The sequence below is a fragment of the Rhizomonospora bruguierae genome (assembly GCF_018397995.1).
Classification (GTDB): domain Bacteria; phylum Actinomycetota; class Actinomycetes; order Mycobacteriales; family Micromonosporaceae; genus Rhizomonospora; species Rhizomonospora bruguierae.
This window is the reverse complement of record NZ_BBQH01000020.1, coordinates 55,932-112,744: the sequence shown is the minus strand read 5'-3', so window position 1 is coordinate 112,744 and position 56,813 is coordinate 55,932. Positions and strand designations below refer to the sequence as shown.

Here is a 56,813-nt window from a genome sequence, read left to right as displayed (position 1 = left end):
TATCCACGCATCGCAAGGTACTACGCACTACACAGTACCGTCAACGACAGGAGTGCCCTCTGTCGATCTCTTAGGCTTGGCCGACTTCCCGTGATGCCTGAACGGGATCAGGCCGTCCCGGCAGAATTCGAGCGATGACTCAGATGTAGAGCTTGCGAAGCTCGCGGGCGATGTCAGAGACCTCGGTGCGGGTGCCGCCGGCCACCGACATCACGAGCGCCTCGGCCTGATCGACGTCGACGTCCCGGATCCGCACCTCATTGAGGGCCAGAAACACCCGCGCCGCCACCCAGGCGAGACGCTTGTTCCCATCGATCAGGGCATGGTTCATGCAGACCGAGTGCAGCAGCGCGGCTGCCTTGCTCCAAAGATCGGTGTAAACCTCCTGGCCGAACGCCACAGTGGCCTAGGCGAGGGACCAGGCGATGCCGTCGAGGATGTCGTGCTCGCTGGCGATGACGGCCGGTGCGCCGGCGCGCTCCATGACGATGCGCAGCACCAGGGCGCCGGCGCCGATCACGTCCGCCCGCCCGGGGTGCATGACCGGGATCTCGCGGCGCCGGGCGACCGGCATCGCGAGCAGGTCGGCGGTGACCTTCGCGACCTCGTCGTACGGGACGCGGGTGTGATGGATGCGGTCGGGTTCGTAGTGGTCCAGCCCCAGCGCAATGGCGGTGACCGTGGTGACCGAGCCGGCGAGGCCGACCAGCGTGCGGGCGGAGCGGCCCGGCACGGCCCGGAGGGCGGTGTCGACGGCGGCGGTGATGTCGGCTTCGGCGGCGGCGACCTGGGCGGGGGTGGGCGGGTCGGCGGCGAAGTGGCGTTCGGTCATGCGGACGCAGCCGACGTCGATGGAGATGACGCCGGACAGGCCAGCGCCGCCGGACTCGGTGTGCGGGGCGCCGTGGCCGCCGACGACGAACTCGGTGGACCCGCCACCGATGTCGACGACCAGGTACGGGGGCTCGGCGTCGAGGCCGTGGACCGCGCCGGTGAAGGAGAGGGTGGCCTCCTCGTGGCCGGTGATGACCTCCGGCGACGCGCCGAGCGTGTCGCGGACCATGGCCCGGAACTCGTCCGCGTTGGCGGCGTCACGGGTGGCCGAGGTGGCGACCATGCGGACCCGGACGGCCGCCAGGCCCCGGATCTCGTCGGCGTACCGGGCCAGCGCCGCGCGGGTGCGCTCGATCGCCTCGGGCGCCAGGCGGCCGGTACGGTCCACGCCCTGACCGAGGCGGACGATCTCCATCCGGCGGACCAGGTCGACCAGGGGGCCGCCGTTGGTGGGCAACTCCGCGACGAGCAGCCGGATCGAGTTGGTGCCGCAGTCGATCGCCGCGACCCGGGTCATCTACGCCTCCATCACCAGCAGCATGCGGGTGTTGCCCAGGGTGTTGGGCTTGACCCGCTCCAGACCGAGAAACTCGGCGACGCCCTCGTCGTACGAGCGCAGCAACTGCTCGTACACCGCGGGCGGGACCGGCGCGCCGTCGATGGGCTGGAAGCCGAACGAGCCGAAGAACCCGGTCTCGAACGTCAGGCAGAACACCTTGCGGACGCCGAGTTCGCGGGCGGAGTCCAGCAGGGCGGCGACGATCCCGTAGCCGATCTTCTGGCCCCGGCAGGCCGGGTCAACGGCGACGGTGCGGATCTCGGCGAGGTCCTCCCACATGACGTGCAGGGCGCCGCAGCCGACCACCTCGCCCCCGGGCATCCGGGTGGCCACCCAGAACTCCTGGAGATCCTCGTACAGGGTGACGGTGGCCTTGGACAGCAGCCGCCGGTCGTCGGTGTACGTGTCCACCAGCCGCCGGATCGCCCGCACGTCGGCGGTGCGGGCCCGCCGGATGTTGACCTCCACGAGAATCCAGACTACGGGGCCACGCAGGGCCCCGCCGGCCACCACGGCTCGATCATGCCGAGCACCTCGTCGCCGAGCGGATTGACGCCCGGCCCGGCGGCCAGCGCGTGGGCGAGCAGCACGTGCAGGCACTTGACCCGGCCGGGCATCCCGCCGGCCGACACCCCCGCGATCTCGGAAACGTGGCCGATCTCCTCGCGCCGGGCCAGGTAGCTCTCGTGCGCGGCGCGGTAGGCCGCCGCCAGCTCCGGATCCTCCGCGAGCCGGGCGGCCATCTCCTTCATCACGCCGCCGGACTCCAGCCGGCTGCACGCCGCGGTCGCCCGGGGGCAGGTGAGGTAGTAGAGGGTCGGGAAGGGGGTGCCGTCGGGCAGCCGGGGCGTGGTCTCGACGGCGTCCGGCAGGCCGCAGGGGCACCGGTGCGCCACCGCGCGGGTACCCCGCGGCGGGCGCCCGAGCTGGGCGGCCACCGCGGCGAGGTCGGCCTCCGTCGCCGGTTCCCGCACCGGCGGGGGTACCTCTTCGGCCGCGCCCCCTCCGCCGTTGCCGGCCGGCGCGCTCCGGGCGCTCACCGTGCCCGCCTTTCGTTCGCGGCTGCGGTGCTTCCTGCACGGCCACCGGCCTCGTGGCGCTTCGCGCCGGCCGGCGCGCTCCGGGTGCTCCTCGCGCTCACCGGTTCGCCGCTTGGACGCTGGACCACAGGGTGTCGTACCAGGGGCTCGGTGGCGCGGTGGGCTTCGGCGGCTCCTTGCCGGCGTCCCGGGCGGCGCCCTCCGCGTCCCACCACGGGATGAGCAGCAGCTCGCCGGGGCGGCCGTAGTACAGCCGCTTGCGTGCCTGGATGCGGATGTACTCGTCGTCCTGCCACTTGGCTGCCTTCTCGCGCAACTCCGCGATGCGGGTCTCCTGCTCGTCGAGGGAGGCGCGGGCCTCGGCGATGTCGGACTGCTGCGACAGGTACACACGGATGGGGTACGTGTAGCCGAGCGCCAGCGAGATCAACACGATCAGCAGGATCGTGGCCCGGCCGGTGAGCTGGCGGGGCTGGGGCGCCCGGGTCCGCTTGGCGTTGCCGGTGTGGCGGGCGCCCGCGGTCGGGCGGGCTCCCCCGGGACGGCCGCCGGCGGCGGACCCGCGGCGGGCGGCGGCCGGCTTGCGGCGCTCCGTCTGCCGGGGTGCCTCGCTCCCCCGGCCGGCCCGGGAGCGCGGCTCCGCCCGGCCGGCGCTGCCCGTCCGCCGGGCGGGTCGCTGCCCGCTCGGCATCCGGCGCTGGCTCATCGCGCGCCGCCCTCCCTCCAGGCGTGGGCGGCCGGGGCGCCACGCGCGGCGCCCCGGCCAGATCGCCGCTAGGCCGAACGGTACCGGGGGAAGGCCCCGGCGCCGGCGTACCGCGCCGCGTCCGCCAACTCTTCCTCGATCCGCAGCAGCTGGTTGTACTTGGCCACCCGGTCCGAGCGGGCCGGCGCGCCGGTCTTGATCTGGCCGCAGCCGAGCGCGACGGCCAGGTCGGCGATGGTGGTGTCCTCGGTCTCGCCGGAGCGGTGGCTCATCATGCACCTGAGCCCGGCCCGGTGCGCCAGGTCAACGGCGTCCAGCGTCTCGGTCAGCGAGCCGATCTGGTTCACCTTGACCAGCACCGCGTTGGCGGCCCTCTCGGCGATGCCGCGGGCGATGCGCTGCGGGTTGGTGACGAACAGGTCGTCGCCGACGATCTGGATCCTCTCGCCGAGCGCCGCGGTCATCGCGCTCCAGCCGGCCCAGTCCTCCTCCGCCAGCGGGTCCTCGATCGACACGATCGGGTACGCCTCGACCAGCTTGGCGTAGAAGTTGATCATTTCCTCGCTGGACTTGGCGCCGCCCTCGAAGACGTAGGACCCGTCCTTGTAGAGCTCCGTCGCGGCCACGTCCAGGGCCAGGGCGATGTCGGTGCCCAGCGTGTACCCGGCGGCCTCGACCGCCTCGCCGATCAGGTCCAGCGCCGCCGTGGTGCCGGGCAGGTTCGGGGCGAAGCCGCCCTCGTCGCCCAGGCCGGTGCTCAGGCCCTTCTTCTTCAGCACGGACTTGAGCGCGTGGTACACCTCGGCGCCCGAGCGCAGCGCCTCGCGGAACGTCGGCGCGCCGATCGGCGCGATCATGAACTCCTGCACGTCCACGTTGGAGTCCGCGTGCGCGCCGCCGTTGATGATGTTCATCATCGGCACCGGCAGCAGGTGCGCGTTCGGCCCGCCCAGATACCGGAACAGGCTCAGCTCGGCGCTGCCGGCGGCGGCCTTGGCGACCGCCAGGGAGACGCCGAGGATCGCGTTCGCGCCCAGGGTGGACTTGTCCGGGGTGCCGTCGATGTCCAGCATCTTCGCGTCGATCAGCCGCTGCTCGCTGGCCTCGTAGCCGAGCAACTGGTCCACCACGCGGTCCTCGATGTTGGTGACCGCGTTCTCGACGCCCTTGCCCAGGTACCGGCCCTTGTCGCCGTCGCGCAGTTCCAGCGCCTCGAAAGCTCCGGTGGAGGCGCCCGACGGCACGGCGGCCCGGGCGATGGTGCCGTCGTCCAGCCCGACCTCCACCTCGACCGTCGGGTTGCCCCGCGAGTCCAGGATCTCCCTGGCGACGATTCCCTCGATGGTGGCCACAGTGTCGCTCCTCACGTCGATCCGCGGGCCGCCACGCTGCGGCCGGAAAGCTCCGGTGCCACAGCGTAACCGCCCCGGGTTTCCGCCCGAGCGGGTATCCCTTCCGCAACCCGTTTGCGCGCGCCGCCCGCGGTCGGCAGGCTGAAGGGCCATGGGGGTACCGAGGCTCGGGCCGACGCTCGCGGCCGCCGGCTGCACCGCGCTGCTCGCCGCCTGCTCGCCGCTGCCCGGCGAGCCGGCCGCCGCGAACCAGCCGGCCGCCGTGGTCGGCGACCTGGCGGCGCTGCTGTCCACCGCGGAGAAGCTCACGTATTCGGCGGAGTACCAGCTCACCGGCGGCGCCGAGGCGCACATCGCCCAGGCGCAGCAGCCCCGCCGGATGGCGCTGCGCTTCCCCGGCGGGATGCTCACGCTGACCCCGGCCGGCCTCACCGACTGCACCACCCGGGCGCGGCGCACCGCCTGCACCCGGCGGGCCCCGGCGCGCAGCACCGGGCTCGCCGGCGACGTCGACCAGTTCGCCGACAGCCGCCCGCGCGGGATCGTTCCACCCGAGACGGTCGTGCGGCTGCTCACCGCCGCCGCGGCCGACCCGGACGCGGTGACGCGGCAGTACGACACGACGATCGCCGGCCAGCACGCCGGCTGCGTGCAGGTGACCCGACCGGCGGGCGCGTTCGACGCCTGCGTCACCACGGACGGCATCCTCGGCAGCTTCACCGGCCGGGTCGGCGGGATCGAGGTGGACGCCTCGCTGACCCGCTACCGGGACATCGTGGACGCGGACGCGTTCGACCTCCCGCCGGGCGCGACGGTCAGCCGACGCTGAGGTCAGCCCTCGGGGTCAGACCCCGGGGTCAGACCTTGAGGTCAGACCCCGAGCAGGGTCCGCAGGTGGCGCGGCGGCGGCGAGCCGTGCGCGAGCATCGCGTCGTGCCAGGCACGCGGCGCGGTGCCCGCCGGCCGGGCCGCCGCGATCCCGGCCACCTCGGTGTAGCCGACGAAGTACGTGGAGAGCTGGGTCGAGGTGAGCAGCGCCCGCCGCCACTTGCCGGCCGCCTCGCCCTCCTCCTGGAAGCCGCGCTCCACCATCAGGGCCATCCCCTCCGCCTCGGTCATCCCCTCGCAGTGGACGAGCTGGTCCAGGATCGCGTTGATGCTCATGCGCAGCTGCATTTTGAGCTGCTGGAGCCGGACCGGCAGGCCGCCGAAGCCGGCGTCGGCCATCATCTCCTCCGCGTACACCGCCCAGCCCTCCACGAACGGGCCGGACCAGCCGAGCTGGCGCACCCGGGTGCTGCCGCGGAACCGGCGGGCGTGCGCGAGTTGGAGGAAGTGCCCGGGCATCGCCTCGTGGACGGTCAGATTCCGCACCATGTGCGAGTTGTACTCGCGGTAGAACGAGGCGACCCGCTCCGGCGACCAGTCCGCCGGCGTGGGCGAGATGCAGTAGAACGTCGGAACGGGGACCGTCTCCATCGGACCGGGAGGGTCGCAGTAGGCGACCGCCACTCCCCGGGCGAACTCCGGCATCTCCAGGATCACGCACGGGTCGTCCACGAGGCCGACCAGGTCGTTGGCGCGGACGAACCCGGTGGTCTCGTCCAGGGTCACCCGGGCCAGGTCCACGATCGTGTCGTCGTCGGGGTGCTCGGCGGCGAGCCGGTCCAGCGCCGCCCGCACGGTCGCGTCGGTGGCCGGGCCGCCGGTCAGTTCCGCCGCCGCGGCCCGGATCCGCTCGGTGACCCGATCGAGGTTCTTCTCGGCGCGGCGGAGCACCTCGGCGGCGCTCAGGTCGGTGTCCAGGGTGTGCCACAACCGGGCCTCGAACAGCCGGCGCCCCAGCCGCTCGTCCCGGCCGCCCTCGTCGCCGTCCTCGGCGCGGCTCACCCGCTCCCGCAGCCAGCCGCCGAACTCGTCCAGCGCGGCCGCCGCCGCCTCGGCCGCCGGCCGGACCGCCGCGCCCACCTGCGGCGCCTGCGCCAGCATCGGCGGCACCTCGTCCCGGACCAGCGCCGCGACCCCGGCGAACTGCCCGACCGCCGTCTCCAGGTGGGTACGCGGGCAGTCCGCGAGCACCGCGCGGGCGGTGGCCAGCGCGTCCGGCACCGCGGCCAGCCGGCCGGCGAGGCTGGACAGCCGCTGGTCCACCGGCGCGAAGGGGCGCGCGATCAGGGCGTAGAGCAGCGGGCCCGGGTTGTGCTCCAGCGGGTTCCACTCGTGCTCGCGGATCTCGGTGTTCTCGAACAGCCGCCGGTCCACCCACGCGCTGAGCACCGCGTGGTCGACCCGCTCCTGCGGGTCCAGCCCGGTGTCGTCGATCTGCGCGAGCGCGTCCGCGGCGTCCCGCAGCATGGCGGTGTCGGCGGCGACGGCGTCCCGGGACAGGTCCGGCAGCAGGTCGTCGAACCGGTGGTCGCCCGCGTACAGGGCGACGGACGGGTCGGACTCCAGCAGCGCGTCGACGATGCGCTCGGCGAGCGGTGCGAACTCTTGAGGCATGGGCAGAACCTACCGCCCGCGCCTTTTGGCCCCGTCCGATGCTTCTGGTTTGGCTCTGTCGACAGGGCCAGAAGCCGGCCTACCGTCGGCGCCGTGAAGATTCCGGGTGCCCTGCTCTGCACGGCCGCCATGCTCGCCGTCGGCGGCTCCGTCGCCCTGAACGAACTCATCGTCGACTACCCCACCCTCACCGGCCAGGCCGTCCGGTACGCCCTCGCGGCCGCCATCCTCGGCGCGATCGCGCGCGGGCGCCCCACCGCGCTGCGCCGGCGGGACCTGGCCCGGCTGGTCGCCCTGGCCGCCACCGGGCTGGCCGGCTTCAACGTCTGCATCCTGCTCGCGCTGCGCCACGCCGACGCCGCCATCATCGGTACCGTCATCGGCGCCACCCCGATCGCGCTGGCGATCTGCGGCCCCCTGCTGCGCCGCGAGCGCCCCGCCACCCGGGCCGTCGCGGCGGCCCTGGTCGTGGTGCTCGGTGCCGCGATCGTGCGCGGCGGCGGCCACGCGGACACCACCGGGGTCCTGCTGGCGGTCGGCGCCCTCGCCGGGGAGGTGTCGTTCTCGCTGATCGCGGTGCCCCTGCTCGCCCGCATCGGCGTGGTGCGCACGTCGGCCTACGCGTGCGCCGCCGCCGTTCCGCTGCTCCTCGCGGGGGCCGTGGCGGGCGGCGAGCTGGCCCGCTGGCGGCCACCGTCCACCGCGGAGGCCCTCACCTACGCGTACCTGGTGCTGGTGCTCACGGTCGGGGCGTTCCTGGCCTGGTACAACGGGCTGGGCCGGCTGGGGGTGGAGCGGGCCGGCCTGTTCGCCGGGCTGATGCCGGTCGCGACCCTGGCCACCGCCACCATCCTGCACGCCAGCGCCCCGACCCTCCCGCAGGTCGCCGGCGTCGCCATCGTGGGCGCCGGCCTCGCCTTCGCCCTGGCCCGGTCGGCCCCTCACCGCCCCGCGAGGCGGCCGGTGCCCGCGGCCCGGGTGCCGGAGGGTTGAGGCTTCGCCCCGCGGCTACCGCCAGAGAACCCGCCGCTACCGCCGGGGAAGCCGAGCAAAGCGGGGTGCGGCCCGGGCGGGCAGGCCGTGGTGCGGCAGCCCGGCCAGGTGGACGGGAAGGCGGCTGCCGCTTGCGGCAGGGGCTAGGGTGCGGTCTCGGCCGCGCGGACGGCGGCGGCCTGGCGGAGGGCGGCCCGGCGCAGGGCGGCCTCGGCGTCCACGCCCACCTCCCGGGCCGCGGCGACCAGCCCGAGCAGGGCCCGCCCCAGCGCCTCGGCGTCGGCCACGTCCACGCCGGCCGGCGCCGGCGGGACGGGAACCTCGACGCCGGCCCGCCGCGCGCGTTGCAGCACCTTTCCCGCCAGCGACAGCGCGGGCTGGGCCAGCGCGATCCCGTCCATGGCGGAGGCCCGCGACTTCTCGGCCCGCTTGATCTGCTCCCAGTTCTCGACGATCTCGTCCACGTCCGCCACGGCGGTGCCGGCGAAGACGTGCGGGTTGCGGCGGATCAGCTTGGCGACCAGGTCGCCGGCCACGTCGTCCACGGTCCAGCGGGACTCCTCCGGCCGGTCCTGCGCGATCCGGGCGTGCAGCACCACCTGGAGCAGGATGTCGCCCAGTTCCTCGCGCAGCGCGCCGAGGTCGCCGGCCTCGATCGCGTCGTACGCCTCGTAGCACTCCTCAAGCAGGAACTGGGCCAGCGTCCGGTGGGTCTGCTGGCGCTTCCACGGGTCGCCGCCCGGGGACAGGAGGCGGTCCATGACGGTCACCGCGTCCAGGAGGCGGGCGCCGGGCGGGTCCCACGAGCCGTACACCAGCTCCAGTTCGGCCCGGCCGGGCTCGCGGGCCAGGCGGTGGCCGAGGGCCCGGGCGACGTCCTCGTCACCGGTGGGGCCGGCCAGCCAGACGGCGGTGCCCTGCGTGCCCGCGGCGGCGAGCAGCGCGTCGGCCGGCGGCCCCGCCGCGAGCGTCACCGCCGCGCCGGCCGCGCGCACGGCCGCCGCCTGGGGTGTCTCCGCCGCGGTCAGCACCGGATGTCGCCGGACCAGGTCCCACGCGGCGGCGGTGAGCAGGCCGGCAGGCAGGCGGGGCGAGGTGACGAGCAGGACGACCCGGGCGGCCATCTCAGGCCGCGGGCTCGCCCAGGTCGGTGACCGGGTCGCCGGTCGCGCCGGCCCGCAGCGGGACCACCACCAGCGGCTTGGAATCGAACGACAGCAGGGTGATCTCGGTCGGCGAGTACCGCGGGTTGATCGCCACCCGCTGCTTCTCGATCTCGGGCCGGAGCAGGTCCCGGGTGGCGACCGTGCGCCCGACCATCTCCCGGTTCTGCTCCGAGAGCGTGGCCGACCACTGCGCGAACGGCTGCTGGGCCTCCTCCAGGCCGGCCGCCCGCAGCCGGTCGTACACGTCCCGCAGGTCGGCGTCGGATGCCTTCGGCTCGACCCTCGTCTCCACGGCCTGCAGGTACCCCTGGTACTCGGCGTACACCGCGGCGAACTCGGCCTGGCTGGGCAGGTTCAGCGCCTGGGCCGCCTGCTCCACCGGCACCTCCACCGGGCTGAGCTGGCGCTCCTGCGCCACCGCCCTCAGCACGTCCCGGCCGACGAGGGTCTGCACCACGTGCACCCGGGTGATCGACAGCGGCACCTCGTCCGTGCGGCCGCTCGCCTGGAGCGCCTCCGCCAGCGCCCGGCCGGCCTGGTCGTAGATCCGCTGCACCTCGGCGACCGAGTACACCCGGTCCCCCACGTAGGCGGCGACCTGCGGGTCGGAGCGGCAGGCGGTCAGGCCCGCGAGGGCGACGGCGGCGCTCGCCACGACGGCGAGCAGGCGTGCGGCGGGACGCAGGGCCACGGTGTCATCCTCCGTCAATCATCGAACTGCGCAGGTCACTGTCTCACGTCACGCGGTGGTGGCCGCGACCGGCTCCCCGAGCACGTCGCGCAGCAACTGCGCGCACCACTCCAGCAGTGCCTGGTCGCGCAGCGGCTCCCCGCCGACCCGCCGGGTGCTCGGGCGCGGCACGCTGACCTGGTCCGTCGCGGACTTGTAGACCGCGTCCGGGTGGTACCGCTTGAGCCGCAACTGCTTGGAGTCCAGCAGGACGAGCGGGGCGAACCGCACGTGCCTGCCCTGCACGGAGACGTCGGTGAGCCCGTACGCCCTGGCCAGCAGCCGGAACCGGGCCACCGCCACCAGGTTCTGCACCGGGGCCGGCGGCTCGCCGTACCGGTCGGTCAGCTCGGCCACGGTCTCGGCCAGGGCCGTGCCGTCCCGCGCCTCGGCGAGCTTGCGGTACATCTCCAGGCGCAGCCGCTCGACCGCGATGTAGTCGTGCGGCAGGTGCGCGTCGACCGGCAGGTCGATCTTGACCTCGGGCAGCTCCTCCTGCCGCTCGCCCTTGAACGCCTGCACCGCCTCGCCGACCATCCGCACGTACAGGTCGAAGCCGACGCCCTCGATGTGCCCGGACTGCTCGCCGCCGAGCAGGTTGCCGGCGCCGCGGATCTCCAGGTCCTTCATCGCCACGTACATACCGGCGCCCAGTTCGGTGTGCTGGGCGATGGTGGCCAGCCGCTCGTGGGCGTGCTCGGTGAGCGGCTTCTCCCGCGGGTACAGGAAGTACGCGTACGCCCGCTCGCGGCCCCGGCCGACCCGGCCGCGGATCTGGTGCAGCTGGGCCAGGCCGAGCAGGTCGGCCCGCTCCACGATCAGCGTGTTCGCGTTCGGGATGTCGATGCCCGACTCGACGATCGTGGTGCAGACCAGGACGTCGTACTCCTTCTCCCAGAAGCCGACCATGATCCGTTCGAGGGCGTCCTCGCCCATCTGGCCGTGCGCCACCGCGACCCGCGCCTCGGGCACCAGCTCGCGGATCCGCCGGGCCGCCTTCTCGATCGACTCCACCCGGTTGTGCAGGTAGAAGACCTGCCCGTCGCGGAGCAGCTCGCGGTGGATGGCCGCGGCGACCTGCTTGTCGTCGTACCCGCCGACGAACGTCAGGACCGGGTGCCGCTCCTCCGGCGGGGTGGCGATGGTGGACATCTCCCGGATGCCCGTGATCGCCATTTCCAGGGTGCGCGGAATCGGGGTGGCGGACATGGTCAGCACGTCCACCGAGGTGCGCAACTGCTTGAGGAACTCCTTGTGCTCCACCCCGAAGCGCTGCTCCTCATCGACGACGACCAGGCCGAGCCGCTTGAACCGGGTGGCGCTCTGGAGCAGCCGGTGGGTGCCGATCACCACGTCGACGGTGCCGTCGCCGACCATCTCCAGGGTCCGCTCGCTCTCCTTCGGGGTGGCGAACCGGGAGAGCTGACGGATCTCGATCGGGAACTGGCTCATCCGCTCGGAGAACGTCGTGTGGTGCTGCTGCGCGAGCAGGGTGGTGGGCACCAGCACGGCCACCTGCTTGCCGTCCTGCACCGCCTTGAACGCCGCCCGCACCGCGATCTCGGTCTTGCCGTACCCGACGTCGCCGCAGATCAGCCGGTCCATCGGGGAGCGCTGCTCCATGTCCCGCTTGACCTCTTCGATCGCGGCGAGCTGGTCCGGCGTCTCGGTGTACGGGAAGGCGTCCTCCAGCTCGCGCTGCCACGGGGTGTCCGGGCCGAAGGCGTGCCCCTCGGCCGCCTTGCGGGCGGCGTACAGCTGGACGAGCTGCGCGGCAATCTCGCGGACCGCCCTGCGGGCGCGCGCCTTGGCCTTCTGCCACTCGGCGCCGCCCATCTTGTGCAGGGTCGGCGCCTCCCCGCCCACGTACCGGGAGAGCTGGTCGAGCTGGTCGGTCGGGACGAACAGCCGGTCGCCCGGCTGGCCCCGCTTGCTCGGCGCGTACTCGATCACCATGTACTCGCGGGACGCGCCGTTGACGGTGCGCTGCACGAGTTCCACGTACCGGCCGATGCCGTGCTGCTCGTGCACCACGAAGTCGCCGGCGCGCAGCTCCAGCGGGTCGATGGTGTTGCGCCGCCGGCTGGGCAGCTTGCGCATGTCCCGGGTGGACGAGCCGCGCCCGCCGGTGATGTCGTTGCCGGTGACGACGGCCAGCCGGGCCGCCGGGTCCAGGAAGCCGTGGTTGAGCGAGCCGCGGGTGACGACCAGGTCGCCGGCGCCGGGCGGCTCGGGCAGTTCCTCGGTCATCGCGGCGCCGTGGCCGGCGTCCCGCAGCACCTCGACCGCCCGCTGCGCCGGCCCCTGCCCCTCGAACACCAGCACCACCGACCACTTGTCGGAGCGCCACTGCTCGAGATCCTTCAGCAGCCGGGCGGTCTCGCCGTGGTACAGCGGGACCGGCTGGGCGGACAGCGTCGCCGACTCACCCTCGTCGACCGGCACGTCGGCGTCCTCGACCGGGTCCTCCCACGGCGCCGGCTCGGGCAGCGGCCGGGCGGGCGGGTCGTCGGCGAGCCCGAAGGGGGCCAGCGACCACCACGGCTGGCCCAGCTCGCGGGCGGCGGTGCGCACGTCGGCGAGGGTGCGGAAGGCGGCGGCGCCCAGGTCGATCGGGGCCCTGCCGCCGGTCGCCGCGGCGGCCCAGCTCGCCGCCAGGAACTCCGCCGAGGTGCGCACCAGGTCGTGCGCCCGGGTGCGGATGCGCTCCGGGTCGCACAGCAGCACCAGGGTGTCCTTCGGCATGCAGTGCGACAGCAGCTCCATGGAGTCGGTGCCGTCCAGCAGGGCGGGCGCGAACGACTCCATGCCCTCGACCGGGATGCCCTCGGCCAGCTTGTCCAGGATCTCGGCCAGCTCCGGGTGGCGCTCGCTCAGCTCGGCGGCGCGGGCCCGGACCGGCCCGGTCAGCAGCAGTTCCCGGCAGGGCGGCGCCCAGAGCCGCGTTACCGCCTCGATCGTGCGCTGGTCGGCCACCGCGAAGGTGCGGATCTCCTCGACCTCGTCGCCCCAGAACTCGACCCGCAGCGGGTGCTCGCTGGTCGGCGGGAAGACGTCCAGGATGCCGCCGCGCACGGCGAACTCGCCGCGCTTGGTGACCAGGTCGACCCGCGCGTACGCCATGTCGGACAGGCGGCGGGCCACGCCCGCCAGGTCCGCCTCCGCGCCCGGGCGCAGCTCCACCGGCTCCAGGTCGCCGAGGCCCTTGAGCTGGGGCTGGAGCACCGAGCGGACCGGCGCGACGACCACCCGCAGCGGCCCGGCGGCCTCCTGCGGGTGGGCCAGCCGGCGCAGCACGGCCAGCCGGCGGCCGACCGTGTCCGACCGCGGGGAGAGCCGCTCGTGGGGCAGCGTCTCCCAGGACGGGTAGACGGCGATCTCCGCCGGCGGCAGCAGGCTGCCCAGCGCTGCCGCCAGGTCGTCCGCCTCCCGGCTGGTCGCGGTCACCGCCAGCAGCGGGCGCCCGGCGCCGCCCGCGTCGGGCTGCGCCGCGATCGCCGCGGCCACGAACGGGCGCAGCGCCGGCGGCGCGGTCAGGTCGAGCTGGTCGACGACCGAGCCGGGGCGGGCCCGCTCTCGGGTGCGGGCGAACGCGGGATCGGCGAGGGCGGCCGGCAGGAGCCCGGCGAGTCTCATGGCTGGCCCTTCGGTATTGCAGGCGATTGTGCCCGCTGCGCCGGCCGGGCAGGCTCCACGCACGGCGGCCGCGGCACGGGGCGTGGGCGCACGCAAGGAGCCCCCGATCCAGGCGGAGACGGGGGGTTGGGTCCCCAGCGTATCCCGGCCAGCCGACAGATTCCGGTTCGCCACCACCCGGACCGGAACCGACATAGGCTGCCAACTGATGAGCGAGGCTCGCCTTGGCGGGAGCCACGGCGCGTCACCATCGGCGTGCGCTGAGAGATGGCGCACAGCCGTGGCCCGCCGGTCACCCGCCCTCGATACGATGCCCGCTGCGGGACAGCGCCGTCCGGATCGGGTCCACCTAGGGAGGCGCCTTGACCGTCCTGACACCGGAGTCGTTGAGCGAGGCCGCGGACCGCGACGCGGCGCTGCGGGCCGACATCCGCCGGCTCGGCACCCTGCTCGGTGAGACCCTCACCCGGCAGGAGGGCCGGGCCCTGCTGGACCTCGTGGAGGAGGTCCGCGCCCTGGTCCGCGCGGACGCCGGGACCGCGGCCGGCCGGCTCGCCGCGCTCGACGTGACCACCGGCACCAAGCTGGCCCGTGCCTTCTCCACCTACTTCCACCTGGCCAACGTCACCGAGCAGGTGCACCGCGCCCGGGACCTGCAACGCCGGCGCGCCCGGCACGGCGGCTGGCTGGACCAGGCGGCCAAGCTGATCGCCGAGCGCGGCGTGCCGGCCGACGAGATCGCCGCCGCCGCCCGCCGCCTCGCGGTCCGCCCGGTCTTCACCGCCCACCCGACCGAGGCCGCCCGCCGGTCGATCCTGTCCAAGCTGCGCGCGATCGCCGACGAACTGGACGCCGAGTCCGCCGCCGCCGTGCTCTTCGGCGCGCACGACACCGCCCGCGCCGACCGCCGGCTCGCCGAGATCCTGGACCTGCTCTGGCAGACCGACGAGCTTCGGCTCAGCCGCCCCGACCCCACCGACGAGGCCCGCAACGCCGTCTACTACCTGCGGGACCTGTACGCCGACGCGGCGCCCCGGGTGCTGGAGGACCTGGCCGACACGCTGCGCAGCCTCGGCGTGGAGACGGCGCCGACCGCCCGGCCGCTCACCTTCGGCACGTGGATCGGCGGCGACCGGGACGGCAACCCGTTCGTCACCCCGGCCGTCACCCGGGACGTCCTGCTGATCCAGCACGAGCACGGGCTGCAGGCCACCGAGGCGGCGCTCGAGGGGCTGATCAACGAGGTGTCGGTCTCCCGCCGGCTGCGCGGCGTCTCCCTCGACCTGTCCGCCAGCCTCGCCCGGGATCTGGACGCCCTGCCGGAGGTCGCCGAGCGCTTCCGCCGGGTCAACGCCGAAGAGCCGTACCGGCTCAAGGCGCGCTGCGTGTTGACGAAGCTCAACAACACCCGGCTGCGGCTGGCCCGCAACACCCCGCACGTGCCGGGGCGGGACTACCGCGGCTCGGCCGAACTGATCGCCGACCTGGAGCTGATCCGCGGCTCCCTGGCCCGCAACGCCGGCCAGCTCACCGCGGTCGGCCGGCTCGCCTCGGTGATCCGCACCATCGCCGCGTTCGGGCTGCACCTGGCCACCCTGGACGTCCGCGAACACGCCGAGGCGCACCACGCGGTCCTGGCGCAGATGTACGCCCGGGTCGGTGAGACGCCCGAGTACACCGGGCTGACCCGCGAGCAACGCACCGACCTGCTCGCCCGCGAGCTGTCCGGCCGCCGCCCGCTGGCCGGTGTGGACATCGCGCTCACCGACACCGCCCGCAAGACGTTCGACGTGTTCGGCACCATCCGCGAGGTGCAGGACCGATTCGGCGCCGAGGTCATCGAGTCCTACATCATCTCGATGACCCTCGGGGTGGACGACGTGCTCGCCGCCGCCGTCCTGGCGCGCGAGGCCGGCCTCGTCGACGTGCACAGCGGCCGCGCCCGCGTCGGCTTCGTCCCCCTGCTGGAGACCCCCGCCGAACTGGACGCCGGCGGCGCCCTGCTGGACCAGATGCTCTCCCTGCCCGCGTACCGGGCGATCGTGCGTGCCCGGGGCGACGTGCAGGAGGTGATGCTCGGCTACAGCGACTCCAACAAGGAGGCCGGCATCACCACCTCGCAGTGGGCCATCCACCGCGCCCAGCGCGCGCTGCGCGACGTGGCCGCCCGGCACGGGGTCACGCTGCGCCTGTTCCACGGCCGCGGCGGCACCGTCGGCCGCGGCGGCGGCCCCACCCACGAGGCGATCCTCGCCCAGCCGTACGGCACCCTCGACGGCGCGATCAAGGTGACCGAGCAGGGCGAGGTCATCTCCGACAAGTACACGCTGCCGGCGCTCGCCCGGGAGAACCTCGAACTGACCGTCGCGGCCGTCCTCCAGGCCACGCTGCTGCACACCGCCCCGCGCCAGCCGGCCGAGCAACTGGAGCGCTGGGACTCGGCGATGAACCTCGTCTCCGACGCCGCCTACCGCACGTACCGGGACCTGGTGGAGGACAAGGACCTCCCCGAGTACTTCTGGGCCGCCACCCCGACCGAGCTGCTCGGCGCGCTGAACATCGGCTCCCGGCCCGCCAAGCGCCCCAACACCGGCGCCGGGCTCGGCGGCCTGCGCGCCATCCCGTGGGTCTTCGGCTGGACCCAGTCCCGCCAGATCGTCCCCGGCTGGTACGGCGTCGGTTCCGGCCTCGCCGCCGCCCGCGAGGCGGGCCTGTCCGGCGTGCTCGCCGAGATGCACGGCAGCTGGCACTTCTTCCGTACGTTCCTGTCCAACGTCGAGATGATGCTGGCCAAGACCGACCTGTCGATCGCCCGCCGCTACGTCGAGACCCTGGTACCCGAGCCGCTCCACCCGATCTTCGGCAAGATCGAGCGCGAGTACGAGAAGACGGTGGCGGAGTTGCTGCGCATCAGCGGCGAGTCGACGCCGCTGGACGCGTCCCCGGTGCTGCAACGCACGCTCGCGGTCCGGGACACGTACCTGGAGCCGCTGCACCACCTCCAGGTGGCGCTGCTGGCCCAGTACCGGGATTCCGGCGCCTCGGGGCGGGCCATCGCGACCGCGCCGGGCGGCCACCGCAACGGCGGCGCGGACCCGACGCTGGAACGCGCGCTGCTCACCACCGTGAACGGCATCGCCGCCGGCATGCGCAACACCGGCTGACGGTCAGGCGCCCCCGGGGAGCCTCTGTACCTGTCGCTCAACCAGATCCGGCAGGTGCCGGGCCGCCCCGGCCGGGCAGCGAACACGCCGCCGGCCGGGGCGGTCCGGGTCAGGAGGTTTCGCCGGCGACCGAGAAGGAGCGCAGGCGGTCGATGGCCAGCACCGTGCTCACCACCGTCAGGACCGCGGACATGATGAGCGCCACGGTCAGCGACACCCGCCCGGTCAGCAGTTCGGACCGGGCCACCGCGTCGGTGATCGAGAGCGTGTACTGCTGGACGCTGAGCACCCGGGTCCCGGACACCAGGTTGCTGAGCAGGCCCTCCCAGACCAGCACGTACAGCAGGCCGAGCAGCACCGGCCGGCGGGTGACGAGGCTGAGCAGCAGGAAGATGGCCGTGTAGACCAGGGACCCCACCGCGGCACCGACGATCAGGGAGAGTCCCAGCCGGACGGAGCCGGTGAGCGCGCCGGCAAGGTACAGCGGGACCGCCACCGCCACGGTCGTGACGCCGACCGCGACGGCGAGCTTGGCGAGGATGATCTGGCTGCGGGGCAGCGGCTTGGTGAGGATGTGGACGATGGTCCCGTCATCGATCTCGGAGCCGAGGACGCCGGTGCCGACGATCAGCGCGGTGATCGGGATGAGCACGGACAGGCCCAGCCCCTCGATGACCGGGGTGGCCCACTGCACGGCGGAGACGCCGGCGTAGCGGGCGATGGCGGCCAGGCCGACGAGGATGACCGGGAGCGGAAACAGCAGCAGGAAGCGGCGGCGGCCGAACAGCCCCCGCGCGGTGATCCAGGCGACGGTGGTGTTCACTCAGGCCTCCACCAGGTAGGAGAAGACGCTCTCCAGGGACTCGTCCGAGGGGAGCAGTTTCTGCACGCGCACACCCTCGGCGAGCGCGATCTTGGCGAACGCCCGGGTGAAGCTGCCGTAGTCGCCGGCCCGGACGGTCAGGCCGGTCTTGTCGATCTCGACGCCGGCGACCGACGGCTGACCGATCAGCGCGACCGCGAGCCGGCGGTCGTCGCTGGACTGGATGGCGAAGACGTGCGGGCGGTTAGTCATCAGCCGGCGGATGGTGCGGTAGTCGCCGGAGGCGGCGAGCCGGCCGGCGACGATCACCTGGACCGTGCCGGAGACCTGCTCCACCTCCTCGAGGATGTGCGAGCTGAACAGGATGGTCCGGCCGGCGTCGCCGAGGGTGTGCAGCAGGTCCATCATGTGCAGGCGCTGGCGCGGGTCCATGCCGTTGAACGGCTCGTCCAGCAGCAGCACCCCCGGCTCGTGGACCAGGGCGGCGGCGACCCGGGTGCGCTGGCGCATGCCCTTGGAGTACGTGTCGATGCGCCGGTCCTGGGCGTCGGTCATCTCGACCTGTTCGATGGCCCGCCGCGCGGCGGCGACCGGATCCGGCAGCTTGTGCAGCCGGGCCGATGCCTCGACGAACTCGCGGGCGGTGAGGAACCCGTGCACGGCCTCCTTCTCGCTGACCAGGCCGAGCCGCCGGTAGACGGCCGGATTGCGCCAGGTGGACTCCCCGTCCAGGGTGACGGTCCCCCGGGAGGGGGCGAGGAAGCCGGCCATCATGTGCAGCAGCGTCGTCTTGCCGGCGCCGTTCGGGCCGAGCAGGCCGGTGACGCCGGGGCCGAGGGTCATGCTGACGTCGTTGACGGCGACCACGTTGCCGTACCAGCGGGAGACCCCGGCCAGGGTGATGTCGGTCATCGGGCGACCTTCCGGTAGCGGGCCAGCAGGCCGAGGACGCAGGCGGCGGCGAGCAGCACGGTGACCAGGCCGTAGAGCGGGCCGTAGGTGCCAATGCCGAAGTTGTCCTCACCCGCGGCGCCCTGGCCGAACAGCCAGTCGCCGACGCCGCCGACCAGCGTGAGCGGGCTGGCCAGTCCGGCCAGTTGGCGGGAGGTCTCGGAGGGCAGCACGGACAGCACACCGACGACCGGCGTGGTGAGCAGGAAGACCGCCACCACGGCGCCGGCGGCGACCGCGCGGCGGCCGATCAGGGACGCGACGAGGATGGCGATCGCCGAGAAGAGGATCGCGTAGATGGCGCAGTAGGCGGCGCCGCCGAGAAAGTCGACGAACTCGTCCCAGATCTTGCCCGGGCCGCCCTTCAGGGTGAACGCGGCGCCGATGAACATCAGCAGCAGCGGGCCGGCGAGCAGCAGGAACACGGCGGACCCGAGCGCGCCGAGCTTGGCCAGCGCGTAGTCGGTGCGGCTGATCGGCCGGGAGAAGTACAGCGGCAGGACGCCGCTCTTGAGGTCCCGGGAGACCAGTTCGGGGGCGACGATCGCGCAGAAGAAGATGGTCAGCAGGCTGAGCTGCTGGGGAAACTGGTCGTAGGTGAGCGGCACGGCGCCGGTCTGCGCCCGGATGGCGACCAGCACCGCGGCGACCAGCCCGGCGATGCCGACCACCAGCCACGGGAAGATCTTCGCCTTGGCGCTGCGGCCCAGCCCGAAGGAGGAGCGCAGGCCGTGCTCGTACAGCGAGCGGGTGGCGTACCCGCGGCCCAGCCGGGGCCCCGAGTAACGCTGGTAGCCAATGTCGTGGATGACGCCCGTTGGCGTCGCCTGCTCAGGCGCGGCCACCGACGGCCTCCTTCGTGGTGAACAGCTCGGCGACGCGGTGGCGGCGCCGGTCCAGGCGGTGCAGTGGCAGGTCCAGCTCGGCCACGGCGGTGAGGATGCGGTCGTAGGTGGTCTCGTCGGCCAGCGGGACCAGCACCAGCCGGCCGTCCCGCTGCGGGGCGAGCCCGAGCTTGTCGAGCTGGGTGACGAGCTCGTCGGTGCCCTCGCTGACCTCGACGGCCAGCACGTCCCGGCTGGTGGTCATGGCGGAGACGGCGTCGGAGCGCAGCAGTCGGCCGCCGTCGATCGCGACGAGGTGATCGCAGATCCGCTCCACCTCGCCGAGCAGGTGCGAACAGACCAGGACGGCGATGCCGAACTCGGTGCCGATCCGCTGGACCAGGTTCAGCATGGCGTCCCGGCCGGCCGGGTCCAGGCCGTTGGTGGGCTCGTCGAGCAGGAGCAGGTCGGGGTCGTGCACCAGCGCCTGGGCCAGCTTGACCCGCTGCTTCATGCCGGTCGAGTACCCGCCGATCTGCCGGTACCGCTCCTCGTACAGGCCCACGTGGCGCAGCGCCTCGGAGGCGCGCTCCCGGGCGGTGGCCCGGGGCAGGCCGCTGATGCGGCCCATGTGGGTGACGAACTCGGCGGCTGCCATGTCCGGCGGGAGCGCCTCGTGCTCCGGCATGTAGCCGACCCGGGCCCGCACCTGCTCCGCCTGGGTGGTGGGGTCGAGTTCCAGGACCCGCGCCTGACCCGACGTGGGCGGCAGCAGGCCGAGTAGGATCTTGATGAGCGTGGACTTGCCGGCGCCGTTGGCGCCGACCAGCCCGATGATGCCCGGCTCGACCCGCAGTGTGAGGTCCGACAGGGCGGTGACCCTGCCGTTGTACTGCTTCGTCAGCGACTGGGTCGCGATGAGTGCCACGGTGCCAGGGTAGGGACATTCGTCTCCCTCCGTGATCCGTCGACACCCCCGCCCTCCCCTGACTTATCGACGCACCGTCACCTTAGGGGCCGGGCAGGCGGGGCAGGCTCGACCGGACGGCGCCCGGCTGCGAAACTGTGTGTCCGCCGGGGGGACGGGCCCGGCGGCCGAGGGGAGATCGATGAGCGGGTGGGTGCTGCCGGACGAGGTGCTGCGGGACGCACCCTCGTACACGCCGCGGGCGTACGAGCTGGCCGACCTGGAGCTGCTGCTGTCCGGGGCGTACGCACCGCTGACCCGCTTCCTCGGCCGCGCCGACCTGGCCGCCATCGCCCGCCGGGGCCGGTTGGCGGACGGTACGAGTTGGAACGTGCCGATCACCCTCGAGGTGCCCGCCGCCCTGGTGGACCGGCTGGACCTGAACAACCCGCTCCAGCGCGCCCTGGTCATCACGGACCCGGAGGGCGCCCCGGTCGCGGCGGTGGACGTCACGGATCTGTGGCCCACCCGCGAGGGCCGGCACGGCGTCGGCGGCGCGGTCCGCCGGCTGGGCGACGGCGGGCACGGGCCGTTCCAGCGGCTGCGCCGCACCCCGGCGGAGGTGAGGGCGCTGCTGCCACCGGGCCGGGTGCTCGGCGTGGTGGCGGACCGCCCGCTGCACCGCCCGCAACTGGCCCAGATCGCGCACGCCGCCCGCACGCTCGGCGCCCACCTGCTGGTGCTGATCCCGGTGACCGAACCGGGGCCGGGCGGCCTGGCGCCGGAGGTGCTGGTCCGGGCCGTGTTCGCCGCCCGGGACCGGATGCCCCCGGTCACCTTCGTGGCGGTCCCGCTGACCCGGCGCGGCGACGAGATCCGCGACGCCCTGCTGCGGGCCCGGGTGGCCGCCGCGTACGGGGTGACGCACCTGCTGTCCACCGGGGAGATGCTCTCCGGGGGCGGACCCCGGGTCCTGGTCCCCCGGGAGCTGGCCTACGACAACCGGGACGGCCAGTGGCGCTGGCGGGACGACATCCCGCCGCGCAACCGGAAGCTGGCGCTGCGCCCGGAGGAGATCGACGACCTGCTGGACCGAGGCTTCCCGCTGCCCGAGTGGCACACCCCGCCCGCGGTCGCCAAGGAGTTGGCCCGGGCCCGCCCGCCGCGGCGGCACCGGGGCTTCGTGCTGTTCTTCACGGGGCTCTCCGGCTCCGGCAAGTCCACGATCGCCCGGGGCGTCACGGACGCGCTGCGGGAGACCGGCGAGCGCACGGTCACGCTGCTGGACGGGGACGTGGTGCGCCGCGAGCTGACCGCCGGCCTGGGTTTCAGCCGGGCGGACCGGGACACCAACGTGCGCCGCATCGGCTGGGTGGCGGCGGAGATCGCCCGCCACCACGGCGTGGCCATCTGCTGCCCGATCGCCCCGTACGCGCCGGCCCGGGCGACCGCGCGGGCGATGGCCGAGGTGGCCGGGGCGGGTTTCGTGCTGGTGCATGTGGCCACCTCGCTGGAGGTCTGCGAGCTGCGCGACCGCAAGGGCCTGTACGCCAAGGCGCGGGCCGGCCTGCTCACCGGCATGACCGGGGTGGACGACCCGTACGAGGAGCCCACCGACGCGGAGCTGACGGTGGACACGACGGAGCTGAGCGTCGAGGAGGCGGTCCGGACGGTACTCACGCACCTGACCGAGACGGGCTGGGTCGAGCCCCGGTTGTCTCCCCGGTAGGGGCGGGCGGCTGCCGGTCCGGCGGGGCGAAGCGGGGCTGGCGTCGTCGTTCTACCACCACGCGTCATCGATGCGGATCATCCCGACAGTTACGTCCGTGGCGGACCGGCGTTTACCCCCTCAGGGGCCGCCGCCCCCATCGCCGCCACGAAGGGTTCCTCCGCTCCCATGGACTCCACGCGCCCGTCGTACGACCTGTCGGACTACCTCGGCATGTTCCGGCGGCACTGGTGGGTCATGCTGCTGCTCACCGCCGCCGGGCTCGGCGCGGCCGCCGCCGTCACCCGCGCCCAGCCCCCGGTGTACGCGGCCAGCACGTCGGTCCTGGTGCAGCCGGCCGGCCCGGACACCACGCTGGTGAACGGCCGGACCAAGGGGACGATCAACCTGGACACCGAGGCCCAGCTGGTGCGGTCGACCGCGGTGGCGGCCGGGGCCGGCGCGTTGCTGGGCAGCACGGCGCCGCCGAACGAGTTGGCCCGGTCGGTGGCCGTCGAGGTGCCGGCGAACACCGCGGTGCTGGCCATCTCGTACACCGCCGCCACGCCGGCCGGGGCGCGGGCGGGCTCGCACGCGTTCGCCGAGGCGTACCTGCGCAACCGCGAGGACAGCGCCCGCGCCGAGCTGACCGCGCAGGCCACCGCCCTGGAAGCCAAGCTGAAGCAGGTCAACGGGGAGCTGAGCCGGGTCAACGCCCGGCTGGCGGGCGCCGCGCCGAACAGCTCGCAGCGGGCGATCCTGGCCAGCCAGCGGGACACCGCGGTCAAGCAGATCAACTCGCTGACCGACCGGCTGAACGAGCTGTCCACGGCGACCGTCAGCGCCGGACGGATCATCAGCGACGCGCCGCTGCCGCGCCGGCCGGTCCGGCCGGAGCCGCTGCTGAACCTCGCCACCGGCGGGGCACTCGGGCTGCTGCTCGGCGTCGGCCTGGCGGTCCTGCGGCAGCGGCTGGACCGGCGGGTCCGGCGGGCCGCCGACGCCTCCCGCGGTACCGGGGTGACCGTGCTGGCCGCGCTCGACCGGCACGGCGCGCCCCGGTTCGACGACGTGCTGGCGCCGCACGGGACCGGCGGGCGGATCTTCCAGCGGCTGCGCAACGAGGTGCTGGCCAGCCTCGCACCGCACGACCGGGTGGTGCTGGTGACCGGCGCCAGCCCGGGTTGCGCGGCCACGCTGGTCGCGGCGAACCTGGCCGCCTCGCTGGCCCGCACCGGGCGGGAGGTCGTGCTGGTCGGCGCCCAGTTGCCGGAGAGCCTGCTGGACACCAACCCGCTCGCCCGGATCTTCGGGGTGGCGCCCGCGCCGGGCCTGTCGGACGTGCTGGCGGGCCGGGTCGGGTTGGCCGAGGCGGTGCGGCGGGCACCCCGGCACCCGTGGCTGCGGGTGATCACGGCGGGCGGCACCGCCAGCGCGGCCGGGCTGCTCCAGTCGCAGCGGCTGCGGGACACCCTGGACACGCTGCGCGGCCGGGCGGACTGGATCGTGGTGGAGGCGCCGTCCACCGCCACCGGCGCGGACGCGCAGAGCCTCGCCAGCCTCGCCGACGCGGCGATTCTGGCCGTGGAGGTGCGCCGCACCCGGCGCCCGGAGGTGGTGGACGCCGCGGAGCAACTGCGCCGGGTGGGTACCCCGGTGCTGGGCGCCGTGATTCTGCCGAGGCTGCCGCACAGCGACGAGGCCGTCCCGCCGGCGCCGGGTGGCGGGGAGCCGGCGCCGGCCACCGGGTCCGCGCCCCGCGACCAGGCGGACCTGGACGGCGAGGAGTCCACGATGGTGCTCAATCGGGTCCCGGGTACCGGGTCGGCGCGATGACCGCGGCGGCGCCGGCGCGGACCCGGGTGCCCGAGCCGGAGCCGCCCGGCGGGACGGGGTCGGTGCGCCTGCCGGCCTGGCCGCTCGCCGGCACGCTGCTGCTGTACCCGCTGTGGTGGGCCCTCGGGCTGGGCGTGCTGATCTTTCCGCTGATGGCGGTGCCGATGGCGTTCGCGCTGCTCCGCGCGCACGGGCGCGGGCGCCCGCTGCGGCTGCCCCCGGGGTTCGCGCTCTGGGCGCTGTTCCTCGCGGCGGTGGTCATCAGCATGGGCGCGCTGGGCGTGGACCCGCCGGGCACCGTGCCGGGGACGGCGGCGAGCCGGCTGCTGGGCGTGCTGTTCCGGCTCGGCGGGTACCTGTCGCTGACGGTCCTGCTGCTCTACGCGGGCAACCTGCGCGAGGCGGAACTGCCCCGGCGCCGGCTGGTCCGGCTGCTCGGCTGGCTGTTCGTGGTGACCGTGGCCGGCGGGCTGCTCGGCCTGGCCGCCGGGCGCTTCGAGTTCACCTCCCCGGTGGAACTGCTGCTGCCCCCGCACGTGCGGGACATGGGCTTCGTGCAGTCGCTGGTCCACCCGTACGCCGCGCAGATCATGGACCTCATCGGCCAGGCCACCCCCCGGCCGGCGGCGCCCTGGGGGTACACGAACACCTGGGGCAACAACTTCTGCCTGCTGGTGGTGTGGTTCGTGGCGGCGGTCTGGGGCGAGGCCACCCGCACCCGGACCCGGCTGCTGGCGCTGGCCTGCCTGGCGGTCTCCGTGGTCCCCGTGGTGTTCTCGCTGAACCGGGGGCTGTGGATCGGCCTCGGCGTGGCGGCGCTGTACGCGGTCGCCCGGCTGGCCCTCGCCGGCCGGGTCTGGGCGATCGGCGCCCTGGTCGCGGCCGCGCTCGCGCTCGGCACCGCGCTCGCGGTCACCCCGCTCGGCGGGGTGGTCGGCGCGCGGCTGGACAACGGCAAGTCCAACGGCGTCCGGTCGTACCTGATGGGGAAGGTCCTGGACGGGGTGGCCGGCTCGCCGGTGATCGGCTACGGGTCCACCCGGACCACGGCGGGCGGGCGGAACTCGATCGCCATCGGGCAGAGCCCGGACTGTGCCCACTGCGGCAACTTCACCATCGGCGGCACCGGGCAACTCTGGCAGGTGCTGTACGCGCACGGCCTGCTCGGCACCGTCGCCTACCTCGGCTTCTTCGGGTACGGGCTGTGGCGGTTCCGCCGCGACCGCACCCCGGTCGGGCTGGCCGGCGGCGCCGCCATCGCCGGCTCGTTCGCCGCGACGCTCTGGTACAACGCGCTGGTCACCCCCCTGGCCTTCGCGTTCCTGGCCTACGCCCTGCTGTGGCGGGACGAGGCGGTGGCATGACGGTCAAGACCGCGCCGGCCGCCCTGACCGGCCGCGACGCCGCGCTGCGGGCGCGGTACCTGCACGAGGTGCTGGACGTGCTGTACCCGTCGCCGTGCACCCGCGAGCGCCGGCCACCCAGCGGTTCGGCCCGGGTCGCCGAATACGTGGTGCTGCCGGACAAGCGCCGGCCCCGGCTGCTCGTACCGGCCCGCTCGGGGCGGGTGGCCGCCGCCGCCGTGGAGCGGTACGCGGAGCCGCAGTCCCGGCTGGGCCGACTGAAGCGGGATGCCGCGGCGCTCGCCCTGCGCAGCGGCGCTGGCCGGGTGCTGTTGCGGCAGCGGGTACGGGTGGCCGCGCCCGCCCTCGGTCACGGCATCGACGGGTACCTGCGCGAAGCGCTCGGCACCGACCTGCTGCTCAGCGTCCACATCGGACCGGTGCGGGCCAACCGCAAGCCGGTGCTGCAACTGCTCACCCCGGCCGGCGACACGGTCGGCTTCGCCAAGCTCGGCACCGGGCCACTGACCCGCCGACTGGTCCGGACGGAGATGGCGGCACTCACCGCACTGGCCGATGTGGACCTTCGCCACCTGACCGTCCCGGCCCTGCTGCACGCCGGCCGGTTCCACCGGAACCAGGTCATGGTGCAGTCGGCGCTGCCGGTCTGGCGGCCGCGCGCGGCGGCCGACCCGCGGCGGCTCGCGACCGCGATGGTGGAGGTCGCCGGCGCCGCCCGCACCACGCACGGCCGGCTGGACCGCAGCCCGTACCGGAGCATCCTGCGCGCCCGGCTGGACGCGGTGGTCACCACCGCCGAGGGGCGGGCGCTCGGCGCCGCCGCCGAGCGGCTGTTCCAGCGGGCCGGAACGATGACGCTGCGGTACGGCGCCTGGCACGGCGACTGGGCGCCGTGGAACATGGCCGTCCTTTCGGACACGATCCTCGTCTGGGACTGGGAGCGGTTCACCACCGGCGTCCCGATGGGCTTCGACGCCCTGCACCACGAGCTACAGCGGCGGATCCAGGCCAGCACCGACCCGGTCGACGCCGTCGAGCGGACCGTGCGGGCCGCCGGCGCGCTGCTCGCCCCGTTCGACGTGCCGGCCGCCACCCGCCCGGCGACCGCCCTGCTCTACCTGGTCGACCTCGCCGTGCGCTACCTGGCCGACCGCCAGGCCGAGGCCGGCGCCCGCCTCGGCGTGCTCGGCACCTGGCTGCTGCCCGTCCTGATCCGCCGCGTCGAGGAGTTGTAACCACCATGGACGCCACCAGGGTGCCCGCGCCCGTGAAGGCGGTGGTGCACGCCGGTTCCCGCTCGTACGGGAGGGTCACCGCCGGGCGGCGGGTGCTGCCGTCGTTCCTCATCTGCGGGGGCCAGCGCTGCGGCACCACGTCCCTGTACCGGGCGCTCGCCGCCCACCCGGCCGTGCTCAAGGCCGTGCTGCACAAGGGCGTGCACTACTTCGACACCTCGTACCACCGGGGCATGCGCTGGTACCGGGGGCACTTCCCGCTGGCGCGGACGGCCCGGCGGATCGGCAGCGACCTGGGCGTGCGCCCGCAGGCGTTCGAGTCCAGCCCGTACTACCTGTACCACCCGCTCGCCGCCGGCCGGATCGCCGCCGACCTGCCCGGGGTCAGGCTGATCGCGCTGGTCCGCGACCCGGTCGAGCGGGCGTACTCGCAGCACGCCCACGAACTGGCGCGCGGCTTCGAGGACGAGCCGTCGTTCGCCCGCGCGCTGGCGAAGGAGCCGGCACGGCTGCGCGGGGAGCACGAGCGGCTGGCCGCCGACCCGGCGTACCGCAGCTTCGCCCACCAGCACCACGCGTACCGGGCCCGCGGCGAGTACGCCACACACCTGGCGACGCTCGCCGCGGCGGTCGGCCGCGAACGGGTGCTGGTGCTGGAGAGCGAACGCCTCTTCGCCCAGCCCCGCGCCGTGTACGACCGGGTGCTGGCGTTCCTCGGCCTGCCGGCACTGGGCTACCCCGAGTTCGACCGGCACAACGCCCGCCCCCGCTCCGCACCGATGGACGCGGCGGTGCGCGCCGAACTGACCCGCCACTACGCCCCGCACGACGAGCGCCTGGCCGCCTGGCTGGGCCGTACCCCGGTGTGGCACCTATGACCCTTGTGGACGCCCCACCCAGGGCGGTCGCGGCGGTTGCCCGGGGCGGGTTGGCGAACCTGGCCGGCGCCGGCTTCGCGGGCGCCGCCGGGGTGGCGGTCACCTGGCTGGTCGCGCGGGCGCTCGGCCCGGCGCACGCGGGCGCGTTCTTCGCCGCCACCGCCGCGTTCACGCTGGTCGGCGGCGTCGCCCGGCTCGGCACGCCGACCGGCCTGGTGTACTGGCCGGCCCGGCTGCGCGCCCGCGGCGAGACCCGGCTGCTCGGCACCTGCCTGCGCGCCGGGTTGCTGCCGGTCGCCGCCGTCTCGGTGCCGCTGGCCGCCGGGGTGTGGCTCGCGGCGCCCCGGTTCGCCCACGGGTACGCCGCCGAGTTGCGCCTGCTCGCGGCCTTCCTGCCGCTCGCCGCGCTCGGCGATGCGCTGCTGGCCGCCACCCGCGGGTACCGCGCCATGCGCCCGACCGTCCTGCTGGACAAGCTCGCCCGCCCCGGCCTGCAACTGGCCGGGATCGGCGCGCTCGCCACCACCGCCCTGCCGCCGGGCCCGTACGCCGTCGCCTGGGCCGCGCCGTACGCGCCGGTCGCCGCGCTCGCCGCGTACGCCCTGAGCCGCGCGCACGCGGGCGTCGCACCCCCGCCGGGCGGCGCCCGGGTGGAGTCCGTGGTGGCGTCGGCCGCACGCCGGGCGCTGGCCCGCCGGTTCTGGGCGTTCACCGCGCCGCGCGCCGCCGCCCAGGCCGCGCAGACCGCCCTCCAGCGGGTGGACGTGCTGCTGGTCGCCGCGCTCGGCGGGCTGCCCGCCGCCGCCCTGTACGCCGTCGCCGGCCGGTTCGTCGTCCTCGGCCAACTCGTCAACCAGGGCGTCTCCCAGGCGGTCCAGCCCCGGCTCGCGGAGGCGCTGGCCACCGGGGACACGGCCACCGCCAACCGCCTCTACCGGGCCGCCACCGGCTGGCTGGTCCTCGCCACCTGGCCGCTGTACCTGCTGGTCATCGCGTGCGCGCCGGGGTACCTGCGGCTGTTCGGCGACGGGTACGCCGCCGGTGGCCCGATCGTCGCGGTGCTGGGCGTCGCGGTGCTGGTCGCCAGCGGCTGCGGCATGGTCGACATGGTTCTGTCGATGGGCGGGCGCACCCTGTGGAACCTCGGCAACGTGGCGCTCGCCCTGGCCGTCATGGTCGCCCTCGACCTCGCGCTGATCCCCCCGCTCGGCGCGCTCGGCGCCGCGATCGGGCTGGCCGCCGCCATCCTGGTCAACAACCTACTCCCGCTCGCCCAGGTGTACCGCGCGCTGCGCGTGCACCCGTTCGGCGCCGGCACGCTCGCCGCCGCCGGACTCGCGGTCGCCTGCTTCGGCGTACCGCCGCTGGTGCTCGGCCGGGGCGGGGCCGCGCTGGTCGCGACCCTGGCCGCCGGTGGCGCCGCATACCTGCTCGGCGCGCTCCGGCTGCGCCGGGTCCTCGCCCTGTCCCTTTAGCCCATGGGGGAGTTTCTTGCGTACCGACTACACCGAGATCTTCCAGGACCCCGCCGCCGCCGAGAAGTACGAGACCGTGGTCTACGCCCCGGACAGCTACGCGTCGGCCGTGAACGAGCGGCAGCGCCGGTACCTGCGCGCCCTGGTGCTGCGCTCGTTCCCCGACCGCCGGCCGGTGCAGCACGACTTCGCCTGCGGCACCGGCCGGGCGATCCGGACCCTGCACGGGCTGGTCCGGGCGGCGCACGGGTACGACACCAGCGCCGCCATGCTCGCCAAGGCCGCCGAGGTGGGCGCGCCCGCCGCCCTGCACGAGGTGCCCGCCACCGGACCGGTGCCGGCGCCCGTCACCGCCGGCACCCCGGCGATCGTGACGATCTTCCGGCTGCTGCTCAACGTGGACGACGCCACCCGTCACCGGGCGCTGGGGTTCGCCGCCCGGGCGCTGCCCCACCACCGGGCCGGCCTGCTGGTGGTGGAAAACCACGGCAACCGCGCCTCGCTGCGGCACCTGCGCGGCCGGCGGCGCCGCGGCGACTCCTGGTTCGCCGAACTCTCCCACGACGAGGTCACCACGCTGCTGGCCCGGCACGGGTTCACCGTCGTCGAGCGGCGCGGCTGCGCGATGGTCCCCCAGGGCTGGTACTCCCGCCGCTGGCTACGCCCCCTCGCCCGGCTCGTCGACGGGGTGGGGGTCCGGTTGCCGTTGCTCAGCGGTTTCGCGGTCGACGTGCTCTACGTCGCCCGCCGCACCCACCCCGCCTCGACCGCCACGCATCCGGACGCGGCCACCTGGTAGCCATACGCCGCGCTCCTGCGCGCGCTGGGTCCGCCGGCCCGGTCAGCGGCGGAGGGTGGAGCGGGCCAGGAGCCGGGCGGCATACGGGACGTCGTGGAGCAGGTAGCGCGCGGCCAGGCGGCGCGGTTCGGCGGCGAGGCGGTGGGTCCATTCCAGGCCGGCGCGCTGCATCCAGCCCGGCGCGCGGCGGCGGTCGCCCGCGGCGAAGGCGATGGCGGCCCCGCAGCCGAGAAACCAGGCGGCGGGCAGGTGGCCGCGCAGCCGGTCGATGATCCCCTCCTGGCGGGGGAAGCCCAGCCCCACGAGGACGAGGTCCGGCTTGGCCTCGATCACTGGGGCGAGGGCGGCGGCCAGGGAGCGGGGGCTGGCGTGGAAGCCGTACTCGGGGCTGTGCGCGCCGGCGATGCGTAGTCCCGGGCAGGCGGCGGCGAGTTCGCCGGCGGCTCGGCCGGCGCCGTCGCGCCAACCGGGGTCGGCGGGTTCGCCGCCGAGCAGGTAGACGGAGCGCCCGTCCCGGGCGAGTCCGGCGGAGAGGGTCCGGACGAGGCTGGCTCCGGTGACCCGTTCGGGGAGCCGGCGGCCGGCGAGTCGGGCGGCCCACAGCAGCGGCCGGCCGTCGGCGACCACGAGGTCGGCGCCGGCCAGCAGCGCGCGGACCGCCGGGTCGGTGCGGGCCTGGCGCAGGATGTCGACGTTCGGCGTGACGATGCGGCCGCCGGTGCCGCGGACGAGGGCGCCGCGGACGAGCGCGACCACCTCGGCCTCGGTCACCGCGTCGAGCGCGATCCCGTCCAGGATCACCCGCGCCGAACGTCCGGTCGCCGCCCCGGTCACCGCGTCGATCGCGCCGCCGCCGCCGGCCGGCCGCGACGGTAGTCCGAGCGCGGGTTCGTAGAGATCAGCCATGGCATTCCCTCGGGATAATTCGGTCGTTATACGCATGAAACGAGCCAATCCGGGGAAAGGTCAGCAAACCGGTGACACGCGTGCTGTTCGTCGGCGGCCTGGGCCGCAGCGGTACCACCCTGATGGAGCGGATCCTGGGCCAGTTGCCCGGCGCCCACGCACTCGGCGAGGTGGTCCATCTCTGGCAGCGGGACCTGCGGGCGGACGAGCGCTGCGGGTGCGGCTCCCGGTTCTCGGGGTGCGCGTTCTGGCGGGCGATCGGCCAGGAGGCGTTCGGCGGCTGGCACCGGGTCGACGTGGACCGGATCGCCGCGCTCCAGGCGGCGGTCGAGCGGACCCGGCACATCCCGCGGATGGCCCGCCAGCGCCTGGCCGAGCGGCGCCGGCACCTGATCGAGGAGTACGCCGGCTGGTACGCCTCGGTCTACGCCGCCGCCGCCAAGGTGGGCGGCGCCGAGGTGGTCATCGACTCGTCCAAGCACAGCGCCCTGGCGCACTGCCTGCGGTGGTCGGCGCCGGCCGGGCTGGACCTGCGGGTGGTGCACGCGGTCCGGGACCCGCGCGGGGTCGCGTACTCGTGGACCAGGACCGTGGCCCGCCCGGAGGCGGACGGGGACCAGATGACCCGCTACACCCCGGGCCGCTCCGCTCTGCTGTGGACCGCGCACAACGCCGCGTTCGAGCTGCTTGAGCGGCGGGGCGTGCCGCTGCGGCGGGTCCGGTACGAGCAGTTCCTCGCGGACCCGCGCGGCACGGTGCGGGACCTGGCCGCGTTCGCCGGCCTGACCGTCACCGACGCGGACCTGGCGTTCCTCGGCGACGAGCACGCCGACCTGCGCCCGGGGCACAGCGCGGCGGGCAACCCGATGCGGTTCGCCGTGGGACGGGTGCCGCTGCGCCGCGACGATGCCTGGCTGGCCGGGCTGCCGGCGAAACAGCGCCGCCTGGTGGGCGCCGTCTGCGCGCCGATGCTCACCGCGTACGGGTACCCGCTGCGCGCGGGGGCGCTCGCCCGGCGGGTACCGGCATGAGTCCCACCATCGCGCGGTGGCCCTCGGTCGGCGTGGTCATCCCGACCCGGAACCGCCCGGAGCTGCTGCGCCGGGCGCTGGACTCGGTCCGGGCCCAGGACTATCCCGGCGTCCTGCGCACCCTGGTGGTGTACGACCGGAGCGAACCCGACACCAGCCTGGCCGTCGACGGCGACCGCCCGGTCGGCGTGACGGCCAACGCCCGGGTACCGGGGCTGGCGGGCGCGCGGAACACCGGCATCGTGGCGCTGGCCACGGACCTGGTGGCGTTCTGCGACGACGATGACGCGTGGGCGCCCGGGAAGCTGCGCCGGCAGGTGGGCCGGCTGGTCGCGGAGCCCACGGCCGAGATGGCGACGTGCGCGATCGAGGTGACCTACCGGGGCGCCACGACGCCGCGCCTGGCCGGGGTGGATTCGGTGCCGGTGGACGCGCTGGCCCGGTCCCGGATGGCGATGCTGCACTCGTCGACGTTCCTGCTGCGCCGGGCGGCCCTGGTCGACCCCACCCGGCTGGGCCTGGTGGCCGAGGACGCCCCGGGCAGCCAGAACGAGGACTGGGACCTGCTGCTGCGGGCCGCCCGCCGGCACCCGGTCGCGCACCTGGACGAGCCGCTGGTCCGGGTCCTGTGGGGCGGCGGCTCGCACTACGCGTACGAGTACGGCACGAAGATCAGCTCGCTGCGCTGGATGATCGACCGGCACCCGGAGATCGCCGGCTGCGCGCCCGGCGCCGCCCGCGTCTACGGGCAGCTCGCCTGCTGGTCGGCGGCGACCGGCAACCGCGCGGACGCGTGGCGCTGGACCCGCGAGGCGGTCCGCAACAACTGGCGCGAACCCCGCGCGGCCATCGCCCTGGCGGCGATGAGCGGCGCGGTCCGGATGGAGACCGTCCTGGACGCCCTGCACCGTCGCGGCCGCGGCATCTGACCCGCGGAAGGCCGCCGGAATCCGTGCGGTAATGTTCGTATGTGTTGAATGGTGTTCGGTCGACGGGGCCGCACATGCTCGCCCAGCAGCGGCAGGACGCGATCCTGGCGCGGGTGCGCGCGACCGGCGGCGTGCGGGTCAGCGACCTGGTGGCGGAGTTCGGCGTCTCCGACATGACCATCCGGCGGGACCTCGAGGCGCTCGCCGACCGGGGCCTGCTCGCCAAGGTGCACGGCGGCGCGACGCGGGTGCCGGCCGGCGCCACGGACGAGCCCGGCTTCGCCGCCAAGTCGGCCCGGCAGCGGGCGGAGAAGGCGGCCATCGCGGCCCGGGCGGCCCGGCTGGTGGCGCCCGGGACGGCGATCGCGCTCTCCGCCGGGACGACCACCGCCGAACTGGCCCGCCGGCTGGTGGACGTGCCGGGGCTGACCGTGGTCACCAACTCGGTGCCGGTGGCGGACGTGTTCCACCGCGCCGACCGTCCCGACCGGGCGGTGATCCTGACCGGCGGCGTGCGCACCCCGTCCGACGCCCTGGTCGGTCCGGTCGCCGTGGCCGCGCTCCGGGCGCTGCACGTCGACCAGGTCTTCCTCGGGGTGCACGGGATGACCGCGCGGGCCGGCTTCACCACTCCCAACCTGCTGGAGGCGGAGACCGACCGCGCCCTGGTGGCGGCGGCGGAGCGGCTGGTGGTGGTCGCCGACGCCACCAAATGGGGCACGGTCGGCATCGCGTCCATCGCGCCGCTGGCCGCCGCGCACGTGCTGGTCACCGACGCCGGGCTGGCCGGGCCGGTGCGGGCCCAGATCGCCGAACTGGGCACCCGGTTGCTCCTCGCCGACATCGCCGAGCCGGAAAGGCGGCACCGCCCATGAAGCGCACCCCCATCACGCTCGCCGACGGGCGTCCGCTGATCTACTTCGACGAGCGCGACGACGCCGTCCGGGAAACCGTGGACCGCCGCGACCTGCCCCCGCCGCCGCCCGCCTCCCAACTGCGGTACGACCCGCTGACGGACGAGTGGGTGGCGGTCGCCGGGCACCGGCAGAGCCGCACGTTCCTGCCGCCGAGCGACGAGTGCCCGCTGTGCCCGTCCACGCCGCGGCACCGTGGCGAGATCCCGGCCAGCGACTACGACGTGGTGGTCTTCGAGAACCGCTTCCCCTCGTTCAGCGACCGGACCGTCGACAGCGACGCCGGTGAGATCACGCCCCTGGTGCCGACGGGGTCCGGCGGCGGGCGGTGCGAGGTGGTCTGCTTCACCGCCGACCACGACGCGTCGTTCGCCACGCTGGGCCCGCGGCGGGTCCGCACCGTGGTGGACGTGCTCGCCGACCGCACGGCCGAACTGTCCACATTGCCCTCGGTCGCGCAGGTGTTCTGCTTCGAGAACCGGGGCGTCGAGATCGGCGTGACCCTGCACCACCCGCACGGCCAGATCTACGGGTACCCCTTCGTGGCGCCCCGGACCCGCGCGATGCTCGACGCCGCGCGCCGGCACGCGGAGCGCACCGGCCGGAACCTGTACGCGGACGTGCTGGCCGCGGAGCGGGCGGCCGGCGAGCGGGTGGTGGGCGCGAACGAGCACTGGACCGCGTTCGTGCCGGCGGCCAGCCGCTGGCCGTTCGAGGTGCACCTGGCCCCGCACCGGCAACTGCCGGACATCCCCGCGCTCAGCGACGCCGAGCGGGACGCGTTCGGCCCGCTCTACCTGGACGTGCTGCGCCGCTTCGACCGCCTGTTCGGCACGCCGATGCCGTACATCTCGGCGTGGCACCAGGCGCCGGTCCGCCCCCACCGGTCTTCCTCGGGATCTGCCGGCTCCGCCGGCCCCGGACACTCGGCTCGCGAACTGTCCTATTTGCACCTACAGGTGGTCAGCATCCGGCGGGCGGCCGGCAAGCTGAAGTACCTGGCCGGCTCGGAGTCCGCGATGGGGGTGTTCATCAACGACGTGCCGCCGGAGTCGGCGGCGCGGATGCTGCGCGACGCGGGCTAGATTCTGCTCCATGGACGACCGCGGGGGCGACGGGGCGGGGTGCGACCTGGCGGTCCGCCGCCGGGAGGGCGAGCGGGCGCCGGCGTTCCTCCTGGTCCACGGGCTCGGGTCCAACGCCAGGCTCTGGGACGAGGTGGCCGCCGAGTTGGCGGCCGCCGGCCACGCCACGTACGCGGTGGACCTGCGCGGGCACGGCCAGTCGCCGCCCGCGCCGCCGGGGTACGAAACGGGGGCGGCCGCCGCGGAGGTGGCCGCGTTCTGCGACGCGACGGGCCTGCACGGCGTGGTCGCGGTCGGCCACTCCTGGGGCGGCGACGTGGTGGTCCGGCTCGCCGCGGCCCGCCCGGACCTGGTCGCCGCCGTCGGTCTGCTCGACGGCGGCTGGCTGGACCTGCGCGCCCGCTTCGGCACCTGGGAGGAGTGCTTCGCCGCGCTGCGGCCGCCGCAGGTCCGCGGCCTGCGCGCCGAACAGTTGGCGGTGCGGTTGCGCGCCCGCAACCCGGACTGGTCCGCGGCGGCGGTCGCGGCCACCGTGGCGAACCTGCGGCAGCGCCCGGACGGCTTCCTCGAACGGCCGCTGCCGATCGACGCGCACATGGTGATCGTCCGCGGCATGTTCGACGACCCGCCGCGCGGCTACCACCCGGCGGTCAAGGTCCCGGTGCTGGCGCTGCCGGCGGTACCCGCCGACGACCCGACCGCCGTGCCCGCGGTCCTGGCGGCCACCACCGGCCTCGCGGCGGTCATCATCAAGCCGTACCCGGGCGGCGACCACGACCTGCACGCCCGGCACCCGAAGCGGGTCGCGGCGGACCTGCTGGAGCTGGCCCGCTCGTAAGTGGGCTACCGGCACCGACGACACGCCCGGCGGTGCCCACCGGTCGCTGACCGGGTGGCGCCGCCGGGCGTTCGTGCGCCGGGGTCAGCCCAGCTTCTTGGCCAGGTTGGCGTCCAGGGCCGCCATGAACTCGTCGGTGGTCAGCCACGGGGCGTCGCGCGAGATGAGCAGCGCCAGGTCCTTGGTCATCTGGCCGCCCTCGACGGTCTCGACGCAGACCCGCTCCAGCGTGTTCGCGAACTCGGTCACCGCCGGGGTGCCGTCCAGCTTGCCGCGGTGGGCCAGGCCCCGGGTCCAGGCGAAGATGGACGCGATCGGGTTGGTCGAGGTCTTCTCGCCCTTCTGCCACTGCCGGTAGTGCCGGGTGACCGTGCCGTGCGCGGCCTCGGCCTCGACGGTGCGCCCGTCCGGGGTCATCAGGACCGAGGTCATCAGGCCGAGCGAGCCGAAGCCCTGGGCGACGGTGTCGGACTGCACGTCGCCGTCGTAGTTCTTGGCGGCCCAGACGAAGCCGCCCTCCCACTTCAGCGCGGCGGCGACCATGTCGTCGATCAGCCGGTGCTCGTAGGTCAGCCCGGCGGCCTCGAACTCGGCCTTGAACTCGTTCTCGAAGACCTCGGCGAACAGGTCCTTGAACCGCCCGTCGTACGCCTTGAGGATGGTGTTCTTGGTGGACAGGTACACCGGGTACTTGCGGTCCAGGCCGTACCGGAACGACGCCCGCGCGAAGTCGCGGATCGACTCGTCGAAGTTGTACATGCCCATGGTGACGCCGCCGCCGGGGAACTTGGCGACCTCGAACTCCATCGGCGCGGAGCCGTCGTCCGGGGTGTAGGTGAGGGTGACGGTGCCCGGGCCGGGCACCACGAAGTCGGTGGCCTTGTACTGGTCGCCGTGGGCGTGCCGGCCGATGATGATCGGCTTGGTCCAGCCGGGGACGAGCCGCGGCACGTTCGACATGATGATCGGCTCGCGGAACACCACGCCGCCGAGGATGTTGCGGATGGTGCCGTTCGGCGAGCGCCACATCTTCTTCAGGTCGAACTCGGCCACCCGCGCCTCGTCGGGGGTGATGGTGGCGCACTTGACGCCGACGCCGTGCCGCTGGATCGCGTTGGCCGCGTCGACCGTCACCTGGTCGTCGGTCTCGTCCCGGTACTGGACGGACAGGTCGTAGTACTCCAGCTCGACGTCGAGGTACGGCAGGATCAGCTGCTCCCGGATCTGCTTCCAGATGATCCGGGTCATCTCGTCGCCGTCGAGCTCGACGACCGGGTTCTCCACCTTGATCTTGGCCATCGGCCGGCGCTCCTCTCGCGGACATGCTCAAGCAGTACGAGCGTACTGCATATGGTCGTGGCGGCGCGTGGCAGGATCGGCGGGTGCCCACCACGCGCGCCCTCGGCCCGGTCACCGTGATACCCCTACCGGACGGCGAGGGCACCTTCCCCGATCCCCGCACGGCGATGTTTCCCGAGGCCACACCGGAATTGTGGGCGGCGGCGGACGCGCTGGACCCGGGTGCCGTCACGCCGGGGGGCGAGTGGTACCTGCGGTACCGGTGCTTCGCGCTGCGCCTGGAGAGCGGCCGGATCATCCTCGTTGACGCCGGCATCGGCCCGGCCGACTCCCCCGCCGCGACCTGGGCGCCCGTGCCCGGCCGGCTGCCCGCCGAACTCATGGCCGCCGGCATCGACCCGGCGGACGTGGACACGGTCGTGCTCACCCACCTGCACACCGACCACATCGGCTGGGCGGTGATCGGGGAGCCTGGCGTGCCCTACTTCCGCAACGCCCGGTACCTGATGCAGGCCGTCGAGGTGGGGGCGATCCGGGCGGGCAGCGAGCACCTGACGCGCCGCCTCCTCGCGCCCCTCGGCGCGCAGCTCTCCACAGTGGACGGGAGGGAGCGCTTGGCGCCGGGCATCAGCGTCGTGGCCACCCCCGGGCACACGCCGGGGCACCAGTGCGTGCTGCTGGAACACGGCGAGGACGCCATCCTGTTCACCGGCGACCTGCTCGTGCACGCCATCCAGGTCATCGACCCGGAGCTGGCGTACGGCGGCGAAACGGACCCGGCCGCGGCCCGCGACTCCCGCCTCGGCATGCTGCGCGACCTGGCCGGGCGGGGCGGCGAGACGCTGCTCGCCACCCCGCACCTGACCGAACCGTTTACGACACCCACGGAACGGTGACACCGGCGGCACACAGCCGCTCGGGCGTCGATGTCGGTGACCACGAACGCGAGAAGCCACCGCGGTCCGGGTGGGCGAGGCGGCCGGCGCCGCCATGAACGCGGCGTACGACCCGACGCGCGCCTACGCGTTCGGGCTGGAGCGGGTGCTCGACGGGCTCGGCGTCCTCATCGGGCCGTCGAGCCCGCCGGCTGACGGTCACATCGACGCGACATCCGCCTGCTTCGCGCGGACCGCCTCGGCGGCCTCCTTCAGCGAGGCCAGTTCCGCGTCGGTGAGGTCGGTCGCCACGACCTCGGTGACGCCGGTCGCGCCGAGCTTCGCCTCGACGCCCAGGTACACGCCGGAGATGCCGTACTGCCCGTCCACCCAGGCGCACACCGGCATCACCGCGCCGGAGTCCTCGGCGACCGCCCTGGCCATCCGGGCCGCGGCCGCGGACGGGGCGAAGTACGCCGAGCCCGTCTTCAGCAGCGCGACCACCTCGGCGCCGCCGTTGCGGGTCCGGACCACCAACTCCTCGATCTTGTCGGCCGGGAGCAGCTCGGACAGCGGCTTGCCGTGCACCGTGCAGCGCGAGGGCACCGGCACCATCGTGTCGCCGTGCGAGCCGAGCGTCAGGGTCTTCACCGACGCCACCGGCACCGCCAGCGCCTCGGCGACGAAGTGGCTGAAGCGGGCGGTGTCCAGCATGCCGGCCTGGCCGAGCACCCGGTTCTTCGGGAACCCGGTGGCGATCTGGGCCAGCGCGGTCATCTCGTCCAGCGGGTTGGACACCACGATCACCACGGCGTTCGGCGCGTACTTCGCGACGTTCTCCGCCACCTGCCGGACGATCTTGGCGTTCACGCCGAGCAGGTCCATCCGGCTCATCCCCGGCTTGCGGGGCAGCCCGGCGGTGATGACCACCACGTCCGAGCCCTCGATGACCTCGTAGCCCTCGCCGTTGCGCCCGGTGGTCTGCCCGATGACCTTCGTCTCGAAGCCCTCGATCGGCCGCGACTGGTTGAGGTCCAGCGCCAGGCCCTCGGGCTTGCCCTCGATGATGTCCGTGAGGACCACGGTGTCGAACACGTCGTACTCGGCGAGCCGCTGCGCGGTGGTCGACCCGTAGAAGCCGGCGCCGACGACGGTGACCTTCTTGCCCATGGTGGTGTGACTCCTGTTCGGGGCGTGATTATGTCCGGACCGTATCAGTTGGCCCGTGCCATGGCCCTGTCTCGTTCGGCACGTTCGACGACGTTGGTGAGCAGCATCGCCCTGGTCATCGGGCCCACGCCGCCCGGCATCGGCGCCACCGCGCCGGCCACCTCCACCACGCCCGGCGACACGTCGCCGGTGTACCGGCCCTTGCCGTCGGCGCCCACGACGCGGGTGATCCCGACGTCCACGACGACCGCGCCCGGGCGCACCATCTCCGCGGTCAGCAGGCCGGGCATACCCGCGGCGACGATCACCACGTCCGCGGTACGGGTGTGCGCGGCCAGCTCCCTGGTACCCGTGTGGCAGAGGGTCACCGTGGCGTTCTCCGACCGCCGGGTGAGCAGCAGCCCGAGCGGACGCCCCACGGTGGTACCCCGGCCGACCACGGTCACCTCGGCGCCCTTGAGCGGCACGCCGTACCGGCGGAGCAGTTCCACGATGCCGCGCGGCGTGCACGGCAGCGGGCCGGGGTAGCCCAGCACCAGCCGGCCGAGGTTCACCGGGTGCAGGCCGTCCGCGTCCTTGTCCGGGTCGATCAGTTCCAGGATCCGCTGGGTGTCCACCTGCGCCGGCAGCGGCAACTGCACGATGTACCCGTGGCAGGCCGGGTCGGCGTTCAGCTCGGTGACCGCGGCCTCGACCTCCGCCTGCGTGGCGGTGCCCGGCAGGTCCCGCCGGATCGAGGCGATGCCCACCTCGGCGCAGTCCCGGTGCTTGCCGGCCACGTACGCCTGCGACCCCGGGTCCTCGCCGACCAGGATCGTGCCCAGCCCGGGCACCACCCCCCGCTCGGTGAGCGCCTTCACCCGCGCCCGCAGCTCCTCTTTGATCGCCGTAGCGGTCGCCTTGCCGTCCAGAACCATGGCCGTCACGCCCCCATCCTTCCACTCGCCCCCGGCCGCCATGACGGCACCGTACGAGGTGGTGACCTGGGCGCATCCGGCCATCGGGAACCGGCGACGGGCCCCGAGGCTCTGCCACCGCATGAGGCGGATCCCGGCAGGTCTTGTGACGGTGGGTCTTGTGACGGTGCTCACCGGCTGCGACGCGGCGGGCCCGCCCGAGGCGCCGCCGCCCAGCACCACCGAAGCGCCAAGCCCCACCATCGCGGGTCCCGTGCCGGGCCAGGAGTGTCCGACCACCCCGCAGGCGGCCCCGGAGGCGCACGGCGGCGGTCCGGGCACGGACCTGTGGGCGCTGTTCTTCTTCCGGGAGGGGGAGGGGCCGCTGCGCCGCGACGCCGAGATCAAGGTCGTCTGGCGGATGACCGGCGCCGGCGACCTGACGATGACCGCGACCGGGCCGAACGGCGCGGTCACCGGGCCGGCCTGGGGGCCGGAGAGCCACGGCGGCAGCACCTGGAAGCGCCCCGGCGACGAATGGGGCACCGGATGGACGTTCCCGGCCGCCGGCTGCTGGACGATCACCGCCAGGCGCGCGACGACCGGAACGGCGAGCCTCGTGGTGCGGGTGGCGCCCTGAGGTCAGTGGTAGAAGTGGCGGGTCCCGGTGACGTACATCGGGATGCCCGCCTCGGCCGCCGCGGCGATGACCAGGTCGTCACGCATCGAGCCGCCGGGCTGGACCACCGCGCGCACGCCCGCGTCGATCAGCACCTGGAGGCCGTCCGGGAACGGGAAGAAGGCGTCCGAGGCGGCCACCGATCCGGCGACCCGCTCGCCCGCACGGGCGACGGCCAGGCGCGCCGAGTCGACCCGGTTGACCTGGCCCATACCGACGCCGACCGTGGCCTCGCCGCTGGCCAGCAGGATCGCGTTGGACTTCACCGAGCGCACCGCGCGCCAGGCGAACGCCAGATCCCGCAGCGCCTCCGCGTCCACCGGCGAGCCGGTGACCAGCCGCCAGGCGGCGGGGTCGTCGCCGGGCGCGTCCACCCGGTCCGCCGCCTGGACCAGCACGCCGCCGCTGACCTGCCGGAACTCCGAGCCGGCCGGCCGCCACGACGGGGCGACCAGCAGCCGCACGTTCTTCCGGCTGGCCAGCACGGCCACCGCGCCGTCCTCGTAGGACGGAGCGACGACGACCTCGGTGAACACCTCCGCGATCTGCTCGGCCAGCGCGACGGTCACCGGGCGGTTGACCGCGATCACGCCGCCGAACGCGGAGACCGGATCGCAGGCGTGCGCCTTGCGGTGCGCCTCCGCCACGTCCATGCCGACGGCGATGCCGCACGGGTTGGCGTGCTTGATGATCGCGACGCACGGGTCGGCGAAGTCGTGCGCCGACCGCCACGCCGCGTCGGCGTCCACGTAGTTGTTGTAGGACATCTCCTTGCCGTGCAGCTGCTCCGCCTGCGCCAGACCGGCCGGTGCCGCCGGGTCGGTGTAGATCGCCGCCCGCTGGTGCGGGTTCTCCCCATAGCGCAGCACCGCCTGGCGCCGCAGCGCCAGCCCGGCGAACGCCGGCCACCGCTCGTCCGACGGGGCCAGCTCCCGCGCCGTCCACTCGGCCACCGCCACGTCGTACTCCGCGATCGTCGCGAACGCCCGCGCGGCGAGGACCCGGCGCTGCGCCAGGTCGAAGCCGCCCTCGGCGAGCGCCTGCTCGACCAGCGGGTAGTCGGCGGGATCGGTCACCACGGCGACGGACGGGTGGTTCTTCGCCGCCGCCCGCACCATCGCCGGGCCGCCGATGTCGATCTGCTCCACACACTCGTCCACGCCCGCGCCGGAGGCGACCGTCTCGGTGAACGGGTACAGGTTGGACACCAGCAGGTCGAACGGCTCGATCCCCAGCTCGGCGAGCTGCTCGGCGTGCGCCGGCAGGCGCAGGTCCGCCAGCAGGCCGGCGTGCACCCTCGGGTGCAGCGTCTTGACCCGCCCGTCCAGGCACTCCGGGAAGCCGGTCAGCTCCTCCACCCGGGTCACCGGCGCGCCGGCCGCCTCGATCGCCTTCGCGGTGCTCCCGGTCGAGACGATGCGCACCCCGGCCCCGTGCAGCGCCCGGGCCAGTTCGGGCAGGCCGGTCTTGTCGTACACGCTGACCAGCGCGCGTCGGATCGGCCGGCGCCCCTCGCCCGGGTCCGTCATGGGATGGTGACCTTCCTTCCGGTGATGGTCCAGCCCTCCCGCACCAGCCGGCCCACGTACTCGACCAGTTGCGCGCGCTCGGCCTGCTTGATCCGTTCGGTGAGGCTGTCCTCGGTGTCGTCCGCCAGCACCGGGACGGCCACCTGGGCGATGATCGGCCCGGTGTCCACCCCCGCGTCCACGAAGAACAGCGTGGCGCCGGCGAGCTTCACGCCGTACGCGAGCGCGTCCCGGGGTCCGTGCATCCCGGGGAACGCCGGCAGCAGGGCGTTGTGTGTATTGATGTAACGATCGCCGAACTCGGCGAGAAACGCCGGACCGACCAGCTTCAGGAAGCCCGCGGAGATGACCAGGTCGGGCTCGTGCCCGGCGACGTGCCGGGTGAGCGCGGCGTCCCACCCGGCCCGGTCCGGGTACTCCTTCACAACGTCCACAAAGGTGGGTATGCCCCGTTCGGCGGCCCGCTCGACGGCGACGGTTCCGTAACGATCGGCGCCCACCGCCACCACCGCCGCGCCGTACCCGGGGTCGGCGCAGGCGTCGAGGATGGCCTGTAGGTTCGAGCCGCCTCCGGAGACGAGAACGACGAGGCGGGCGGGGTCCGTCACCCCCGCACTCTAAACGAGGCCGCTCGGCCGCCCGCGCGCCGGGTTCCGCCCGCCCGAACCGGGATCACCCAGCTCACAAGGGGTGTCGGGAAGCCGACCGTACCCCACGGATTCGAAATGACCATGTACGCTGCCGGTTCCCTGGGCCGCGCGCCCGGGAGCGCACCCCCTCGGAACAAACCATGACAAGCCATTAGCAAGGAGTCAGTCCGCCATGCAGCCTGGCAGCCCGCCGCCGGTCGACAACAACATGACGATGTCGATCGTCTCCATCTTCCTGTTCTGGCCGCTGGCGATCCCGGCCATCATCAACGCGTCGAAGGTCAACCCGCTGCTCCAGCAGGGCGACTACGCCGGCGCCCAGCAGGCCGCCACCGAGTCGCGCAAGTGGTCGAAGCTCGCGCTCATCATCGGCCTGGTCTGGTACGGCCTGTGGATCGTCTGCTGCATCGGCTATTTGGTCCTGATAGCCGCCAGCTGAGCCCTGCCTCGCGGACCCGGCCGGAGTGCTCCGGCCGGGTCCGTTCGCGTCTACGGGCCGCTCAGGGCGGCGAAGGGCCGGCGGAACGCCTCGGTCAGGTCCGTTCGCGTCCACGGGCCCGGTCAGCGGCGGCGGGGGCGAAGGACTGGGCGACGACGCCACCGAGCAGGGCACCGACCGCGATCACGCCGGCGCCGACCAGGGCCACCGGCAGCGGGGCGGGGCCGATCGAGGCGAGCCGGCCACCGCCCAGGGCGCCCGAGGAGGCGACCGCCGCCAAGCCCAGCAGCACGCCGGCCACCGGGCCGGTGACGAGCGCGGCACCGACGAGGCCGCCCCAGTCGGTCACGCCCCGCCCGCGCCTGCGGCTGGCCAGCAGCCAGCCCGCGACCATGCCGGCGACGAGCGGGGCGCCCAGCAGGAGCGTCCCACCCATCGGCAGCGGCCCGGACGGCAGCGCCGCGAACAGCGGGATGGCCGGCAGGGCACCGAGGGTGACCGAGGTGGCGCTGACGCCCGTGCCGGCGCCCACGGCGAAGCCGGGGCCGACCAGGTAGGCGGCGGCCCACGCGGCCAGGTTCGGCGCGTACGCCGCGCAGATCAGCGCGATGCCCGCCTGGCCCGCGACGCCGGTGCGGTAGGCGGCCAGGACATCGCTGGCGGGCCCCCCGCTCAGCGCCAGCGCGACCCCGGCCAGCGCGGCGCCGGCCCCGAGGAGCACGAGCACGGCGACCAGCCCGGTGCGCATGCCGTCCCGCAGGACGCGCGGGGTGCGCAGGCCCAGCACCAGCAGCGAACCCGTGCAGCGCAACGCGCCCAGGCTCCCGGCGAGGAAGGCGAACACGGCCAGGGTGAGCCCGGCGCGCCACGGCGCCACGGCCATCCCCGGCCCGGCGGCCAGCGCCGCGGCCAGCGCGCCGATCCCCCCGTACCCGATGGCGACGGCGACCCCGGCGGCGAACGCGGCCGGGACGGAGCCCGAGCGGCGGGCACCCATCGCGCGGGTGACGTGCACCCCGGCGTGCGACACCCGCCAGGCGGCGAGCACCGCGACCGCGAGCGGGACGAGGCCGAGCGGGCCGGCGGCGGTCTCCAGCGCGACCCCGTGGGCGAGCAGCCAGCCGGCCGCGGCGACCCGGAGCGCCCCGGGCGCCGACGACTCGCCGCCGGCCGTGGCGACCAGCACCAGCCCGGCCGCGACCGGCAGGTACGAGGCGAGCGCCGCCCACACCGAGGCGACGGCGGCGGCCACGGGCAGCGGCGCGTGCCGGCGGCGGGCCGGGCGGCGCGGGGCCCCGCCACGCTGGTCGGGCAGCCGGACGCCCTCCCGGTAGACCTCCTCGGCCGGCGGCACGGTCTCCCGGTGGTCGGCGGGCAGGGTCGGTCGCGCCGCCTCGCCGCGGCCAGGGTCCTGCCCGGTGCCTGCCATCAGCGCCTACTTTTCCACGCTTCGCCGGTCGCGGCCGCCCCGACACATGCGAAAGAGCCGGCCGCCCTTCGCTCGCGCGGGGCGACCGGCCCTTCGGATACCCGATCAGGCGCCGCGCATGATCTCCCGCATCAGGTTGGCGGTCTCCGTCGGCGTCTTGCCGACCTTGACGCCCGCGGCCTCGAGGGCCTGCTTCTTCGCGTCCGCCGTACCGGCCGAGCCGGAGATGATGGCGCCCGCGTGGCCCATCGTCTTGCCGGGCGGCGCGGTGAAGCCGGCGATGTAGCCGACCACCGGCTTGGTGACGTTCGCCCCGATGAACTCGGCGGCACGCTCCTCGGCGTCGCCGCCGATCTCGCCGATCATCACGATCGCGTCCGTCTCCGGGTCGTCCTGGAAGGCGGCCAGCGCGTCGATGTGGGTGGTGCCGATGACCGGGTCACCACCGATGCCGACGCAGGTGGAGAAGCCGATGTCGCGCAGCTCGTACATCATCTGGTAGGTCAGGGTGCCGGACTTGCTGACCAGGCCGATCCGGCCCACCCCGGTGATGTCGGCGGGGATGATGCCGGCGTTGCTGGCCCCCGGCGAGGCGACGCCGGGGCAGTTCGGGCCGATGATCCGGGTACGCCCGCCCTTGCCGGCGTTGTACGCCCAGAACGCGGCCGTGTCGTGCACCGGGATGCCCTCGGTGATGACCACGGCCAGCGGGATCTCGGCGTCGATCGCCTCCATCACCGCGCTCCGGCAGAACGCCGGCGGGACGAAGATGACCGTCACGTCCGCGCCGGTCTCCTTCATCGCGTCACCGACGGTGGCGAACACCGGCAGCGCCCGGCCGTCGAAGTCGACGGTCTGCCCGGCCTTGCGCGGGTTGGTGCCGCCGACCACGTTCGTGCCGGCGGCGAGCATCCGGCGGGTGTGCTTGGAGCCCTCGGAGCCGGTCATCCCCTGCACGATGACCTTGGAGTCCTTCGTCAGCCAGATCGCCATGTTCTCAGCTCACTCCCCCGCCGCGGCCAGCTCGGCGGCGCGCTCGGCCGCTCCGTCCATCGTGTCGACCCGCTGGACGAGCGGGTTGTTCGCGCCGTCCAGGATGGCCCGGCCGGCCTCCGCGTTGTTGCCGTCCAGCCGGACGACCAGCGGCTTGGTGACCGTCTCGCCCCGGTCGGCGAGCAGGGCGAGCGCCTGGACGATGCCGTTGGCGACCTCGTCGCAGGCGGTGATGCCGCCGAACACGTTCACGAAGACGCTCCTGACCGACGGGTCGGAGAGCACGATCTCCAGGCCGTTGGCCATCACCGCCGCGCTCGCGCCGCCGCCGATGTCCAGGAAGTTGGCCGGCTTCACCCCGCCGTGCCGCTCGCCGGCGTACGCCACCACGTCCAACGTGGACATCACCAGGCCGGCGCCGTTGCCGATGATGCCGACCTCGCCGTCCAGCTTGACGTAGTTGAGGTCCTTCTCCTTGGCGGCCCGCTCCAGCGGGTCCACCGGGCCGGCGTCGACCATCGCCTCGTGGTCCGGGTGCCGGAAGTCGGCGTTGTCGTCCAGGGTGACCTTCGCGTCCAGGCAGAGCACCCGGCCCCCGGCGGTCTTGGCGAGCGGGTTCACCTCGACCAGCGTGGCGTCCTCGGCGACGAACGCCCGCCACAGCTTCACCGCGATGTCGGCGATCTGGTCGGCGACGTCCGCCGGGAACTTCGCGGCCTCGACGATCTCGCGCGCCTTGGCCTCGTCGACCCCGGCGTTCGCGTCGATGGCGATCTTCGCGACCCGCTCCGGGGTCTCGGCCGCCACCTGCTCGATGTCCATCCCGCCGGCCACGCTGGCGATGCACAGGAACGTGCGGTTCGCCCGGTCCAGCAGGTACGACAGGTAGTACTCCTCGACGATGTCCACGGTCACCGTGACCATGACCCGGTGGACCGGGTGCCCCTTGATGTCCATGCCGAGGATGTCGGCCGTCCGGGCGACCGCCTCGTCCGCGTCGCCGGCCAGCTTCACGCCGCCGGCCTTCCCGCGCCCGCCCACCTTCACCTGGGCCTTGACCACCACCCGGTCGCCGAGCCGCTCGGCGATCGCGCGGGCCTCGTCGGGGGTCTCCGCCACGCCGCCGGACAGCACGGGAAGCCCGTGCCGCTCGAACAGCTCGCGCCCCTGGTACTCGTACAGGTCCACAGCTACGCGTCCCGTTCCGTCTCGTGTCGCGCCCGTACCGCGCGTGGCCGGGCCTTCGGCCGCAGCCTAACCACAGCGCGACGCAGCGGGATCGCGCGGGTACGCGGAGGTGGTCGGTTCCACTGGCGCGGATTGCGCCGGAAAAGTTCTTCCGCGGGGGCGTTACCCGCCTCAGCCGGCGTCGTTGAGTCAGATGTCGGAGCGCCGAGCGGTTCGCGGCCTCCGGTGAGACGGCCGATGCCCTGTCGGTCGAGGGGTGGCGGCGGGGCGTCGTGCATAGAGAGGCCGGACGTGTGAGGGGTGCGTCCGGCCTCTCCCTATGCCTTCCCCGCCCTTGGCTCTTCGTCCCGGCCCTCGCGCGCGCCGGTTCTGCCGCCCTCGATCTGCCGGCCGGCGGCGCCGCTCGGCCTCAGGAGACAGGTTGCCCCACGTTGGCGCGCACCCAGTCGACGATCGCCGAGGTGGTCGCGCCGGGAGTGAAAATCTTGGCGACGCCCATCCGCTCGAGTTCCGGGATGTCCGCGTCCGGGATGATGCCCCCGCCGAACACCACGATGTCGGCCGCGTCCCGCCCGGTGAGCAGTTCGAGCACCCGCTTGAACAGCGTCATGTGCGCCCCCGAGAGCACCGACAGCCCCACGGCGTCCGCGTCCTCCTGGATCGCGGTCTCCACGATCTGCTCCGGGGTCTGGTGCAGGCCGGTGTAGATGACCTCCATGCCGGCGTCCCGCAGCGCCCGCGCGACCACCTTGGCGCCCCGGTCGTGCCCGTCCAGCCCGGGCTTGGCGACGACGACCCGAATGCGTGAGCTCATCTGTGGCACTCCCGGCTCTCTCCGGACTGGTTCTCGCACGGCACGCCTACCTTAACGAACGTTATCCGGGCCCGGCCGCGCGGAAAAGCCGACCGGCCACCCCTAGGGGTACAACCGGTCACACTACTAAAGGTAGTCACACGAATAGCGGAGAGTATTCAACGAATCGGCCGGCAGATAGTGACGTAGCAGGACCAAATAGGACCGGACGTCGCACAGCCTGTCGGCAATTTGGCGCGCCCGCTTGTGACACGCCGTAGGGGTTGGCTACCGTGGCCCACGGTTGCCATCCAGAATCACCCACCGGACGGCGGCCCGACCGGCGAGCGATATCCCCCGTTCACCCGCCCCGCCCGGTCGCCGGAACCCGACAACGGAGGGTGTGCGTGCGTCAGCGCCTGTCGTCAGAGCCCGACAGATATCGCGGGCGACGCCGCGTACCCACCCCGCCGCGCAGCCGGTACGCCGCGGTCGTGACGACCGCCGTCGTCGGTGCCGGCGTGGTGGCCATCAGCGCGGGCGCGGGTCTCTCCGACGCCAAGACGGTCAACCCGAGCACGCTGCCGGACCTCGACACGAAGGCCGCGGCCCAGCTCGCCGAGCGCGACGCCGCGGCCGACCGCTCGTCCCGTGACACCGACCGCGGCGGCGCCACCACGCTCAGCCAGACCGCGCCGGACGTCTGGCTGCTCCCCCTGCACGACTACCGCTTCACCTCGCCGTACGGGGTCCGCTGGGGCAAGCTCCACGCCGGCGTCGACCTGTCCGCGCCCGAGGGCACCCCGTACAGCGCCTCGCACGCCGGCACGGTGAAGCTGGCCGGCTGGTACGGCGGGTACGGAAACGCGATCATCATCGACCACGGCGACGGCATCGAGACGATCTACGGGCACTCGTCCAAGATCCTGGTTCGGGTCGGCCAGACGGTCCAGGCGGGCGACGTGATCGGCCTGGTCGGCAACACCGGCCACTCGTTCGGGGCACACCTGCACTTCGAGCTGCACGTCAACGGCGTCGCCAAGGACCCGGTGCCGTACCTGCGGGCCCGCGGCATGGACATCCAGCTCGAGACCGACACCCTCTACTCCCCCGGCGACTGACGCATTCCCCTCCTTCGCCAATCTTGGGGTTGTGGCGGACCCAAAAGCGGGCACATGCGACCGATCCCCGGTACCTTGCGTCTCGGACTTTGATTCCTGGTCCTACCTATTAACCGGCCGCTATGAGATCGGGGCAGATCAGCCCCGGGACGTCAAGATCAGCGGGGTCGGTCGGCGAGTATTTCGCCGCTCCACGTTTGTCGGGCCGTGTGCAAGCTCCAGTCGAGCCCCGCTTCCTGGGCGGCGGCCGCGGGTGGGAGATCTTGGTACCGATCTGGCCAGAAAAGCGGCGTGTCTTACCAAGATCTCGCCCCCGGGCTGCCGGCTCTACAGCTTCTCGATCGGGGCGTGGCGCAGGACGATCCACAGGGTCTGGTCGCCGAAGTCGACCTTCGCCTGGGCACGGGCGCCGTACCCCTCCACCTCCACCACCCGGCCCAGCCCGTAGCGCTGGTGGTTGATCCGGTCGCCGACGGCAACGCTGGGCACCTGCGGCAGGTCGCTGGCGGTCGCCAGGCGGGCCGGGTCGACGCCGAGGCGCTCGGCCAGGCGCGCCGCCCTCGGGGTGTTGCCGGCGAAGCCGCCGCCGCGCAGGTTGGTGCCGCGCTCCCCGCGCCCGCCGACGCCGCCGCCGGTGCCGGACCAGGACGTGTACGACCCCTGCGTGCGCTCCCAGCGGACCAACTCGGCCGGCAGTTCGTCGAGGAACCGCGACGGCGGGTTGTACTGCGGCTGGCCCCAGGCGGCCCGGGTCACCGAACGGGAGAGGTAGAGCCGCCGCCGGGAACGGGTGATGCCCACATAGGCCAGGCGCCGCTCCTCCTCCAGTTCGCGGGTGTCGCCGAGCGCCCGCAGGTGCGGAAACACGCCATCCTCCAGCCCGGTGAGGAAGACCACCGGGAACTCCAGCCCCTTCGCGGTGTGCAGGGTCATCAGCGTGACCACGCCCTGGTGTTCCGGGTCGTCGGAGGGGACCTGGTCGGCGTCCGCGACGAGGGCCACCTGCTCCAGGAAGCCCGCCACCGTGGCGTCCTCCTCCTGCGCGGCGGCCCGTTCGGTGTACTCGCGGGCCACGCTGACCAGTTCCTGGAGGTTCTCGACCCGGCCGGCGTCCTGCGGGTCGCGGCTGTCCTCCAGTTCGACGAGGTACCCGGAGCGCTGGAGCAGCGCCTCCAGGATCTCCTCGGGCGGCGCCGCCGCGGCCGACTGGCGCACCTCGTCGAGCATGGCGACGAAATCCGCGATGGCGTTGGCGGAGCGGGTGTTGATGCCGGGCGCCTCGGCGGCGCGGGACAGCGCGGCGCCGAAGGAGACGCGTTCCCGGGCGGCGAGCGCCTCGACGCACGCCTCGGCCCGGTCGCCGATCCCCCGGCGGGGCGTGTTCAGGATCCGCCGGACGCTGACCGTGTCGTCGGCGTTGACCACGGCGCGCAGGTACGCCAGGGCGTCGCGGACCTCCTTGCGCTCGTAGAAGCGCACCCCGCCGACCACCTTGTACGGCAGGCCGACCCGGATGAACACCTCCTCGAACACCCGGGACTGCGCGTTGGTGCGGTAGAAGACGGCCACGTCGCCGGGGCGGGTGTCGCCGGCGTCGCAGAGCTTGTCAATCTCCCGGGCGACCCAGTCCGCCTCGGCATGCTCGGTGTCCGCGACGTACCCGACGATGGATTCGCCGGCGCCCTGGTCGCTCCAGAGCCGCTTCGGCTTGCGGGACGGGTTGCGCTCGATGACCGCGTTGGCGGCGTTGAGGATGGTCTGGGTGGAGCGGTAGTTCTGCTCCAGCAGGATCGTGCGGGCGTCGGCGAAGTCCCGCTCGAACTCGAGGATGTTGCGGATGGTGGCGCCGCGGAAGGCGTAGATGGACTGGTCCGCGTCGCCCACCACGCACAGCTCCGCCGGCTCCAGCCCGGCCGTGCCCGAGACGAGTTCCTTGATGAGCATGTACTGCGCCTGGTTGGTGTCCTGGTACTCGTCCACCAGCACGTGCCGGAACCGGCGCCGGTACTTCTCGGCCACGTCCGGGTGCGCCTGCAACAGGTGCACGGTGGCCATGATGAGGTCGTCGAAGTCCAGCGCGTGCGCCTCCTTCAGGCGGCGCTGGTAGAGCTGGTACGCCTCGGCCAGGGCGCGCTCGTTCGGGCCCTGGGCCCGGGTGGCGAAGTCCTCCGGGTCGACCAGTTCGTTCTTCAGGTTCGACACCTGCGCGGCCAGCGAGCGGGCCGGATAGCGCTTGGGGTCGAGATCCAGCTCGCGGACGACGAGCTGCATCAGCCGGCGGGAGTCGTCCGCGTCGTAGATCGAGAAGGTGGACTTGAGGCCGGCGTGCTCGTGCTCGGCGCGCAGGATCCGCACGCACGCGGAGTGGAACGTGGACACCCACATCAGCCGGGCGCGCCCACCGACCAGCGCGGCCACCCGCTCCTTCATCTCGCCGGCGGCCTTGTTGGTGAAGGTGATCGCGATGATCTCACCGGGGTGCACGTCACGGGCGGCCAGCAGGTAGGCGATCCGGTGGGTGAGCACGCGGGTCTTGCCGGAGCCGGCGCCGGCGACGATCAGCAGCGGCGCGCCGGCGTGGGTGACCGCCTCCCGCTGGGGGCCGTTCAGCCCGTCGAGCAGGGCCTGCGGGTCGCGGCCGGGGCGGGGCCTGGAGTCCGACTCCGGCGCCGACACGGGTGGGGGTTCGAAGAGAGCATGCATCGCACCCGCGAGTCTATGCCCGCCCCCCGACATCCCCCGTCCCGCCGCTCCACCGCCACCACCCTGTCATCACCCGCCACGCGCACCCCGGTGCGGCCGCCGGGCACGGCCGGACCGCATCTTGAGAGCCTGTTGAGAACCCGTTACGGCGCGTGGCATACTTCCCGTGTGATCGAGAAGGTGCGGTTCTACTTTTACGGCTCCGGGAGTCCGGCAGCCGTGGGTCGCGCCTGAATCACACAGACCTCACGAAAGCCCCGGGCTCCTGGAGCCCGGGGCTTTCCGCATCCGGGCCTGGGACCTGGGCACGACCCTAGGAGACCACGATGACCGCCAAGCTCGCCGACGCCCAGCCCACCTCCACCGGTACCGAGGAGGCCGAGGCGGCCACCGCGATCCGCGGCATGCGGGAGCGGATCGACGAGATCGACGCCGAGCTGATCCGGCTGTGGCAGGAGCGGGCCTCGCTGTCCCACCAGGTCGGCGCCACCCGGGTCGCGTCCGGCGGCACCCGGCTGGTGCTGTCCCGGGAGCGGGAGATCCTGGACCGCTTCCGCGACGCCCTGGGCGCCGACGGCACCCAGCTCGCCCTGCTGATCCTCCGCGCCGGCCGCGGCCCCCTCTGACCAGCCGTCGAATCCTGGCCGAGCGGATGGCCGGGGCCGCCGCCCCGGCCGGCCCGCCCGAGGGGCGGTGCCGGCCGGACGACTAGACCAGACGGCGATCGGCGGCCCAGCGGGAGAGCTCGTACCGGTTGGACATCTGGAGCTTGCGCAGCACGTTGGACACGTGCGTCTCCACCGTCTTGATGGAGATGAACAGCTCCTTCGCGATCTCCTTGTACGCGTAGCCGCGGGCCAGCAGGCGCAGCACCTCGCGCTCCCGGTTGGTGAGCTGGTCCAGTTCCGGGTCGGCGACCGGCGTGTCGGGGCGGGCCGCGAACGCGTCCAGCACGAAGCCGGCCAGGCGCGGGCTGAACACGGCGTCTCCGTCGGCGACCCGGCGGATCGCCGCCGTCAACTCCTCCGGCGAGATCGTCTTCGTCACGTACCCGCGGGCGCCCGCCCGGATCAGGCCGATCACGTCCTCGGCGGCGTCGGAGACGGACAGCGCCAGGAACCGCACGTTCGGGTGCGAGCGGCGCAGCGCCTCCAGCACCGCCCGCCCGCCGCCGTCGGGCATGTGCACGTCCAGCAGCACCACGTCGGGCTCCAGGGCGGCGATCCGGGACACCGCGTCGGCGACCGTGCTGGCCTCGCCCACCACATCGACGTGCACGCCCAACTCGGCGCGCACCCCGGCCCGGAACATCGCGTGGTCGTCCACCAGGAACACCCGAAGCCGGCGCTGGTCAGCCAGCGCGGCGGCCGTCTCGTCCATCACGACACCTTTCCTTCTCCCGCGTCCCGCGCCGTGGCGGGCGCGGGCATGATCAGCCGTACCTCGGTGCCCTCGCCGGGCTCGCTGCGGATCTCCGCCCAGCCGCCGTGCCGGCGCATCCGCCCGATGATCGAGCCGCGCACGCCGTGCCGATCGTCCTCCACCTTGCCCGGGTCGAAGCCGGCGCCCCGGTCCCGAACGAAGACGGACAGTTGCTCCGGCTCCACCTCGGCGTACAGCGAGACCGTCTGCACCTTCGCGTGCCGGGCGGCGTTCACCACCGCCTCCCGGGCGGCGGCGACCAGCGCGCCGATCCGCTCGTCCACCTGGCGGTCGCCGACCACCACGGTCTCCACCGTGATCGCGTAGGTGTCCTCCACCTCGGCGGCGATCTGCTCGACGGCGGCGGCGAACAGTTCGTTCGGCGAGCCGCTGGGCTTGTACAGCCAGTTGCGCAGGGAGCGCTCCTGGCCGCGGGCCAGCCGCTGCACGGTCTTGGTGTCGGCGGCGTTGCGCTGGATCAGGGCCAGCGTGTGCAGCACCTGGTCGTGCACCATCGCGGCCAGTTCGGCCCGCTCGGTCTCCCGGATCCGGCCCTCGCGCTCGGCGCGCAACTGGCCGTAGGTGCGCCACAGCACCGGCGCCGCGACCAGGGCCACGCCGGCCAGCCCGATCAGCGCGAACAGGACGCCGTTGAGCAGGTCGGAGAAGCTCCCGTCGGCCAGCGGCGAGTACACCACCGCGATGCCGATGATGCCGACCGCGACCAGCACCCCGCCGCCGATGAAGCGCAGCAGGAACATCCGCCGGTCGCTCTCCTCGAGCACGGCCCCCAGCCACGGTACCTGCGGGAGCGTCTCCTCCCACTTCCAGCGGCGGGCCGGGTCGGCCTGGTGCCAGATGATGCCCGCGCCGACGCCGATGACGGCGAACAGCCAGCCGGCGGTGGCGGTGACCCCGCCGAGCCCGAACAGCGCCTGGAGCAGGATGACGCCGGCGGCTATCGCCACGAACGGCAGCAACTGGGCCAGGTCGCGGGGGCGGGGGGCGCGGGTCGGGTCCGGCTGGACCGGCAGCACCGCCCAGAACGCCGCGTACAGCAGCAGCCCGACGCCGTTGAAGCCGAGCAGCACCACGAACGCGATCCGCACTCCCAGGACCGGCACGCCGACGTGCCGCGCGATGCCGGCGGCGACGCCGGCGACCAGGCGGCGGTCGCGGGCGCGGAACAGCCGGTGCGCGGCGGACGCGGCCGGCGGTGCCGGCGCGGCGGGCGTTCTGGGGGCGGTGATGGCGGGCTCCTCGATACGGTCCGGTGCACACCGATCGTCACACGTCGGGGCGGGCAGCTACCACGGGATGCCTCCCGGACCTTTGGGGCGCGATTTCTCAGGGTGGGCTCAGGGTCCGCTCCGGAGGGAACTCGGGCGGCGGCGGGGCGAGTATCGGAGCATGACCGAGGATGACGCCCGCCGGCAGCCGCCGGAGGAGCCCACCACCGCCCCGCCGGCCGGCGAGCAGGCCACCGCGCCACCGCCGCCACCGCCGGGCACGTACCCACCGCCCGCGCCGGGCAGCGGCTTCGCCAGCCGGTACGGGCTGGTGCGCCCGAGTCACGGGCGGTATGTCGCCGGCGTCTGCGCGGCAATCGGGCGGGCCACCAACACCGACCCGGTGCTGTGGCGGGTGCTGTTCGCGGTCCTGGGCCTGTTCGGCGGGGTCGGCGTGCTGGCGTACCTGGTGTGCTGGCTGGCCATCCCGGCGGACACGGACACCGCCTCGCCGATCGAGGCGCTGTTGGGCAAGGGCCGCTCGAACACCTCGCCCGCGCTGGTGATCGTGCTGGCGGTGGCGACCGTGGTGATCTTCGGCTTCATCGTGACGGACGGCTTCCGGGCCGCCCTGCTCGGCGCCGGGGCGCTGATCGTCGGCGCGCTGGTGCTGAGCCGTACGGGCGGTGGGGGGGCCGCCACGGCCGGCGGCGCACCGGGGTTCGGGGGGACCCCGGCCGCCGGCGCCGAACCCGGCTACGGGGGGCCGGGTTACGGCACGCCGGGTTACGGGGGGCCTGGCTATGGGGGGCCCGGCTACCCGGGGGCGGGCTACGGGGGGCCCGGGTACGGGGGCCCCGGCCAGCCGGCAGCCGCGCCCGGAGCGGCCGGCGCCGGGTCGGTCCCGCCGGGTGGCTACCCGTCACCCGGGTCGGGGCCGGCCGGCTCGACCTCGCCCGCGGACGTGACCGGTGCGGGGGCCGGTCCGTGGGGCACCGCGGGCGGGGTCGGTGCCGGGGCGGCCGCGACCGAACCGGTCGACACGCCGCCGGCCCCGACGGGCGGCACGGCCCCGTACCGGTCACCGGCACCGGGGGCGCCGGTCACCGCGCCGCTGCCGCCGATGCGGCCCGCTCCCGGGGTGCCACCGCCCGGGTACCGGCCACCGTCCGGCTACCGGCCGCCGTTCGCGCCGCACGGCCCGTACGCCTCGCGCGGCTACCCGCCGCCCGCGCCGCCGGCACCGCCGAAGCCACCGAAGCCGCCGCGGGAGCGCTCCGCCCTCGGGGCCGCGACGTTCTCGCTGATCTTCGTGGCGCTGGGCCTGATGGCCGTGCTGGACCTCACCGACGTGATCTCCTCGCGCCCGTCCACATACTTCGCGGCCGCACTCGGCACGGTGGCCCTCGGCCTGCTGGTCGGCGCCTGGCTGGGCCGGGCCCGCTGGCTGATCGCGCTGGGCCTGCCGCTCGCGCTCGCGCTGGGCATCTCCACCGCGGTCGAGCAGTACGACCGGGTGCGGTCCGGCAGCGGCAGCGTGGTGTGGCAGCCGGCCACCTTCGCGGACCTCGGCGACCGGTACGAGCAGCGGGTGGGCGACGCCACCCTGGACCTGACCCGGCTGGACTTCACCGGCCGGGACCAGCGGGTCACCGTCGACGTCAACGCCGGCACGCTGCGGGTGACGCTGCCGCCGACCGTGGACACCCGGGTCTCGCTGGAGGTCAACGTGGGGGAGGCCGTCGTCTTCGGGCGGCACTACAACGGGATCGGCAACACCGGCCAGATCAGCGATGACGGCCCGGACGGCCCGGGCGGCGGCACGCTGACCCTGGTCCTGCACGTCAACATCGGCAGCTTGGAGGTCCACCGATGAAGGCGCACCGTACCGACGGCATCTCGCTGACCTTCGGGCTGCTGTTCGCGGCGTTCGTCGCGTGGTGGCTGTTCCAGGGCCGGGTGGATGTCCGGCTGCCGGCGCTGGGCTGGCTGGTGGCCGGCGCGCTGATCCTGTTCGGCCTGCTCGGCCTGATGGGCGCGCTACGCGCCAACCGCTCCGGCCACGACCACGCCGTGCCCGTGAGCGCCACGCCCGCCAGCGCCACGCCGGTCAGCAGCGCGACGCCGGTGAGCGGCTTCGCGGGTGGCGCGTCCGCCGCGCCGTACGCGGGATCGCAGTCGCCGGAGACCGTGACCGACGATGAGCCGACGCTGGTCCAGCCGCCGGTCGACGACCCGAACGACGAGGACCGCCGTGACCGCTGAGATCGCTGCAGCGGCGCGTCGGCCTATGCTGGCCCGATGACCCAGTTTCCCGTGGCCGCGGGCCCGGTCGGGCCGGTTCGGGTCGGACTGCGCGCGGCGCGCACGCTCACCGCGGAACTCGCCCGGCACAACGCGGCCAAGACCGCGTTGCTCGTCGATGCCCACCCGGAGTCACCGGTGCTCCGGGCGGCGATCGACGCGCTGCTGCCCGGCGACCGGCTGACCGCCGTGCCCGACCGGCCCGCCCTCGCGACGGCGCTGCGCCAGCACCTGACCGGGCTGGGCCGCTGGGTGGCCGACCGGGTGACCGTGGTCGAGTCGGTCGCCGAGGCGGACCCGGCGGACATCCTGATCGTGGGCGCGCCGGTGACCGGCGCCGCCGAGGAGGTCCGGGCCACCCTGGACGGACTCGCCAAGTACCTGACCGAGGGCGGCGTGCTGAGCGTCGCCGTCGCGGCGGTGCCGGGTACCGCGGGCGGCGCCGGGGTCGAGTTGGAGCGGCAGGGCGCCCTGTTCGGCGTCGGAACGGACCTCGTCCTGCGCAACTCCCCGCCGCTGCGGGTGTACCGGCTGCGGTTCGGCCCGCCGCCCGCGACGCTCGCCGAGACGCTGGCCCCGGCGTACCGCCCGTCCAGCGTGCCGCTGACCCGGTCGATGAACATCGACTCGAACGGCGTCGCCGCCGCCGGCATCGCGCTCGGGTTGGCGGCGCTGACCAGGCTGGTCCGCCCGAAGTCCCGGGCCTGGCTGGTGCCGGCGCTGGCCGCCGCGCCGGTCGCCGCGTTCTTCCGGGACCCGCAGCGCGACATCCCCGAGGAGCCGCGCGCCGTGGTCGCGGCCAGCGACGGCAAGGTCCTGTCGGTGGAGCGCCTGCGCGACGACCGGTTCGGCGAGCCGGGCGAGTACCTGCGGATCGCGGTCTTCCTGTCCGTGCTCGACGTGCACGTG

At 74.2% G+C, this 56,813-nt stretch carries 49 protein-coding genes and 2 pseudogenes (2 of these 51 cut by a window edge); 23 read left to right on the top strand and 28 right to left on the bottom strand.

From position 1 onward, the window contains the following. The 7 genes from KJS59_RS11610 to eno all read right to left on the bottom strand — a co-directional run. On the bottom strand, positions 1–7 hold the start of the coding sequence (locus KJS59_RS11610; protein ID WP_213452844.1) for a PadR family transcriptional regulator. It extends 326 nt beyond the left edge of the window; only the first 7 of its 333 coding nucleotides appear in the window; it begins with the start codon at positions 5–7; its stop codon lies beyond the left edge, outside the window. Between the two features lie 132 nt (positions 8–139). After that, positions 140–400: a type II toxin-antitoxin system death-on-curing family toxin gene (locus KJS59_RS11605; protein WP_213452843.1), complete on the bottom strand. Its 261-nt coding sequence runs from the start codon at positions 398–400 to the stop codon at positions 140–142. 6 nt (positions 401–406) lie between these two features. Then, positions 407–1,351: a Ppx/GppA phosphatase family protein gene (locus tag KJS59_RS11600; protein WP_213452842.1), complete on the bottom strand. Its 945-nt coding sequence runs from the start codon at positions 1,349–1,351 to the stop codon at positions 407–409. After that, entirely contained in the window at positions 1,352–1,861 is a 510-nt protein-coding gene (locus KJS59_RS11595; RefSeq protein ID WP_249714055.1) for an amino-acid N-acetyltransferase, read from the bottom strand. A gap of 11 nt (positions 1,862–1,872) precedes the next feature. Next, positions 1,873–2,433, bottom strand: a complete 561-nt coding sequence (locus tag KJS59_RS11590; protein ID WP_213452841.1) for a DUF501 domain-containing protein — start codon at positions 2,431–2,433, stop codon at positions 1,873–1,875. 97 nt (positions 2,434–2,530) lie between these two features. After that, positions 2,531–3,139, bottom strand: coding sequence for an FtsB family cell division protein (locus tag KJS59_RS11585; RefSeq protein WP_213452840.1), 609 nt, complete (start codon positions 3,137–3,139; stop codon positions 2,531–2,533). Positions 3,140–3,207: 68 nt separating this feature from the next. Next, the gene (gene eno, locus KJS59_RS11580) at positions 3,208–4,491 is read right to left on the bottom strand and encodes a phosphopyruvate hydratase (RefSeq protein WP_213452839.1); all 1,284 of its coding nucleotides are present in this window, start codon (positions 4,489–4,491) and stop codon (positions 3,208–3,210) included. A gap of 151 nt (positions 4,492–4,642) precedes the next feature. Between eno and KJS59_RS11575 the strand changes: the two genes are divergently transcribed. Next, entirely contained in the window at positions 4,643–5,320 is a 678-nt protein-coding gene (locus tag KJS59_RS11575; RefSeq protein ID WP_213452838.1) for a hypothetical protein, read from the top strand. Positions 5,321–5,361: 41 nt separating this feature from the next. On the opposite strand, the gene KJS59_RS11570 is transcribed toward KJS59_RS11575, so the two are convergent. Then, positions 5,362–6,993 (bottom strand): DUF885 domain-containing protein, encoded by a 1,632-nt coding sequence (locus KJS59_RS11570; RefSeq protein ID WP_213452837.1) that lies wholly within the window; start codon positions 6,991–6,993, stop codon positions 5,362–5,364. A 93-nt stretch (positions 6,994–7,086) separates the two neighbouring features. Between KJS59_RS11570 and KJS59_RS11565 the strand changes: the two genes are divergently transcribed. Then, a complete protein-coding gene (locus tag KJS59_RS11565; RefSeq protein ID WP_213452836.1) occupies positions 7,087–7,986 on the top strand; it encodes a DMT family transporter in 900 nt (299 codons plus the stop codon). Between the two features lie 143 nt (positions 7,987–8,129). On the opposite strand, the gene KJS59_RS11560 is transcribed toward KJS59_RS11565, so the two are convergent. The 3 genes from KJS59_RS11560 to mfd are packed head-to-tail and all read right to left on the bottom strand — an operon-like array spanning position 8,130 to position 13,518. Then, complete coding sequence (locus KJS59_RS11560) at positions 8,130–9,110, bottom strand: MazG family protein (protein ID WP_213452835.1); 981 nt, start codon at positions 9,108–9,110, stop codon at positions 8,130–8,132. A gap of 1 nt (position 9,111) precedes the next feature. Continuing rightward, entirely contained in the window at positions 9,112–9,843 is a 732-nt protein-coding gene (locus tag KJS59_RS11555; protein WP_213452834.1) for a hypothetical protein, read from the bottom strand. A gap of 48 nt (positions 9,844–9,891) precedes the next feature. Next, entirely contained in the window at positions 9,892–13,518 is a 3,627-nt protein-coding gene (gene mfd / locus KJS59_RS11550; RefSeq protein WP_213452833.1) for a transcription-repair coupling factor, read from the bottom strand. A 386-nt stretch (positions 13,519–13,904) separates the two neighbouring features. Between mfd and ppc the strand changes: the two genes are divergently transcribed. Continuing rightward, entirely contained in the window at positions 13,905–16,682 is a 2,778-nt protein-coding gene (ppc, locus tag KJS59_RS11545; protein WP_213452912.1) for a phosphoenolpyruvate carboxylase, read from the top strand. A 109-nt stretch (positions 16,683–16,791) separates the two neighbouring features. Here ppc and KJS59_RS11540 read toward each other — a convergent pair whose 3' ends face one another. The 4 genes and pseudogenes from KJS59_RS11540 to KJS59_RS11525 form a co-directional block, all read right to left on the bottom strand. Next, the gene (locus KJS59_RS11540) at positions 16,792–17,505 is read right to left on the bottom strand and encodes an ABC transporter permease (protein ID WP_213452832.1); all 714 of its coding nucleotides are present in this window, start codon (positions 17,503–17,505) and stop codon (positions 16,792–16,794) included. Beyond that, positions 17,506–18,417 (bottom strand): ABC transporter ATP-binding protein, encoded by a 912-nt coding sequence (locus KJS59_RS11535; protein ID WP_213452831.1) that lies wholly within the window; start codon positions 18,415–18,417, stop codon positions 17,506–17,508. After that, positions 18,414–19,301 (bottom strand): ABC transporter permease, encoded by an 888-nt coding sequence (locus KJS59_RS11530; protein WP_213452830.1) that lies wholly within the window; start codon positions 19,299–19,301, stop codon positions 18,414–18,416. The genes KJS59_RS11535 and KJS59_RS11530 overlap by 4 nt, the downstream gene beginning before the upstream one ends. Then, a pseudogene (locus KJS59_RS11525) lies at positions 19,288–20,115 on the bottom strand (ABC transporter ATP-binding protein); the annotation flags it as partial. The gene KJS59_RS11530 and the pseudogene KJS59_RS11525, both read right to left, overlap by 14 nt. 274 nt (positions 20,116–20,389) lie before the next feature. Between KJS59_RS11525 and cysC the strand changes: the two are divergent. From cysC to KJS59_RS11490, 7 genes are all read left to right on the top strand, one after another. After that, the gene (gene cysC, locus KJS59_RS11520) at positions 20,390–21,916 is read left to right on the top strand and encodes an adenylyl-sulfate kinase (protein ID WP_213452828.1); all 1,527 of its coding nucleotides are present in this window, start codon (positions 20,390–20,392) and stop codon (positions 21,914–21,916) included. A 168-nt stretch (positions 21,917–22,084) separates the two neighbouring features. Then, positions 22,085–23,731 carry a tyrosine-protein kinase domain-containing protein gene (locus KJS59_RS31755; protein WP_213452827.1) on the top strand — a complete coding sequence of 549 codons (1,647 nt, stop codon included), beginning with the start codon at positions 22,085–22,087 and terminating at the stop codon, positions 23,729–23,731. Then, positions 23,728–25,095: a hypothetical protein gene (locus tag KJS59_RS11510; protein ID WP_213452826.1), complete on the top strand. Its 1,368-nt coding sequence runs from the start codon at positions 23,728–23,730 to the stop codon at positions 25,093–25,095. Before KJS59_RS31755 ends, KJS59_RS11510 begins: the two co-directional genes overlap by 4 nt. Beyond that, a complete protein-coding gene (locus tag KJS59_RS11505) occupies positions 25,092–26,330 on the top strand; it encodes a phosphotransferase (RefSeq protein WP_213452825.1) in 1,239 nt (412 codons plus the stop codon). Before KJS59_RS11510 ends, KJS59_RS11505 begins: the two co-directional genes overlap by 4 nt. Before the next feature lie 5 nt (positions 26,331–26,335). Further along, a complete protein-coding gene (locus KJS59_RS11500; RefSeq protein WP_213452824.1) occupies positions 26,336–27,208 on the top strand; it encodes a sulfotransferase domain-containing protein in 873 nt (290 codons plus the stop codon). Next, positions 27,205–28,683: a lipopolysaccharide biosynthesis protein gene (locus KJS59_RS11495; protein ID WP_213452823.1), complete on the top strand. Its 1,479-nt coding sequence runs from the start codon at positions 27,205–27,207 to the stop codon at positions 28,681–28,683. Before KJS59_RS11500 ends, KJS59_RS11495 begins: the two co-directional genes overlap by 4 nt. A gap of 16 nt (positions 28,684–28,699) precedes the next feature. Next, positions 28,700–29,482, top strand: a complete 783-nt coding sequence (locus KJS59_RS11490; protein ID WP_213452822.1) for a class I SAM-dependent methyltransferase — start codon at positions 28,700–28,702, stop codon at positions 29,480–29,482. 42 nt (positions 29,483–29,524) lie between these two features. Here the strand turns inward: KJS59_RS11490 and KJS59_RS11485 are convergent, their stop codons facing one another. Continuing rightward, positions 29,525–30,388 carry a WecB/TagA/CpsF family glycosyltransferase gene (locus KJS59_RS11485; RefSeq protein ID WP_213452821.1) on the bottom strand — a complete coding sequence of 288 codons (864 nt, stop codon included), beginning with the start codon at positions 30,386–30,388 and terminating at the stop codon, positions 29,525–29,527. Between the two features lie 71 nt (positions 30,389–30,459). On the opposite strand from KJS59_RS11485, the gene KJS59_RS11480 reads away from it, so the two are divergent. The 5 genes from KJS59_RS11480 to KJS59_RS11460 all read left to right on the top strand — a co-directional run bounded on the left by KJS59_RS11480 (position 30,460) and on the right by KJS59_RS11460 (position 35,185). Next, complete coding sequence (locus KJS59_RS11480; RefSeq protein WP_213452820.1) at positions 30,460–31,419, top strand: sulfotransferase family protein; 960 nt, start codon at positions 30,460–30,462, stop codon at positions 31,417–31,419. Beyond that, the gene (locus KJS59_RS11475; RefSeq protein WP_213452819.1) at positions 31,416–32,348 is read left to right on the top strand and encodes a glycosyltransferase family A protein; all 933 of its coding nucleotides are present in this window, start codon (positions 31,416–31,418) and stop codon (positions 32,346–32,348) included. Before KJS59_RS11480 ends, KJS59_RS11475 begins: the two co-directional genes overlap by 4 nt. A gap of 74 nt (positions 32,349–32,422) precedes the next feature. Then, on the top strand, positions 32,423–33,223 hold the full coding sequence (locus KJS59_RS11470; protein ID WP_213452818.1) for a DeoR/GlpR family DNA-binding transcription regulator: 801 nt from the start codon (positions 32,423–32,425) through the stop codon (positions 33,221–33,223). Further along, a complete protein-coding gene (gene galT, locus KJS59_RS11465; RefSeq protein WP_213452817.1) occupies positions 33,220–34,347 on the top strand; it encodes a galactose-1-phosphate uridylyltransferase in 1,128 nt (375 codons plus the stop codon). The genes KJS59_RS11470 and galT overlap by 4 nt, the downstream gene beginning before the upstream one ends. 10 nt (positions 34,348–34,357) lie before the next feature. Next, positions 34,358–35,185 carry an alpha/beta fold hydrolase gene (locus tag KJS59_RS11460; protein WP_213452816.1) on the top strand — a complete coding sequence of 276 codons (828 nt, stop codon included), beginning with the start codon at positions 34,358–34,360 and terminating at the stop codon, positions 35,183–35,185. Between the two features lie 84 nt (positions 35,186–35,269). Here KJS59_RS11460 and KJS59_RS11455 read toward each other — a convergent pair whose 3' ends face one another. After that, on the bottom strand, positions 35,270–36,484 hold the full coding sequence (locus tag KJS59_RS11455) for an NADP-dependent isocitrate dehydrogenase (RefSeq protein ID WP_213452815.1): 1,215 nt from the start codon (positions 36,482–36,484) through the stop codon (positions 35,270–35,272). Positions 36,485–36,567: 83 nt separating this feature from the next. On the opposite strand from KJS59_RS11455, the gene KJS59_RS11450 reads away from it, so the two are divergent. Continuing rightward, positions 36,568–37,380 (top strand): MBL fold metallo-hydrolase, encoded by an 813-nt coding sequence (locus KJS59_RS11450; protein ID WP_213452814.1) that lies wholly within the window; start codon positions 36,568–36,570, stop codon positions 37,378–37,380. 198 nt (positions 37,381–37,578) lie between these two features. On the opposite strand, the gene mdh is transcribed toward KJS59_RS11450, so the two are convergent. Together mdh and KJS59_RS11440 are read right to left on the bottom strand one after the other, a co-directional pair. Next, on the bottom strand, positions 37,579–38,529 hold the full coding sequence (gene mdh / locus KJS59_RS11445) for a malate dehydrogenase (RefSeq protein ID WP_213452813.1): 951 nt from the start codon (positions 38,527–38,529) through the stop codon (positions 37,579–37,581). 44 nt (positions 38,530–38,573) lie between these two features. After that, on the bottom strand, positions 38,574–39,455 hold the full coding sequence (locus KJS59_RS11440) for a bifunctional methylenetetrahydrofolate dehydrogenase/methenyltetrahydrofolate cyclohydrolase (RefSeq protein ID WP_213452812.1): 882 nt from the start codon (positions 39,453–39,455) through the stop codon (positions 38,574–38,576). Positions 39,456–39,606: 151 nt separating this feature from the next. Between KJS59_RS11440 and KJS59_RS11435 the strand changes: the two genes are divergently transcribed. After that, entirely contained in the window at positions 39,607–40,065 is a 459-nt protein-coding gene (locus KJS59_RS11435; RefSeq protein WP_213452811.1) for a hypothetical protein, read from the top strand. A 2-nt stretch (positions 40,066–40,067) separates the two neighbouring features. Here KJS59_RS11435 and purH read toward each other — a convergent pair whose 3' ends face one another. Next, on the bottom strand, positions 40,068–41,633 hold the full coding sequence (purH, locus tag KJS59_RS11430; protein WP_213452810.1) for a bifunctional phosphoribosylaminoimidazolecarboxamide formyltransferase/IMP cyclohydrolase: 1,566 nt from the start codon (positions 41,631–41,633) through the stop codon (positions 40,068–40,070). Beyond that, complete coding sequence (gene purN / locus KJS59_RS11425) at positions 41,630–42,241, bottom strand: phosphoribosylglycinamide formyltransferase (RefSeq protein WP_213452809.1); 612 nt, start codon at positions 42,239–42,241, stop codon at positions 41,630–41,632. Before purN ends, purH begins: the two co-directional genes overlap by 4 nt. 214 nt (positions 42,242–42,455) lie before the next feature. Between purN and KJS59_RS11420 the strand changes: the two genes are divergently transcribed. Beyond that, a complete protein-coding gene (locus KJS59_RS11420) occupies positions 42,456–42,722 on the top strand; it encodes a CD225/dispanin family protein (RefSeq protein ID WP_213452808.1) in 267 nt (88 codons plus the stop codon). A 94-nt stretch (positions 42,723–42,816) separates the two neighbouring features. On the opposite strand, the pseudogene KJS59_RS11415 reads toward KJS59_RS11420, so the two are convergent. From KJS59_RS11415 to KJS59_RS11400, 4 genes and pseudogenes are all read right to left on the bottom strand, one after another. Continuing rightward, positions 42,817–44,068, bottom strand: a pseudogene (locus KJS59_RS11415) (cell division protein PerM); the annotation flags it as partial. A 188-nt stretch (positions 44,069–44,256) separates the two neighbouring features. Further along, entirely contained in the window at positions 44,257–45,144 is an 888-nt protein-coding gene (gene sucD, locus KJS59_RS11410; RefSeq protein ID WP_213452807.1) for a succinate--CoA ligase subunit alpha, read from the bottom strand. A 9-nt stretch (positions 45,145–45,153) separates the two neighbouring features. Next, complete coding sequence (gene sucC, locus KJS59_RS11405; protein ID WP_213452806.1) at positions 45,154–46,332, bottom strand: ADP-forming succinate--CoA ligase subunit beta; 1,179 nt, start codon at positions 46,330–46,332, stop codon at positions 45,154–45,156. Positions 46,333–46,741: 409 nt separating this feature from the next. Further along, positions 46,742–47,146 (bottom strand): cobalamin B12-binding domain-containing protein, encoded by a 405-nt coding sequence (locus KJS59_RS11400; RefSeq protein ID WP_213452805.1) that lies wholly within the window; start codon positions 47,144–47,146, stop codon positions 46,742–46,744. Between the two features lie 386 nt (positions 47,147–47,532). On the opposite strand from KJS59_RS11400, the gene KJS59_RS11395 reads away from it, so the two are divergent. After that, on the top strand, positions 47,533–48,246 hold the full coding sequence (locus KJS59_RS11395; protein ID WP_213452804.1) for a M23 family metallopeptidase: 714 nt from the start codon (positions 47,533–47,535) through the stop codon (positions 48,244–48,246). Between the two features lie 327 nt (positions 48,247–48,573). Here the strand turns inward: KJS59_RS11395 and pcrA are convergent, their stop codons facing one another. Next, complete coding sequence (gene pcrA, locus KJS59_RS11390) at positions 48,574–50,949, bottom strand: DNA helicase PcrA (protein ID WP_213452803.1); 2,376 nt, start codon at positions 50,947–50,949, stop codon at positions 48,574–48,576. Between the two features lie 326 nt (positions 50,950–51,275). On the opposite strand from pcrA, the gene KJS59_RS11385 reads away from it, so the two are divergent. Further along, positions 51,276–51,575: a chorismate mutase gene (locus tag KJS59_RS11385; RefSeq protein WP_213452802.1), complete on the top strand. Its 300-nt coding sequence runs from the start codon at positions 51,276–51,278 to the stop codon at positions 51,573–51,575. Between the two features lie 82 nt (positions 51,576–51,657). On the opposite strand, the gene KJS59_RS11380 is transcribed toward KJS59_RS11385, so the two are convergent. Both KJS59_RS11380 and KJS59_RS11375 read right to left on the bottom strand, forming a co-directional pair. Beyond that, positions 51,658–52,329 carry a response regulator gene (locus KJS59_RS11380; protein ID WP_213452801.1) on the bottom strand — a complete coding sequence of 224 codons (672 nt, stop codon included), beginning with the start codon at positions 52,327–52,329 and terminating at the stop codon, positions 51,658–51,660. Next, positions 52,329–53,621 (bottom strand): ATP-binding protein, encoded by a 1,293-nt coding sequence (locus KJS59_RS11375; protein ID WP_213452910.1) that lies wholly within the window; start codon positions 53,619–53,621, stop codon positions 52,329–52,331. Before KJS59_RS11375 ends, KJS59_RS11380 begins: the two co-directional genes overlap by 1 nt. 160 nt (positions 53,622–53,781) lie before the next feature. Between KJS59_RS11375 and KJS59_RS11370 the strand changes: the two genes are divergently transcribed. The 3 genes in view from KJS59_RS11370 to KJS59_RS11360 are tightly spaced (at most 36 nt apart) and all read left to right on the top strand, a layout consistent with a single transcriptional unit that may run on beyond the window. Next, positions 53,782–55,476 (top strand): PspC domain-containing protein, encoded by a 1,695-nt coding sequence (locus tag KJS59_RS11370; protein WP_213452800.1) that lies wholly within the window; start codon positions 53,782–53,784, stop codon positions 55,474–55,476. After that, positions 55,473–55,865, top strand: coding sequence for a hypothetical protein (locus tag KJS59_RS11365; RefSeq protein ID WP_249714053.1), 393 nt, complete (start codon positions 55,473–55,475; stop codon positions 55,863–55,865). Before KJS59_RS11370 ends, KJS59_RS11365 begins: the two co-directional genes overlap by 4 nt. Positions 55,866–55,901: 36 nt before the next feature. After that, positions 55,902–56,813, top strand: partial view of a phosphatidylserine decarboxylase gene (locus KJS59_RS11360; protein ID WP_213452799.1) — the 5' portion only. It continues 339 nt past the right edge of the window; 912 of the gene's 1,251 nt are visible here — the first part of the coding sequence; its start codon is at positions 55,902–55,904; its stop codon lies off the right edge, out of view.

Excerpts from the sequence above, each read along its gene's own strand:
- KJS59_RS11570 (WP_213452837.1), bottom strand. The coding sequence starts at position 6,993 with ATGCCTCAAGAGTTCGCACCGCTCGCCGAGCGCATCGTCGACGCGCTG.
- KJS59_RS11400 (WP_213452805.1), bottom strand. The coding sequence starts at position 47,146 with ATGAGCTCACGCATTCGGGTCGTCGTCGCCAAGCCCGGGCTGGACGGG.
- KJS59_RS11500 (WP_213452824.1), top strand. The coding sequence starts at position 26,336 with ATGGACGCCACCAGGGTGCCCGCGCCCGTGAAGGCGGTGGTGCACGCC.
- KJS59_RS11505 (WP_213452825.1), top strand. The coding sequence starts at position 25,092 with ATGACGGTCAAGACCGCGCCGGCCGCCCTGACCGGCCGCGACGCCGCG.
- KJS59_RS11600 (WP_213452842.1), bottom strand. The coding sequence starts at position 1,351 with ATGACCCGGGTCGCGGCGATCGACTGCGGCACCAACTCGATCCGGCTG.
- KJS59_RS11365 (WP_249714053.1), top strand. The coding sequence starts at position 55,473 with ATGAAGGCGCACCGTACCGACGGCATCTCGCTGACCTTCGGGCTGCTG.
- KJS59_RS11455 (WP_213452815.1), bottom strand. The coding sequence starts at position 36,484 with ATGGCCAAGATCAAGGTGGAGAACCCGGTCGTCGAGCTCGACGGCGAC.
- pcrA (WP_213452803.1), bottom strand. The coding sequence starts at position 50,949 with ATGCATGCTCTCTTCGAACCCCCACCCGTGTCGGCGCCGGAGTCGGAC.
- KJS59_RS11380 (WP_213452801.1), bottom strand. The coding sequence starts at position 52,329 with ATGGACGAGACGGCCGCCGCGCTGGCTGACCAGCGCCGGCTTCGGGTG.
- cysC (WP_213452828.1), top strand. The coding sequence starts at position 20,390 with ATGAGCGGGTGGGTGCTGCCGGACGAGGTGCTGCGGGACGCACCCTCG.
- KJS59_RS31755 (WP_213452827.1), top strand. The coding sequence starts at position 22,085 with ATGGACTCCACGCGCCCGTCGTACGACCTGTCGGACTACCTCGGCATG.
- KJS59_RS11470 (WP_213452818.1), top strand. The coding sequence starts at position 32,423 with ATGCTCGCCCAGCAGCGGCAGGACGCGATCCTGGCGCGGGTGCGCGCG.
- KJS59_RS11535 (WP_213452831.1), bottom strand. The coding sequence starts at position 18,417 with ATGACCGACATCACCCTGGCCGGGGTCTCCCGCTGGTACGGCAACGTG.
- mfd (WP_213452833.1), bottom strand. The coding sequence starts at position 13,518 with ATGAGACTCGCCGGGCTCCTGCCGGCCGCCCTCGCCGATCCCGCGTTC.
- KJS59_RS11460 (WP_213452816.1), top strand. The coding sequence starts at position 34,358 with ATGGACGACCGCGGGGGCGACGGGGCGGGGTGCGACCTGGCGGTCCGC.
- KJS59_RS11510 (WP_213452826.1), top strand. The coding sequence starts at position 23,728 with ATGACCGCGGCGGCGCCGGCGCGGACCCGGGTGCCCGAGCCGGAGCCG.
- KJS59_RS11370 (WP_213452800.1), top strand. The coding sequence starts at position 53,782 with ATGACCGAGGATGACGCCCGCCGGCAGCCGCCGGAGGAGCCCACCACC.
- KJS59_RS11385 (WP_213452802.1), top strand. The coding sequence starts at position 51,276 with ATGACCGCCAAGCTCGCCGACGCCCAGCCCACCTCCACCGGTACCGAG.
- KJS59_RS11560 (WP_213452835.1), bottom strand. The coding sequence starts at position 9,110 with ATGGCCGCCCGGGTCGTCCTGCTCGTCACCTCGCCCCGCCTGCCTGCC.
- sucD (WP_213452807.1), bottom strand. The coding sequence starts at position 45,144 with ATGGCGATCTGGCTGACGAAGGACTCCAAGGTCATCGTGCAGGGGATG.
- KJS59_RS11585 (WP_213452840.1), bottom strand. The coding sequence starts at position 3,139 with ATGAGCCAGCGCCGGATGCCGAGCGGGCAGCGACCCGCCCGGCGGACG.
- purH (WP_213452810.1), bottom strand. The coding sequence starts at position 41,633 with ATGACGGACCCGGGCGAGGGGCGCCGGCCGATCCGACGCGCGCTGGTC.
- KJS59_RS11575 (WP_213452838.1), top strand. The coding sequence starts at position 4,643 with ATGGGGGTACCGAGGCTCGGGCCGACGCTCGCGGCCGCCGGCTGCACC.
- mdh (WP_213452813.1), bottom strand. The coding sequence starts at position 38,529 with ATGGGCAAGAAGGTCACCGTCGTCGGCGCCGGCTTCTACGGGTCGACC.
- galT (WP_213452817.1), top strand. The coding sequence starts at position 33,220 with ATGAAGCGCACCCCCATCACGCTCGCCGACGGGCGTCCGCTGATCTAC.
- KJS59_RS11475 (WP_213452819.1), top strand. The coding sequence starts at position 31,416 with ATGAGTCCCACCATCGCGCGGTGGCCCTCGGTCGGCGTGGTCATCCCG.
- KJS59_RS11485 (WP_213452821.1), bottom strand. The coding sequence starts at position 30,388 with ATGGCTGATCTCTACGAACCCGCGCTCGGACTACCGTCGCGGCCGGCC.
- KJS59_RS11495 (WP_213452823.1), top strand. The coding sequence starts at position 27,205 with ATGACCCTTGTGGACGCCCCACCCAGGGCGGTCGCGGCGGTTGCCCGG.
- KJS59_RS11420 (WP_213452808.1), top strand. The coding sequence starts at position 42,456 with ATGCAGCCTGGCAGCCCGCCGCCGGTCGACAACAACATGACGATGTCG.